The organism is Cupriavidus sp. PB-02 (assembly GCF_058252315.1).
Window position 1 is genome coordinate 1509303 of the sequence record NZ_CM177694.1, and the last position, 56257, is coordinate 1565559.

50 protein-coding genes and 1 tRNA gene (1 of these 51 running past the window's edge) are annotated in these 56257 nt (G+C 67.2%); 29 read left to right on the plus strand and 22 right to left on the minus strand.

The features are described from left to right. Positions 1-234 precede the first annotated feature (234 nt). Genes AC10V3_RS07310 through AC10V3_RS07320 form a run of 3 tightly spaced genes read left to right on the plus strand, consistent with a single transcriptional unit; the run spans position 235 to position 2669 of the window. Positions 235-960 carry a (Fe-S)-binding protein gene (locus AC10V3_RS07310; protein WP_022534456.1) on the plus strand — a complete coding sequence of 242 codons (726 nt, stop codon included), beginning with the start codon at positions 235-237 and terminating at the stop codon, positions 958-960. Between the two features lie 30 nt (positions 961-990). Continuing rightward, a complete protein-coding gene (locus AC10V3_RS07315) occupies positions 991-2403 on the plus strand; it encodes a LutB/LldF family L-lactate oxidation iron-sulfur protein (RefSeq protein ID WP_022534457.1) in 1413 nt (470 codons plus the stop codon). Continuing rightward, positions 2400-2669: a hypothetical protein gene (locus AC10V3_RS07320; RefSeq protein ID WP_349604682.1), complete on the plus strand. Its 270-nt coding sequence runs from the start codon at positions 2400-2402 to the stop codon at positions 2667-2669. The genes AC10V3_RS07315 and AC10V3_RS07320 overlap by 4 nt, the downstream gene beginning before the upstream one ends. A gap of 19 nt (positions 2670-2688) precedes the next feature. Here the strand turns inward: AC10V3_RS07320 and AC10V3_RS07325 are convergent, their stop codons facing one another. Next, on the minus strand, positions 2689-3576 hold the full coding sequence (locus AC10V3_RS07325) for a LysR family transcriptional regulator (RefSeq protein WP_022534459.1): 888 nt from the start codon (positions 3574-3576) through the stop codon (positions 2689-2691). Positions 3577-3803: 227 nt separating this feature from the next. Between AC10V3_RS07325 and AC10V3_RS07330 the strand changes: the two genes are divergently transcribed. From AC10V3_RS07330 to AC10V3_RS07340, 3 genes are all read left to right on the plus strand, one after another. Further along, a complete protein-coding gene (locus tag AC10V3_RS07330) occupies positions 3804-4805 on the plus strand; it encodes an ornithine cyclodeaminase family protein (protein WP_022534460.1) in 1002 nt (333 codons plus the stop codon). Continuing rightward, a complete protein-coding gene (locus tag AC10V3_RS07335; protein ID WP_022534461.1) occupies positions 4802-5635 on the plus strand; it encodes a phosphate/phosphite/phosphonate ABC transporter substrate-binding protein in 834 nt (277 codons plus the stop codon). The genes AC10V3_RS07330 and AC10V3_RS07335 overlap by 4 nt, the downstream gene beginning before the upstream one ends. A gap of 97 nt (positions 5636-5732) precedes the next feature. Next, on the plus strand, positions 5733-6752 hold the full coding sequence (locus AC10V3_RS07340) for a tripartite tricarboxylate transporter substrate binding protein (protein ID WP_041680997.1): 1020 nt from the start codon (positions 5733-5735) through the stop codon (positions 6750-6752). Positions 6753-6817: 65 nt separating this feature from the next. Here the strand turns inward: AC10V3_RS07340 and AC10V3_RS07345 are convergent, their stop codons facing one another. The 15 genes from AC10V3_RS07345 to AC10V3_RS07415 form a co-directional block, all read right to left on the minus strand. Continuing rightward, complete coding sequence (locus tag AC10V3_RS07345) at positions 6818-7612, minus strand: ABC transporter ATP-binding protein (RefSeq protein ID WP_022534463.1); 795 nt, start codon at positions 7610-7612, stop codon at positions 6818-6820. A 1-nt stretch (position 7613) separates the two neighbouring features. Continuing rightward, positions 7614-8510, minus strand: coding sequence for an ABC transporter permease (locus AC10V3_RS07350; RefSeq protein WP_349604675.1), 897 nt, complete (start codon positions 8508-8510; stop codon positions 7614-7616). 168 nt (positions 8511-8678) lie between these two features. After that, a complete protein-coding gene (locus AC10V3_RS07355) occupies positions 8679-9656 on the minus strand; it encodes an ABC transporter substrate-binding protein (RefSeq protein ID WP_490923425.1) in 978 nt (325 codons plus the stop codon). Between the two features lie 273 nt (positions 9657-9929). Then, positions 9930-10988 carry an aldo/keto reductase gene (locus tag AC10V3_RS07360; RefSeq protein ID WP_022534466.1) on the minus strand — a complete coding sequence of 353 codons (1059 nt, stop codon included), beginning with the start codon at positions 10986-10988 and terminating at the stop codon, positions 9930-9932. 36 nt (positions 10989-11024) lie between these two features. Next, on the minus strand, positions 11025-12059 hold the full coding sequence (locus AC10V3_RS07365; protein WP_349604673.1) for a quinone-dependent dihydroorotate dehydrogenase: 1035 nt from the start codon (positions 12057-12059) through the stop codon (positions 11025-11027). 110 nt (positions 12060-12169) lie between these two features. Continuing rightward, on the minus strand, positions 12170-12946 hold the full coding sequence (locus AC10V3_RS07370; protein ID WP_490923427.1) for an arginyltransferase: 777 nt from the start codon (positions 12944-12946) through the stop codon (positions 12170-12172). Positions 12947-13017: 71 nt separating this feature from the next. Next, entirely contained in the window at positions 13018-13770 is a 753-nt protein-coding gene (gene aat, locus AC10V3_RS07375) for a leucyl/phenylalanyl-tRNA--protein transferase (protein ID WP_022534469.1), read from the minus strand. A gap of 57 nt (positions 13771-13827) precedes the next feature. Next, on the minus strand, positions 13828-14412 hold the full coding sequence (locus AC10V3_RS07380; RefSeq protein ID WP_022534470.1) for an NUDIX hydrolase: 585 nt from the start codon (positions 14410-14412) through the stop codon (positions 13828-13830). Between the two features lie 243 nt (positions 14413-14655). Then, positions 14656-14732 (minus strand) — tRNA-Met (locus AC10V3_RS07385). Positions 14733-14854: 122 nt separating this feature from the next. Then, positions 14855-15607, minus strand: a complete 753-nt coding sequence (locus AC10V3_RS07390) for an RES family NAD+ phosphorylase (RefSeq protein WP_022534472.1) — start codon at positions 15605-15607, stop codon at positions 14855-14857. Beyond that, positions 15567-15956, minus strand: a complete 390-nt coding sequence (locus AC10V3_RS07395) for an MbcA/ParS/Xre antitoxin family protein (RefSeq protein ID WP_022534473.1) — start codon at positions 15954-15956, stop codon at positions 15567-15569. The genes AC10V3_RS07390 and AC10V3_RS07395 overlap by 41 nt, the downstream gene beginning before the upstream one ends. 93 nt (positions 15957-16049) lie before the next feature. Beyond that, positions 16050-17297: a benzoyl-CoA 2,3-epoxidase subunit BoxA gene (boxA, locus tag AC10V3_RS07400; RefSeq protein ID WP_022534474.1), complete on the minus strand. Its 1248-nt coding sequence runs from the start codon at positions 17295-17297 to the stop codon at positions 16050-16052. A gap of 35 nt (positions 17298-17332) precedes the next feature. Beyond that, positions 17333-18757 carry a benzoyl-CoA 2,3-epoxidase subunit BoxB gene (gene boxB, locus AC10V3_RS07405; RefSeq protein WP_022534475.1) on the minus strand — a complete coding sequence of 475 codons (1425 nt, stop codon included), beginning with the start codon at positions 18755-18757 and terminating at the stop codon, positions 17333-17335. A gap of 36 nt (positions 18758-18793) precedes the next feature. Then, positions 18794-20494, minus strand: coding sequence for a 2,3-epoxybenzoyl-CoA dihydrolase (gene boxC / locus AC10V3_RS07410; RefSeq protein ID WP_022534476.1), 1701 nt, complete (start codon positions 20492-20494; stop codon positions 18794-18796). A 118-nt stretch (positions 20495-20612) separates the two neighbouring features. Continuing rightward, positions 20613-21572 (minus strand): helix-turn-helix transcriptional regulator, encoded by a 960-nt coding sequence (locus tag AC10V3_RS07415; RefSeq protein WP_022534477.1) that lies wholly within the window; start codon positions 21570-21572, stop codon positions 20613-20615. A gap of 280 nt (positions 21573-21852) precedes the next feature. Between AC10V3_RS07415 and AC10V3_RS07420 the strand changes: the two genes are divergently transcribed. From AC10V3_RS07420 to AC10V3_RS07455, 8 genes are all read left to right on the plus strand, one after another. Further along, positions 21853-23508 (plus strand): benzoate-CoA ligase family protein, encoded by a 1656-nt coding sequence (locus tag AC10V3_RS07420; RefSeq protein WP_490923430.1) that lies wholly within the window; start codon positions 21853-21855, stop codon positions 23506-23508. A 15-nt stretch (positions 23509-23523) separates the two neighbouring features. Next, positions 23524-24360 carry an alpha/beta fold hydrolase gene (locus AC10V3_RS07425; protein ID WP_490923432.1) on the plus strand — a complete coding sequence of 279 codons (837 nt, stop codon included), beginning with the start codon at positions 23524-23526 and terminating at the stop codon, positions 24358-24360. Between the two features lie 134 nt (positions 24361-24494). Continuing rightward, a complete protein-coding gene (locus AC10V3_RS07430; protein WP_022534480.1) occupies positions 24495-25697 on the plus strand; it encodes an ABC transporter substrate-binding protein in 1203 nt (400 codons plus the stop codon). Positions 25698-25961: 264 nt separating this feature from the next. Then, a complete protein-coding gene (locus AC10V3_RS07435) occupies positions 25962-26828 on the plus strand; it encodes a branched-chain amino acid ABC transporter permease (RefSeq protein ID WP_022534481.1) in 867 nt (288 codons plus the stop codon). A 1-nt stretch (position 26829) separates the two neighbouring features. Further along, positions 26830-27924: a branched-chain amino acid ABC transporter permease gene (locus tag AC10V3_RS07440; protein ID WP_022534482.1), complete on the plus strand. Its 1095-nt coding sequence runs from the start codon at positions 26830-26832 to the stop codon at positions 27922-27924. Further along, on the plus strand, positions 27921-28691 hold the full coding sequence (locus AC10V3_RS07445; protein ID WP_349604666.1) for an ABC transporter ATP-binding protein: 771 nt from the start codon (positions 27921-27923) through the stop codon (positions 28689-28691). The genes AC10V3_RS07440 and AC10V3_RS07445 overlap by 4 nt, the downstream gene beginning before the upstream one ends. Further along, a complete protein-coding gene (locus tag AC10V3_RS07450) occupies positions 28688-29413 on the plus strand; it encodes an ABC transporter ATP-binding protein (RefSeq protein ID WP_022534484.1) in 726 nt (241 codons plus the stop codon). The genes AC10V3_RS07445 and AC10V3_RS07450 overlap by 4 nt, the downstream gene beginning before the upstream one ends. 334 nt (positions 29414-29747) lie before the next feature. Continuing rightward, positions 29748-31649, plus strand: a complete 1902-nt coding sequence (locus AC10V3_RS07455) for a potassium transporter Kup (protein WP_022534485.1) — start codon at positions 29748-29750, stop codon at positions 31647-31649. A 96-nt stretch (positions 31650-31745) separates the two neighbouring features. Here AC10V3_RS07455 and AC10V3_RS07460 read toward each other — a convergent pair whose 3' ends face one another. Then, on the minus strand, positions 31746-32741 hold the full coding sequence (locus AC10V3_RS07460) for a hypothetical protein (RefSeq protein WP_022534486.1): 996 nt from the start codon (positions 32739-32741) through the stop codon (positions 31746-31748). A 452-nt stretch (positions 32742-33193) separates the two neighbouring features. Here AC10V3_RS07460 and AC10V3_RS07465 point away from each other — a divergent pair, with 452 nt between their 5' ends. The 3 genes from AC10V3_RS07465 to AC10V3_RS07475 all read left to right on the plus strand — a co-directional run bounded on the left by AC10V3_RS07465 (position 33194) and on the right by AC10V3_RS07475 (position 35560). Next, positions 33194-33637 carry a hypothetical protein gene (locus AC10V3_RS07465; RefSeq protein ID WP_022534487.1) on the plus strand — a complete coding sequence of 148 codons (444 nt, stop codon included), beginning with the start codon at positions 33194-33196 and terminating at the stop codon, positions 33635-33637. Between the two features lie 210 nt (positions 33638-33847). Next, positions 33848-34237, plus strand: coding sequence for a hypothetical protein (locus AC10V3_RS07470; protein WP_022534488.1), 390 nt, complete (start codon positions 33848-33850; stop codon positions 34235-34237). A gap of 243 nt (positions 34238-34480) precedes the next feature. Beyond that, on the plus strand, positions 34481-35560 hold the full coding sequence (locus AC10V3_RS07475; protein ID WP_041680999.1) for an alpha/beta fold hydrolase: 1080 nt from the start codon (positions 34481-34483) through the stop codon (positions 35558-35560). Between the two features lie 43 nt (positions 35561-35603). Here the strand turns inward: AC10V3_RS07475 and AC10V3_RS07480 are convergent, their stop codons facing one another. Both AC10V3_RS07480 and AC10V3_RS07485 read right to left on the minus strand, forming a co-directional pair. Next, positions 35604-36659 carry a bifunctional UDP-4-keto-pentose/UDP-xylose synthase gene (locus AC10V3_RS07480; protein WP_051369706.1) on the minus strand — a complete coding sequence of 352 codons (1056 nt, stop codon included), beginning with the start codon at positions 36657-36659 and terminating at the stop codon, positions 35604-35606. A 43-nt stretch (positions 36660-36702) separates the two neighbouring features. Next, the gene (locus AC10V3_RS07485) at positions 36703-38490 is read right to left on the minus strand and encodes a glycosyltransferase family 39 protein (RefSeq protein ID WP_022534491.1); all 1788 of its coding nucleotides are present in this window, start codon (positions 38488-38490) and stop codon (positions 36703-36705) included. A 262-nt stretch (positions 38491-38752) separates the two neighbouring features. On the opposite strand from AC10V3_RS07485, the gene AC10V3_RS07490 reads away from it, so the two are divergent. Together AC10V3_RS07490 and AC10V3_RS07495 are read left to right on the plus strand one after the other, a co-directional pair. Continuing rightward, complete coding sequence (locus AC10V3_RS07490) at positions 38753-39424, plus strand: response regulator (protein ID WP_022534492.1); 672 nt, start codon at positions 38753-38755, stop codon at positions 39422-39424. Next, a complete protein-coding gene (locus AC10V3_RS07495) occupies positions 39421-40776 on the plus strand; it encodes an ATP-binding protein (protein ID WP_022534493.1) in 1356 nt (451 codons plus the stop codon). The genes AC10V3_RS07490 and AC10V3_RS07495 overlap by 4 nt, the downstream gene beginning before the upstream one ends. A 57-nt stretch (positions 40777-40833) precedes the next feature. Here AC10V3_RS07495 and AC10V3_RS07500 read toward each other — a convergent pair whose 3' ends face one another. Beyond that, complete coding sequence (locus AC10V3_RS07500; RefSeq protein WP_349604722.1) at positions 40834-43185, minus strand: Tex family protein; 2352 nt, start codon at positions 43183-43185, stop codon at positions 40834-40836. 248 nt (positions 43186-43433) lie between these two features. On the opposite strand from AC10V3_RS07500, the gene AC10V3_RS07505 reads away from it, so the two are divergent. From AC10V3_RS07505 to yoaA, 3 genes are all read left to right on the plus strand, one after another. Next, the gene (locus tag AC10V3_RS07505; protein ID WP_490923435.1) at positions 43434-44252 is read left to right on the plus strand and encodes a hypothetical protein; all 819 of its coding nucleotides are present in this window, start codon (positions 43434-43436) and stop codon (positions 44250-44252) included. A 34-nt stretch (positions 44253-44286) separates the two neighbouring features. Further along, the gene (locus tag AC10V3_RS07510; RefSeq protein WP_013956445.1) at positions 44287-44490 is read left to right on the plus strand and encodes a DUF465 domain-containing protein; all 204 of its coding nucleotides are present in this window, start codon (positions 44287-44289) and stop codon (positions 44488-44490) included. A gap of 70 nt (positions 44491-44560) precedes the next feature. Further along, entirely contained in the window at positions 44561-46735 is a 2175-nt protein-coding gene (gene yoaA, locus AC10V3_RS07515) for a DNA repair helicase YoaA (protein ID WP_022534496.1), read from the plus strand. A 90-nt stretch (positions 46736-46825) separates the two neighbouring features. Here the strand turns inward: yoaA and AC10V3_RS07520 are convergent, their stop codons facing one another. After that, positions 46826-47656, minus strand: coding sequence for an outer membrane protein assembly factor BamD (locus AC10V3_RS07520; RefSeq protein WP_349604662.1), 831 nt, complete (start codon positions 47654-47656; stop codon positions 46826-46828). A gap of 17 nt (positions 47657-47673) precedes the next feature. On the opposite strand from AC10V3_RS07520, the gene AC10V3_RS07525 reads away from it, so the two are divergent. Beyond that, positions 47674-48924: an RluA family pseudouridine synthase gene (locus tag AC10V3_RS07525; protein ID WP_022534498.1), complete on the plus strand. Its 1251-nt coding sequence runs from the start codon at positions 47674-47676 to the stop codon at positions 48922-48924. Then, complete coding sequence (pgeF, locus tag AC10V3_RS07530; RefSeq protein ID WP_022534499.1) at positions 48911-49711, plus strand: peptidoglycan editing factor PgeF; 801 nt, start codon at positions 48911-48913, stop codon at positions 49709-49711. The genes AC10V3_RS07525 and pgeF overlap by 14 nt, the downstream gene beginning before the upstream one ends. A gap of 13 nt (positions 49712-49724) precedes the next feature. Here pgeF and AC10V3_RS07535 read toward each other — a convergent pair whose 3' ends face one another. Continuing rightward, on the minus strand, positions 49725-49985 hold the full coding sequence (locus AC10V3_RS07535) for a hypothetical protein (RefSeq protein ID WP_022534500.1): 261 nt from the start codon (positions 49983-49985) through the stop codon (positions 49725-49727). A gap of 457 nt (positions 49986-50442) precedes the next feature. On the opposite strand from AC10V3_RS07535, the gene phaC reads away from it, so the two are divergent. The 5 genes from phaC to AC10V3_RS07560 all read left to right on the plus strand — a co-directional run. Beyond that, positions 50443-52212, plus strand: a complete 1770-nt coding sequence (gene phaC, locus AC10V3_RS07540; protein ID WP_022534501.1) for a class I poly(R)-hydroxyalkanoic acid synthase — start codon at positions 50443-50445, stop codon at positions 52210-52212. A gap of 81 nt (positions 52213-52293) precedes the next feature. Next, positions 52294-53475 carry an acetyl-CoA C-acetyltransferase gene (locus AC10V3_RS07545; RefSeq protein WP_022534502.1) on the plus strand — a complete coding sequence of 394 codons (1182 nt, stop codon included), beginning with the start codon at positions 52294-52296 and terminating at the stop codon, positions 53473-53475. A gap of 76 nt (positions 53476-53551) precedes the next feature. Continuing rightward, positions 53552-54292 carry a 3-ketoacyl-ACP reductase gene (locus AC10V3_RS07550; protein WP_013956453.1) on the plus strand — a complete coding sequence of 247 codons (741 nt, stop codon included), beginning with the start codon at positions 53552-53554 and terminating at the stop codon, positions 54290-54292. Between the two features lie 436 nt (positions 54293-54728). Beyond that, positions 54729-55280, plus strand: coding sequence for a polyhydroxyalkanoate synthesis repressor PhaR (gene phaR, locus AC10V3_RS07555; protein ID WP_022534503.1), 552 nt, complete (start codon positions 54729-54731; stop codon positions 55278-55280). Between the two features lie 234 nt (positions 55281-55514). Beyond that, on the plus strand, positions 55515-56257 hold the 5' portion of the coding sequence (locus tag AC10V3_RS07560; protein WP_490923439.1) for a tRNA dihydrouridine synthase. 226 nt of this gene lie beyond the right edge of the window; the window shows 743 of its 969 coding nt (coding positions 1-743); it begins with the start codon at positions 55515-55517; the stop codon falls past the right edge of the window.

Below are 56257 nucleotides of genomic sequence, written 5' to 3' on the forward strand. Positions count from 1 at the left end.
GTGAAAATGGGAGAAATGTTGCGATGCGGCAATCTTAAGCGTCTGCCTGATTCTATCTCGCATCGTGAAAATTTCAATAGGTGAAATGACATTACGGTAAGAAACGCGCCAGGATGTCGCCCGACAAAGTGCTGTGCATTGCACCGGATTCATGGCATTGCTGAACCGTTTGTGCGCCACGCGCGGCGCCAAGCGCGCATAATTGCGGGGTTTCGGGGTCTGGAGAAGCAAACAATGCGAGTCGGTCTGTTCGCCACCTGCCTGGTGGACCTGATGCGTCCGGAAATCGGCTTTTCGGTGCTCAAGCTGCTGGAAGCCGCCGGCTATGAGGTCATGGTGCCCGAGGCGCAGACCTGCTGCGGCCAGCCGGCCTACAACTCGGGCGAGCGCCGCGTGTCGCGCGACCTGGCGGAGAAATTCCTGCGCGAGTTCGAGATGTTCGACTACATCGTGGTGCCGTCCGGCAGCTGCGGCGGCATGATCCGCCACCAGTACGGCGACCTGCTGCGCAACGATCCGGAGCTGAACGGCCGCTACGAGCGGCTGCGCGAGCGCGTGTTCGAACTGACCGAATTCCTGGTCACCGTGGCGAAGATCGACGTACTGCCGTCCTCATTCGCCGGCCACATCACCTACCACGACTCCTGCTCCGGCCTGCGCGAGCTCGGCGTCAAGCAGCAGCCGCGTGAACTGCTGGCGCGCCTGCCCGGCGTGCAGCTCACCGAGATGAAGGACTGCGAGGCCTGCTGCGGTTTCGGCGGCACCTTCTCGGTCAAGTACGGCGATATCTCGACGGCGATCGTCGACGAGAAGTGCGCCAATATCAAGGCCAGCGGCGCCGAAGCCGTAGTGCTGGGCGACCTGGGCTGCATGCTCAATATCGAAGGCCGGCTGCGCCGCACCGGCGACAGCCGCACGCGCGTGCTGCATATCGCCCAGGTCCTGGCGGGTGATGCCTGACAATCAGCCTGAAATCCGGAAGACGCCACGATGCAAGTCCACAGCATGGAATTCAAGGCACGCGCCGGCCAGAAGCTGGCTGACCAGCGCCTGCAGCAGAACCTGAAGAAACTCTCGACCAAGTTCGTCACCGCGCGCGCCGATGCGATCCGCGATATCGACTTCGATGCCACGCGCGAGGCGCTGAAGGAACGGCGCAACCGTGCGCTGGAAAACCTCGACGTCTGGCTGGCCACCTTCGAAGAGAACGCGCGCAAGCGCGGTGCCACGGTGCTGTTCGCCGAAACCACCGCGGACGCCGCGCGCCTGGTCGCCGAGATTGCGCAGAAGCACGGCGTGAAGAAGGTCATCAAGAGCAAGTCGATGGTGACCGAGGAGATGCGCCTGAACCAGGTGCTCGGCGAGATGGGCGTGCAGAGTATCGAGACCGATCTCGGCGAGTACATCCTGCAGATCAACGACTCGGAACCGCCGTCGCACATCATTGCGCCGGTGGTGCACAAGGACAAGGACGAGATCGCCGACCTGTTCGCCAGGGTCCACCACAAGCCGCGCCTGACCGAGATCCCGGATTTGACGCGCGAGGCGCGCGAAGTGCTGCGCCCCGAGTTCCTGAGCGCCGACATGGGCGTCACCGGCGGCAACTTCATCATCGCCGAGACCGGCTCGGTGGCGGTCGTCACCAACGAGGGCAACGAGGGCATGTGCACGGTGATGCCGCGAGTGCACGTGGCCGTGACCGGGATCGAGAAGGTGTTGCCCACGCTGGAAGACCTGGCCACGGTGATGCGGCTGCTGCCGCGCTCGGCTACCGGCCAGGCAATCTCCAACTACTTCTCGCTGCTGACCGGCCCGCGCGCCGAAGGCGAGCGCGACGGCCCGGAGCATATGTACTTCGTGCTGGTCGATGGCGGCCGCACCGGGCTGATCGGCGGCGACTTCCAGGAGATGCTGCGTTGCATCCGCTGCGGCGCGTGCATGAACCACTGCCCGGTCTACCAGAAGATCGGTGGCCATGCTTATGGCTGGGTTTATCCGGGCCCGATGGGCAGCGTGCTGACACCGAGCTACGTGGGTCTTGCCAATGCCGTGGACCTGCCTCAGGCGGCCACGTTGTGCGGCGAGTGCAATCGCGTGTGTCCTGCTTCGATCCCGCTGTCCGACCTGCTGCGCAAGCTGCGCGAGAAGCAGATGGAGCGAGGGCTGCGCCCGTGGCAGGAGCGGTTCGCGCTGCAGGCCTGGGGCTACGTGGCCAGGCGCCCGGAGCTGTATGCCTTTGCGACCCGCATCGGCGCCTGGCTGCTGGGCCGCATGGGCGGCCGCAACAAGCTGATCGCCAGCCTGCCGATGGCCGGCAAGGGCTGGACCGCAACCCGCGACATGCCGGCCCCGTCAGGCCGCACGTTCCGCGAACTCTACAAGGAAAGGAGGGCGCGTTCATGAGCGCAGCCAATCAGGAAGCACTGGTGCGCATGCGTGCCGCACTGGACCAGCACCTGGGCGGATCGATGCCCGCGAGCGATCTGGTACGCGCATGGCGCGAAGCCGGCACCGGTCTGTCGCTGCCGCCGGTCTACGGGCAGGCGATGGAAGAATTGCTGCGGCGCCTGGAGATGTCCGCCGTGTTTGCGCAGGACAGCTGTTCGTTCTCGAGCTCGGCGGTGACGGACCAGCTGTCGCGCTGGCTGGACAAGGCGGCGACCGTCTGAGGCCTTCAGCGCTGCACCCCTAGCGCTTCATCATCCCCGTCAACGTATCCACGAATTCCAGCGACAGCCGCGACAGCGGTTCCGTCTGCACATGGAAAATCTGCACCGAGGCATTGACCTTGGTGCGCACCGGCACCGCCACGATATTGGGCCAGTCCCCGCCGAACACCGTCATGGCATCGACCAGTGCGATGCCTGCGCCGGCCTGCGCGAGCGCGCGCGCCACGTGGGCCTGTTCCACCTGCACCCGCATATCGGGCTGGTCGCCCTCGTTGCCGAACATCTCGTGCACCAGCAAGCCAAACGGTACGTCCTGTCCGTAGCCGATCAGGTCCTCCCCGATCAGGTCGGCCGGTCGAACCCACTTGCGCGCGGCCAGGGGATGCCCCACCGGCACCAGCGCCACGATCTCGTTTTTCACCAGCAGGCGCGCCTCGAGGTTGGGGTGCACCAGCGGCATGTTCGACACCGCCAGGTCCACCTGCCCCGATAGCAGCGCGCGCAGCATATTGCCCGGAATCTGGGTACGCACCACCACGCGCACCGCCGGGTGCGCGGCGCGGAAGCTGGCAATGGCGCGCGGCAGCACGGTCTGGCCGAGGTTGGGGCTGCACGTGATGCGCAGGCTGCCGGTGCGGTTGGCCGCAAGGTCCTCGGCAATCTCGTTGACGCGCTCGATCCCTTCGTACACCGCATTGACTTCGCCCAGCAGGCGCCGCGCTTCCGGCGTGGGGTAGAGCCTTCCCTTGGTGCGCCGGAACAGTTCGAGGCCGAGGCGTTGCTCGGTGTGCGACATCAGCCGGCTGATGGCCGGTTGTGACACGTAGAGCAGCTTGGACGCACCGCTGATCGAGCCGGTCAGCATCACCGCGCGGAACACCTCGATCTGGCGCAGGTTCATTTTCATGGGATTAACCTGATGTTAAGGCTGGCGGACATATAAGCATATGACAGTCAATGGCGCCATACCTACACTGGACTCCATCGACACACGCTCTGTGGCCTGGACAGGCACCGCACCATGGTGGACCACACCGGCTGCGTGAGGCACCGGAAAGGGGGGGCGTGGCCGCGATGCGGTGCACTACGCACCCGCGGCGTGCAGGCATTCTTATCTGGAAGACAGGAGACCGTATGAGCGACATCCATCTCACCTATATCAACGGAAAGGACATCGCACGGCTGGAAATGACCGACGCCGAAATCCTGGACGCGGTCGAGCAGGCACTGGTGGCGCAGGGCAACGGCCAGACCGTGATCGAGCCGCGCGTGCACCTGATTCCCGATCCCGCCTTCAACGGCCACTTCAACGTGCTGCGCGGCTACGTGGCGCCGCTGGGGCTGGCCGGGGTGAAGATCGTCGGCGACTTCGTCGACAACTACAAGCTCGGACTGCCGTCGGAGATGGCCATGCTCAACCTGTTCGATCCGCGCACCGGGATTCCGGTGGCGATGGTCGACGCTACCTTCATCACCGATGCCCGCACCGGCGCACTCACCGCGCTCGGTGCCAAGCACCTGGCGCGCCGCAACAGCAAGGTGCTGGGCCATATCGGCGCACGCGGCACCTCTTACTGGAACGTGCGCCTGCTCGACAGCCTGTTCGACTTCGACGAGATCCGCGTGCACTCGCGCCGCCCGGAAAGCCGCAATGCCTTCGCCGCGCGGCTGGAGCGTGATCTCGGCAAGAAGATCGTCATCACCGAAGACTGGGAATCGTGCGTGCGCGGCGCCGACATCGTGGTCGAAGCCTCGCGCCTCGAACGCCCGACGCCGATGCTCAAGACCGAATGGATCAAGCCGGGCGCCTTCGTCGTGCCTTACGGCACCATGAGCGCGGTCGAGCTGTCGCTGACCGACATCATGACGAAGATGGTGGTCGACGACTGGGGCCAGTGCAAGGGCGGCATGTTCGGCTCGCTGCGGGCGCATGTGGAAGCTGGCAAGCTGTCGGAACAGACGCTCTATGCCGAGCTGGGCGAAATCGCCGCCGGCCGCAAGCCGGGCCGCCAGAGCGACGACGAGACCAACCTGTTCTGGCACCGCGGCCTGTCGCTGAGCGATATCGCGCTGGGCCACGCCATCCTGAAGAAGGCCGAGCAGCGCGGGCTGGGCCAGAAGCTGGTCTACGCATGATTGCCAGCGCACGCATGTACGCGGTCGCCGCGCCGGTGGGGCATGCATGGCGTGCGCTGCTGGCGCACGTGGCCGACCGTGCCGGCGTGGCACTGCCATATGTCGAGCATGCGGCGCCGGCGCTGGTCAGCGCGCTGTGGGCGCGGCCGGACTGCGGCTGCGTGTTCATGTGCGGCTATCCGTATGCCAGCGCCCCGGTGGCCCCGCAGTTGCTGGCCGCGCCGGTGCCGGCGCTGGCGCGCTACGGCGGGCGCCCGGTCTATTTCACGGAGTTCATCGTGCGCGCGGATGCGCCGGTGCAGACGCTGGCGCAGACCTTCGGCGGGCGGCTGGCATGCATGCTGCCTGAGTCCAACTCGGGGCACAACGCACCACGGCACCACCTGATGCAGCTGGCGCCGGCGGGCACGCGTGCGCTGTACCGGCCTGCCGCCGAACCCACGCCGACGCCGCGCGAGGTCATCGATGCCGTCATCGCCGGGCACGCCGAGGTGGGCGTCGTCGACAGCTACGTGCTGGACCTGCTGCGCCGCTTTGAACCCGCGCTCGCGGCGCAGCTGAAAACGCTGGACGTGACACCGGCCGCACCGATCCCGCCGATGGTGGCGTCTGCGCAGGTTGATCCGCACGAATGCGCGCGCGTGCGTGCCGCGCTGCTCACGCTGCATGAAGGCGCAGCGGGTACCGCGCTGCTGGCCATGCTGGGGCTGGTGCGCTTTGCCGCGGTGCAGCCCGTCGACTATGCCGGACTGCCCGCGCTGGCGCGCGAAGCGGACCAGGCCGGCTTTGCATTGACCGACCCCGGCGCCGGCAGCCGGGGCGCTGTATAAGCCAGCACGCCGGACCGCACACGGCCATGCACGACAACAAGACTGCCGGCGCGGTGGGGGAGTCAAGCCTGATCACTGCCAAATGGGGGAAACCGTCATGAAACCCGCTGTGAACGCTGTTGTGAAACCTGTCAGCCGGCGCCTTGCCGCGCGTTGCCTGCTCGCCTGCGTGGCGGCCTGCGCGCCCTGGTTCGCCGCCGCCGCTCATGCCCAGCCGCAGGCGTATCCCGCCAAGCCGGTGCGCATCGTAGTGCCGTTCGCCGCCGGCGGCCCGGCCGACGTGCTCGCCCGCGCGGTCGGCGAAGGCATTGCCAAAGCCACCGGCCAGAGCGTGCTGGTCGACAACAAGGCCGGCGCAGCAGGCACCATCGGCGTCGACATGGTGGCCAAGGCCGTGCCCGACGGCTATACGCTCGCCCTGGTGCCGGTGGGCAATATCGCTGTGAACCCCACGCTGATGCCGAACCTGCCGTACAAGCCGGCCGACCTGGCTCCGGTCTCGATGCTGGCCACCGCCGAGAACGTGCTGGTGGTCAACGCGGCCACGCCGGCGAAAACGCTGGCGGACCTGCTCAAGCTCGCGGGGCAGAAGCCGGGCGAACTGAGCTTCGCCTCGCCCGGCGCCGGCAGCCAGGCGCACCTGGCCGGCGAGCTGCTGCAGCTCGATGCCCACGTCAAGCTGAACCACGTGCCTTACAAGGGCGTCAGCCCGGCCATGACCGATGTGGTTGGCGGCCAGGTGACGATGATGTTCGCCCAACTCTCGGCGGCGCTACCCTATATCAAGTCCGGCAAACTGCGCGCGTTGGGCGTGGCCAGCGCCAGGCGTTCGGCGGTGCTGCCCGATGTGCCGACCATCGCCGAGCAGGGCTTTCCAAAGTTCGAGGCAGTGTCGTGGTACGCGCTGATGGCGCCGGCCGGTACGCCCGCGGAGATCGTGCGCAAGCTCAGCCAGCACGTCGACACGGTGCTGGCCGATGCCATGCTCAAGGAAAAGCTGGCCGCGCTGGGCATGGAGGCGGCGGGTGGCACGCCGCAGCAGCTTGCCACCACCATCCAGAAGGAAAGCACGCGCTGGGCCGGTGTGATCCGGCAGCGGCATCTCACTATCGACTGAGCGTCGCACCGGCGTAAAAAAGGGGAGCCGCATGGCTCCCCTTCGTCATTGCCCGCTACAGGTCTTCAACCCAGCAGCAACGCATCATCATCCAACTGCTCATGCCGCGTCTGCTCAAACATCTTCAGCAGATCCGGCACATCCAGCCCCTTGCGCTTCTCGCCCGACACGTCCAGCACCACCTGGCCCTGGTGCAGCATGACCGTGCGCTGGCCGTAGTCCAGCGCCTGGCGCATGCTGTGCGTCACCATCATCGTGGTCAGCTTGCTTTCCTCGACGATGCGCGCGGTCAGTTCCAGCACAAAGGCAGCAGTCTTCGGGTCCAGCGCGGCGGTGTGCTCGTCCAGCAGCAGGATGCGCGACGGCTGCAGCGACGCCATCAGCAGGCTGACCGCCTGGCGCTGGCCGCCCGACAGCAGGCCGATGCGGTCCGTCAGCCGGTTTTCCAACCCCAGGTTCAGCAGCCGCAGCTTCTCGCGGAACAGCTCGCGCGAGCCGCGGTTGAGCGCCGCGCGGAAGCCGCGCCGGGTGCCGCGCGCCATTGCCAGCGCCATGTTTTCCTCGATGGTCAGCGCCTCGCAGGTGCCGGCCATCGGGTCCTGGAACACGCGCGCCACCAGGTGGGCGCGGTCCCATGCCGGCTGACGGGTGACGTCGGTGTCATCGATGGTGATGCGGCCCGAGTCGACCATCTGGTCGCCGCTGATCGCATTCAGGAAGGTGGACTTGCCGGCGCCGTTGGAGCCGATCACGGCCACGAACTGGCCGCTGGGGATCTCCAGGCTGAGGCCGCGCAGCGCGCGGGTCTCGATCGGGGTGCCCGGGTTGAAGGTGAGCTTCAGGTCTTGTGCGCGCAGCATCTCAGGCACCTCCGTTCTTGCGGGCGAACAGCTTCTTGCGCGTGGCCGGCAGCACCAGCGCGATCGTCACCAGCGCGGCGGTGACCAGGTTCAGGTCCTGCGCCTTCAGGCCGATGAAGTCGCTGTTCAGCGCCAGCGCGATAAAGAAGCGGTAAAGGATGGCGCCCAGCACCACGGCCAGGGTGGTCCAGATCAGGCGGCGCGCCGGCAGCACGGTTTCGCCGATGATCACCGCGGCCAGGCCAATCACGATGGTGCCGATGCCCATCGAGATGTCCGACCCGCCCTGGGTCTGCGCGAACAGCGCGCCGGCCAGTGCCACCAGCGCGTTGGACAGTGCCATGCCGGCCAGCGTGGCGCGACCGGTGGGGATGCCTTGAGCGCGGGCCATGCGCGGGTTGGCGCCGGTGGCGCGCATCGCCAGGCCGAGCTGCGAGCTGAAGAACCAGTCCAGGCCGAGCTTGGCGATCACCACCACCACGAACAGCACCAGCGGGCGCAGCACGTAGTCAGGCAGCCATTCCGGCTGCAGGATGGTGAACATAGTCGGCTCGGTGATCAGCGGCACGTTGGGGCGGCCCATGATGCGCAGGTTGACCGAGTACAGCGCGATCATCATCAGGATACTGGCGAGCAGGTCCATGATCTTGAGGCGCACGTTGAGCCAGCCGGTAATGAAGCCGGCCAGTGCGCCCGCGGCGATCGCCACCGCGGTGGCGACGAACGGGTCCTGGCCCGCGGCGATCAGCGTCGCGGCCACGGCGCCGCCCAGCGGGAAGCTGCCATCAACGGTCAGGTCGGGGAAGTTGAGGATGCGGAAGGAAATCAGCACCCCGAGCGCCACCAGGCTGAAGATCAGGCCGATCTCTAGGGCGCCCAGAAGGGAAAAGAGGGACATGGGGGGAATCCTGTTGCAGGGTCCGGCGGCTGCCTTGGCGCCGGCTTGGGGGCGGGTGGGCCGGCTGGCCCGTGTGGGGCCGCGGGCTGCCTCGCCCTGTTCTGTCCCGCCGGCCCGGATAGGCCCGGCGGGGCACCCTCCGTCTTGCGACGGCCGGGGTGGCAGTGCTTACTTGATGACGGTCTTGGCTTCCTTGATCAGCTCCGGCGACAGCGTCGCGCCTTGCTTGGCGGCGGCGCCGGTGTTGACGAACAGCTCCAGGTTGTCGCTGGTCTGCGAGGCGATCGCGCCCGGCTCCTCGCCCTTCAGGATGCGCACCACGATCTTGCCGGTCTGGTGGCCCAGGTCGCCGTAGTTCACGCCCAGCGCGGCCACGGCGCCACGCTTGACGCTGTCGGTGTCAGCCGCCACCAGCGGGATCTTCGATTCGTTGGCAACCTTGACCAGGGCCTCATACGCCGACACCACGTTGTTGTCGGTGTTGGTGTAGATCACGTCGACCTTGCCGATCAGGCTCTTGGCGGCCGGGCCGATGTCCACGGTACGCGGTGCGGCGGCTTCCTTCAGGGTCAGGCCTTCCTTGGCCAGCAGTTCCTTCAGTTCCTTGACCACCACCACCGAGTTGGCCTCGCCCGGGTTGTAGACCATGCCGACGTTCTTGGCCTTGGGCACCACGCGCTTGATCAGGGCGACTTGCTTGTCCAAGGGCAGCTTGTCCGACACGCCGGTCACATTGGTGCCCGACGCCGACCAGCTCTTGACCAGTTGCGCGGCGACCGGATCGGTCACGCCCGAGTACACCACTGGCACGCTCTTGGTGGCGGCGACCACGGCCTGGGCCGATGGGGTGGCGATGGCAACGATCGCGTTCGGGTTGTCACCGACGAACTTGCGGGCAATCTGCGCGGCGGTGCCGGTGTTGCCCTGGGCGCTCTGGTATTCCCACTTCAGGCTCTTGTCGGCGTCATAGCCGGCGGCCTTCAGTTCGGCGCGCACGCCGTCGCGGATCGCGTCCAGCGCGGGGTGGTCAACGATCGACAGTACCTTGACGGTCTGGGCTTGCACGGCGCCGCCGTATAGCAGAGCCAGTGCCACGGCGCCGCCCAGGATCGACTTGGTTGCTGCGAGACCCTTGATGGACTTCATTATCTGTTCTCCCCCGAAAGCTCGGTTCTGGAATGGATGCGGCCGCGGATGGTTCGGTCCGCCGTCCTGGCGCGCCCGCGCGCGGGCGGACGGTGCCGGTCCGGGCGTGCGCAGCGGCTTCCTGCGGCTGGAGGGAGCGTGCGCGGGCGCGTCGGATGCGACAGCGATAAGCCTGCGAGGATACCACTTCTCGCGCACGAAATGCGTAGTCATCGTGCCGAAGTGGGGCATCCGATGCTGCCAGACGCCCGCTATCGGCCATCCAGGCGCATATTATTGCGCGGGATTCGTGATTTGCTTGTGGATTACCCCGATTGCGGCGACGACATCTTCATGCAATTGCGCGTCCCGGGCGTCGAGGTTTTCCTGGAGCTGGGCCAGGGTGGTGGCGCCGATGATGGTGCTGGCGGCGAACCAGCGCGAGTAGCACCAGGCCAGCGCCAGCGTGGCGGGGGACAGGCCGGCACTTTTTGCCAGCTCGACATAGCGGGCCGAGGCGGCCATGGTCTCCTGGCGCATGTAGCGCGGGCTCCAGTCCGCCCCGAAGCGCGACAGGCGGCCCTTGGCTTCGGCATTGAAGACCGGGCTGCCCCCATCGCCCGACAGGTATTTGCCGGTGAGCTGCCCGAACGCCAGCGGACTGTACGCCAGCAGGCTGACGTCGGTGCGGAAGCAGGCCTCGTCCAGGCCCTGTTCGAAGCTGCGGTTGACCAGGTTGTACGGGTTCTGGACGGTGGCGATGCGCGGCAGGCCATGCTGCTCGGCCAGGCGCACGAACTCGGCCACGCCCCAGGGCGTCTCGTTCGAGACGCCGACATAGCGGATCTTGCCGGCGCGCACCAGCTCGCCCATCACTTCGAGCTGCGCCTGGATTGAGGTGCACTCGCGCTCCTTCTGCGGATCGAAGCTGAGCTGCCCGAAGATTGGTGCATTCCGCGCCGGCCAGTGAATCTGGTACAGGTCGATGTAGTCGGTCTGCAGCCGGCGCAGCGATTCGTCCACCGCGGCGCGGATGCCGGCCGGGGTCAGGTCATCGCCGTTGCGGATCCACGGCATGCGGCCCGGGCCGGCCACCTTGGTCGCCAGCACCACGCGGTCGCGCGGCTGGCGCTTGAGCCAGGTGCCGACGATGCGCTCGGTCTGGCCGTAGGTCTCGGCGCGCGGCCTGACCGGGTACATCTCGGCGGTGTCGATAAAGTTGACGCCGCGCGAGAAGGCGTAGTCGAGCTGGCTGTGGCCGTCGGCTTCGGTGTTCTGCTCGCCGAAGGTCATGGTGCCCAGGCAGATGCGCGAAACCTGCAGGTCGCTGCGGCCGAGGCGGATGGTTTCCATGGCGTTTCCTGTGAAGGGGGGCGATATGGGAAAGGCTCAGCCGCGCAGCGCCGCGGCGCATTCGCGCACCAGCGCCGGGCCGCGGTAGATCAGGCCGCTGTAGACCTGCACGAGCTTCGCGCCTGCATCGATCTTGGCGCGCGCATCGGCGCCGCTGAAGATGCCGCCCACGCCGACGATCGGCACCGCATCGCCGACCACGGCGTGCAAGGCGCGCACCACGCGCGTGGACGCCTCGAACACCGGGCGCCCAGACAGGCCGCCGGCTTCCTCGGCATGCGGCAGGCCCTTGACCGCCTCGCGCGAAATGGTGGTGTTGGTGGCGATCACGCCGTCGATCTTGTGGCGCACCAGCGCGTCGCCGATATTGCCAACCTGGTCGGCATCGAGATCCGGCGCGATCTTCAGCGCCAGCGGCACGTAGCGCTTGTGCTGGTCGGCCAGGCGCTGCTGCGCGTCCTTCAGCGTCGACAGCAGGCTGTCCAGCTCGCTGGCGCCCTGCAGTTGGCGCAGGTTCTTGGTATTGGGCGACGAGATATTGACCGTGACGTAGCTGGCGTGCGGGTAGACGCGCTCCAGGCAGTACAGGTAGTCGTCGTTGGCACGCTCGATCGGCGTATCGGCGTTCTTGCCGATATTCAGGCCCAGCACGCCGCCCTCGGCCTTCCAGCGCGAGGCCTTCACGTTGGCGACAAAGGCATCGACGCCGCTGTTGTTGAAGCCCATGCGGTTGATCAGCGCATCCGCCTGTGGCAGGCGGAACATGCGCGGGCGCGGGTTGCCCGGCTGCGCGCGCGGCGTGACCGTGCCCACCTCGATAAAGCCGAAGCCGAAGGCAGCCAGCCCGTCGATATAGGCGCCGTCCTTGTCCAGCCCCGCGGCCAGCCCGACCGGGTTGGGGAAGCGCACCCCCATCACCGTGCGCGGGTCGTCGGCAATCTTGTTGCCGATGCAGCCGGCCAGGCCCATGCGGTGGGCGCGAACCAGGTTGTTCAGCGTGAAATGGTGGGCGTCCTCGGCATCCATCGAGAACAGGGCGGGGCGAAACAGGGGGTAGAGCGCGTTGAGCACGTGGGGAGGCGGCCGGCGGGGCGGCGCAGAAGTCGATACCAGGCCCGCATTGTAGCGGCTGGGCCGCTTGCCCGGACGGCCAGGCCTGCTGGTCCCGCTTGCTGGTCCCGTTATTCCTGCGTAGCCAGCGGCACCGGGTTGGCGACGTCTTCGAACGCCTGCCAGAGGTTGCCGGTCAGCACCTGCAGCGGGTGGAAGCGCGCCTTGTACGCCATCTTGCGGCTGTCGGCGATCCAGTAGCCCAGGTAAAGGTGCGGCAGGCCCAGTTCGCGCGTCTGGCGGATCTGCCACAGGATGTTGTAGGTGCCGTAGCTGGCGTTGCGCTCGAGCGGGTCATAGAAGGTGTAGACCGACGACAGCCCGTCGTCGAGTACGTCGATCATGCTGACCATGCGCAGGCGGCCGGCCTCGGGCGATCCCGGCGGCTCGCGGAACTCGACCAAGCGCGAGTTGACGCGGCTTTGCAGCAGGAACTGCTCGTACTGGTCGCGGCTGTCCTGGTCCATGCCGCCGCCGGCGTGGCGCATCGACTGGTACAGCAGATACAGCGAATAGTGCTCTTCGACGTAGGTCAGCGGCGCCACTAGCGCCTGCAGGTGCTCATGCCGGCGCCAAGCGCGGCGCTGGGAGCGGTCAGGCGTGAACTGGTCCACCACCACGCGGCAGGGCGTGCAGGCATGGCAGTCATCGCAATAGGGGCGGTAGGTAAAGATGCCGCTGCGCCGGAAGCCCGCGCGCACCAGGCGCGAATAAACGTCGGCGTTGATCAGGTGCGCCGGCGTGGCGACCTGCGAGCGTGCCATGCGGCCTTCGAGATAGCTGCAAGCGTAGGGCGCCGTGGCGTAGAACTGCAGCGCGGAGAGCGGTAGTTCCTTCAGCTTGCTCATGACTCAGGGGGCTCCGGGCGGGGACGGGGCGTTTGGACAGGCCAGCCGATGGTGGTGTCCGGTACCAGGGCTCAGCTGGCCGGCGCGGCTGGCGTCCCGGCCCAGCGCTCCAGCACCGATTTGTCAAACCGCCACGGGTTGATCGCCGGCTGCGCCGTCACCGCCCGCACATGTGCCACGAACTCGGCGCGGGGGATCGGGCGCGCACCCAGCGAGGCCAGGTGATCGGTTTCCTGCTGGCAGTCTATCATCGCCACGCCGTGGTTGCCGAGGAACGCGCACAGCGCCGCCAGCGCGATTTTGGAGGCGTCGGTGCGGTGCGCAAACATGGATTCGCCGAAGAACATCCGCCCCAGCGCCACGCCATACAGGCCACCTACACGTTCGCCGCGGTACCAGCTCTCGACCGCGTGCGCCATGCCGTTGCGGTGCAGCGTGCCGTACGCCGCCACGATCTCGTCGGTAATCCAGGTGCCGTCCTGGCCGTCGCGCGGCGTGGTGGCGCAGGCGCGCATCACCGCCAGGAAGTCGTCGTCGACGCGGATTTCCCAGTCTGGGTCGCGCAGCACGCGCCGCAGCGTCTTGCGCAGCGTGGCCGAGACGCGCAGCGCCGGCGGCGCCAGCACCATGCGCGGGTCGGTACTCCACCACAGTACCGGCTGGCCGCTCGAATACCAGGGGAAGATGCCCTGGCGGTACGCCAGCAGCAGCCGCTGGGGCGACAGGTCGCGGCTCGCCGCCAGCAGGCCGGGGGCTTCGGAATCCGGTCCAAGCGCACGCTCCACCGGCGGAAAAGGGTCTTGCGGGTCCAGCCAGGCGATCATGCGGGCCGTGCCGATGGAGGGCGAGGGTGGGCGATGGAGGGCTTTCCGGCCCGCCGCTCAGGGCGTGACCGTGGCCCGGCTGGTCAGCGGGCGCATGGGCTTGTCGATATCCAGGCTGTGCAGCCGGAAGCTGCCGTCCCGCAGCCGGCCGGCGGCGCGGTCGGCGAAGAAGCAGCGCAGGGTGTGGATCACGGTGGGAAAGGCCAGTTCATCCCACGGCACATCGGCCTCTTCCACCAGCTTGACCTCCAGGCTTTCCTCGCCCGGGGCGATATCCAGGTCGTCCAGCGTAGCCAGGTAGAAAAGATGCACCTGGTGCACGTGCGGCACGTTCAGGATGGAGAACAGTTCTCCTACCTGCACGCGCGCACCGGCTTCTTCCAGTGTCTCGCGCGAGGCAGCCTGCGCGGTGGTCTCGCCGATCTCCATGAAGCCCGCGGGCAGGGTCCAGAAGCCGTAGCGCGGCTCGATCGCGCGTTTGCACAGCAGGACCTTGTCTTCCCACACCGGAATCGTGCCGACAACGTTGCGGGGATTGACGTAGTGGATGGTGCCGCAGTTGTCGCAAACGCTGCGCGGGCGGTTGTCGCCGTCAGGTACGCGCAACACGACCGCATGACCACAGTTCGAGCAGAATTTCATGAGGGGCGTCCGGGAGGAATGGCGAAAGTGTATCACCCTCGAAGAGGGGGTCGGGGCTGTCGCGGGGACAAGCGTCGCGGCATTGGTGGGGGCCCGCACGAGCCGGTCGGCGACAGGTGCGATGCAGCGGAAACGAAGTGCTGCGCAGTACTGAGAGCCAAAACAAAAAAACCCGCCATTGGCGGGTTTGTCTGTATGACGGATCGGATGCGTTTGCAGTCATCAACCGCATCATCATGCGGTTGGTTGCGGGGGCAGGATTTGAACCTGCGACCTTCGGGTTATGAGCCCGACGAGCTGCCAGACTGCTCCACCCCGCGTCCGTCGAAGAAAAGATTATATGGCATCCGGTTGCGCATTGCAACACCTGTTTAAAAGTACCTTGAAGTGGTGCGCACTTCCGCCTGCCATAACGGTTAGATCGCCGGCAAGGGGCCGAGGTTCAGCCATTGTTGGCGCTTTCGCTTGTGCGCTGCCACAGCGTCGACTCGAACTCGAAGCTTTCGCGCTGCTGGAGGTCGTCGCGCTGCCAGATCACCCGGTCGCGGCGCACCGTCAGCATCCACGTGGTGGTGGCCAGCGGGGCCGGGTGGGAGAAGGCGCGCGGCGTCAGCACCGCGCCGCAGGGGCCATGCTGCGGGTCGCGCACGGAGGTGTAGCGGATCATGCCAAGGCCGGCCTCGCGCACGACGCGGCCGAAGAGCTGGCAGGGTTCGTGGTTGTCCGGATCGGCCCAGGCGTCGCGGTCGCGATCGAAGGGCGGCGCGTCCAGTGCCACGCCATCGGTATTGACGCGGACTTCAAACAGCGTCTGCGCACGGGCGTCGATGCCCGGCAGCGCGGGGCTGTCGTTGAGGAAGCGCCAGCGCCAGTAGCCAAGCTCGGCGCAGGCGGTGCGGATCTCGTTGGCGCCATAGAACACGCCCGGGTCCTGGCCGGCACGAAAGCGCGAGCCCCAGGGCGAGGGTGGATAGCGGAACGGGGTAAACAGAAGGTAGTGCAGGTGGCGGGCTTCGATCGGCACGGCCGGCTTGCCGGCATCGAGCACGGCTTCCAGCACAGCCTGTTCTTCGAGGCTGTCGACCAGCGGCATGGTGGAGACAACGTGCTGGGCTTCCACCGCCCGCCACAGCGTGAGCGCGAACTGCCTGCGCTCAGATGCGACCGCGGGTGGCGTCCAGGTAGTGAACGACACGGACCAGACCTTCCGTCGTACGGATCATTTCAAGGGGCTTGCCGCCCAGCGCCAGGTTTTCATGGGTCAGCCATAGCCGGGCCTGGTCGCCGTGGCCGAGGATCGCGTCCAGCGAGCGGAACAGGCGCACGAACAGCACGCCGAATTCCCATTCCTTGCGGTGGGCATCGAGCACATAACCGCCCGATGCCATGCGCGAGACCGAGGCCGTGCTGATGCCCAGCACGCTCGCCACCACGGCCTGGCTGATGCCGAGGAAGCTGGCGGCGCGCATTACCGCCTTGGTCAGCGTGGTGCCGGGGTCGGGGCCGCCGGCGGGATCGGTTTCCGGAATCCGCCTGGATTGCATCGCCTTTGCTCCTGTTTCTTGAGAAATATTATAGGCCATGCATTTCAGAAGGGAAGCGTTTGCTGAAAAAATCAGCAAAATGTGGGGTAGGCGCTAGTACGTCTCGATGTGCAACCGGCCTTCGGCCTTCATCGCGGTTTCCAGCCCCGTCCAGCTGAGACCGGCGCTGGCGCAAACCGTTTCAAATGCCGCCAGCACGCCTTCCTCCATCCCCTTCAGGCCGCAGATATAGACGTGGCCGTTGGGATCGGCGAGCAGTGTGGCCACGCTGCCGGCGGCTTCGCGGATTGCGTCCTGCACATAGCGGCGCGGCGTGACAGGGTCGCGCGAGAAGGCAAAGTGGATGTCGAGGAAATCCTTCGGCAGCTTCAGCAGCGGACCGAAGTAGGGCAGTTCGTTGGCGTTGCGCGCGCCGAAGAACAGCATCCGCCGCCCGCCGAAGTGCGCCATGTTGCGGCGCATGCGCTCGGTCATGGCGCGCATCGGCGCCGAGCCCGTGCCGGTGCAGATCATCATCACGCTGGCCTCGGCGTGGTTGGGCATCAGGAAGGTGGTGCCGAACGGGCCGACTACCTGCACCGTATCGCCCTTGGCCAGTTCGCACAGGTAGTTGGAGGCGACGCCCTGCACGGGGTTGCCGTCGTGGTCCTGGTCGACGCGTTTCACGGTCAGTGCGAGGTTGTTGTAGCCCGGCCGCTCGCCGTCACGCGGGCTCGCGACCGAGTACAGGCGGATGTAGTGCGGCTTGCCCGATGCGTCCGTGCCCGGCGGCACGATGCCGATGGACTGGCCTTCCAGGATCGGGAAGAAGTGTGTGCCGAAGTCCAGCACGATATGGTGCACGTCGCTGGACGCGTCCTCCGCCGTCAGTCGGTAATTGCCGGCCACGGTCGCCGTGACCGGCGCGCGTACGCCATGCAGGTTGACGTAGGGATGGGCGGCTGACCAGGGCGCGCGTGGCGAGGTATGGCTGCTGGTTTCCACGGACTGGATTGTGGCGTCCGTAGTGATGCCCGTACCGGTGGCCGTCGCGGCATCTGCCGTTGCCTTGGTTGCGTCACCCAGGTCCGGCAACGGCACCTCCGCCGGCAGTTCGTCCCACCGCAGTTGCGCCTCGATCGAATAGGCCTCGCCGCGCAGCATGGTGCGCCAGTTGTCGATGGCGCCGGTCGGGCAGGGCGACAGGCACGCATTGCAGCCGTTACACACATCCGCCTTGACCACGTAGTTGCGATCGTCGTGGGTGATCGCGTCGATCGGACAGGTGTCCTCGCAGGTATTGCAGCGGATGCAGATTTCCGGGTCGATCAGGTGCTGCTTGATGATGTCGGGGGCGCCCATGGCGTGTCTCCGGTGTCTCCTTCTTGTTCTTGGGCTCAGTTGAAACGCACGTATTCGAAATCCATCGGCTGGCGGTTGATGCCCACCGCCGGTGGCGCGATCCAGTTGGCGTACTTGCCGGGCTCGACCACGCGGCCCATCAGGCTGGCGACGAAGGCGCGATCCTCGCCGGTGGCGAGCCACTTGCGCTCGTTGGCGTTCCATTCGGCTTCGGAAATCAGTTCGCCCTCGGGCGAGACGTGCACATTGGCCAGCGTGCCGATCTTGCGGTTGAAGGCCTTGTGCGGCACGGTCAGGCGGAACGCGACGCCCGCTTTCTCGATCACCTTGTTCCAGCGCGCCACGCCGCCCATGCTGTCCTTGATGTAGTCGTCGCGCAGCACTTCGTTGAGCGCGTTGAGCATCGGCACCTCGCGTTCGCCAAGGCGGCCGTCGCGCACTTCCAGCACGCGGTAGACATCGCTCTTGAGCACGTGGTCGTCGGCGCGCTTGCCCTCCTCGAAGCGGCCCTTCAGGCCGGCGCTGTAAAAGGTGGCCGCGTTGGACGACTGGTCCGCGCCGAACAGGTCGATGGTCACGCTGTAGTGGAAATTCAGGTAGCGCTGGATGGTCTCCAGGTCGATCACGCCGGCGGCGCGCACCTGGGCCGGATCCTCGATGCCGCGCTCACGCATCACCTCGCAGGTGCGCTGGATCACGCGCGAGACGCCCGATTCACCGACGAACATATGGTGCGCTTCCTCGGTAAGCATGAAGCGCGTAGTGCGCGCCAGCGGATCGAAGCCGGACTCGGCGAGCGCGCAGAGCTGGAACTTGCCGTCGCGGTCGGTGAAGTAGGTGAACATGAAGAACGACAGCCAGTCCGGCGTCCGTTCGTTGAAGGCGCCGAGGATGCGCGGGTTGTCCTGGTCGCCCGAGCGGCGGTCCAGCAGCGCCTCGGCTTCCTCGCGCCCGTCGCGGCCGAAGTAGCGGTGCAGCAGGTACACCATCGCCCACAGGTGGCGGCCTTCTTCCACGTTGACCTGGAACAGGTTGCGCAGGTCGTACAGGCTGGGTGCGGTCAGGCCGAGGTGGCGCTGCTGCTCGACCGATGCGGGCTCGGTGTCGCCCTGCGTGACGATGATGCGGCGCAGGTTGGCGCGGTGCTCGCCCGGCACGTCCTGCCAGGCGGCTTCGCCCTTGTGCTCGCCGAAATGGATCTTGCGCTCCGGGTCGGCCGGCTGCAGGAAGATGCCCCAGCGGTAGTCCGGCATCTTGACGTGGTCGAAATGCGCCCAGCCCGATGGATCGACCGACACCGCCGTGCGCAGGTACACGTCAAAGTTGTGCGAGCCTTCCGGCCCCATGTCGCGCCACCAGTCGAGGAAGGCCGGCTGCCAGTGCTCCAGGGCACGCTGCAGCGCGCGGTCGTCCGACAGGTTGACGTTGTTGGGGATCTTCTGGCTGTAGTCGATGCTCACGGGGTGTCTCCTTTGTGATCTGGCGTGGGCGCGTGTCTAGACGCGGTCCCAGTCGAAGCGCGCCTTGTTGCCGGTGCCGAAGACCTTCAGCGCACCGTTCTCGCCGACGGCGTTGGGGCGCTGGAAGATCCAGTTCTGCCACGCGGTCAGGCGTCCGAAGATGCGCGTTTCCATAGTTTCCGCGCCGCCGAAGCGCAGGTTGGCTTCCAGCCCGGTCAGCGCATCCGGCGACAGGCTGGCGCGTTCTTCCAGGGCGATGCGGATCTCGTCTTCCCAGTCGATATCGTCCGGCGCGGCGGTGATCAGCCCGAGCGAGTCGGCGCTGAGGGCGTCGAGCGGCGCGCCGATGTGGTCACGCACCGCTGAGAGCGCCGCTTCATCGCCATAGAAGCGCGCCGATAGCCGGGTTTGGCCGTTTGGCATCGGATAGCAGCCGAAGTTGACTGGCGACACGAAGATGCGCGGCGCGTCGTCGGGCGCGTCGGGCAAGTGCAGCATGTAGCTGCGGTCGGCCGCCAGCGCCAGTTCCAGCAGCGTGCCGGCAAAGCAGGAATCCTGCTCGATCAGCGCGATCAGGCTGCGCGACGACACATCGAGCCGCGCCAGCGTGCGGCGCAGCATGCCGATGGTCTCGCGCACGAACCAGTGGCCGGCGTGCGCTTCCAGCAGCGCATCGGCGGCCAGCACCTGCGCCGGGTCGCCGTCGGTCTTGAGCACCCAGATGCCGATGTCGAGGTGGTTGGTGCGCAGCGTCAGGATGGCGTCGTCGAGCTCGCGCGCCATCTTCAGCGGCCACCATTGCGCACCGCCCGCGACCACGCCGGCGAGGTCGGCGGGCTGGTGCTTGTCTGGGCCGAACACGGTAATCGTGGCCTTGCGCGCGGCGGGGTCGACATGCACGCGCACGGTCTCGTAGCGGAAGCCGTCCGGCTCGATGGTGCGCGATAGCGGCGTCAGCGTGATGCCGTGGTGGCCCTGGGGCCGATCGCTGGTGGCGGCCAGCGCTGCGGCGCGCTCGGCGATGTACTCGGTAAAGCGCGCCGGCTTGACCACTTCGTCGACCAGCTTCCAGTCCTTGGCGCGCTGGCCGCGCACGCCTTCGGTGGTGGTGCAGAAGATATCGGCATGGTCGCGCCGGACATGGCGCTTGTCGGTCACGCGGGTCAGGCCGCCGGTGCCGGGCAGCACGCCCAGCAGCGGCACTTCGGGCAGGCTCACCGCGGAGGAGCGGTCGTCTACCAACACGATCTCGTCGCACGCCAGCGCCAGCTCGTAGCCGCCGCCGGCGGTGGTGCCGTTGCAGGCCGCGATGAATTTCAGGCCGGAGTGCTGGCTGGCATCCTCGATCGCGTTGCGCGTTTCATTGGTGAACTTGCAGAAGTTGACCTTCCACGCGTGCGAGGACTGGCCCAGCATGAAGATATTGGCGCCCGAGCAGAAGATGCGTTCGCGTGCGCTGGTCAGCACCACGGTGCGCACTTCGGGATGCTCGAAGCGGATGCGCTGCAGCGCATCGTGCAATTCGATGTCGACGCCAAGGTCGTAGGAATTGAGCTTCAGCGAGTAGCCGGGGCGCAGTCCGCCTTCCTCATCGACATCCATCGCCAGCGTGGCGACCGGGCCGTCGAAGCTCAGTTTCCAATGGTGATATTGATCGGGATGGCGCTCGAATGTGACAGGCGCGGTTGCTTCTGCCTGAGCGTCAGGCTGCAGTGGGGCGGTTGCCGGCGCGGACATGGCTGTCTCCTTGATGCACTATAGTGCCTTGCGGCTTTTGATGAAATATAGTGCAGCGAGACGCCCTGCGCAATGCCTTTGTCGGCGTTGCGCAGGTCCGTAGTGCGGAGGAAGGGGCTCAGGCGCCCGCGGCCTGCAGTTGTGTGCGCAGCTGTTGCAGCGAGGTGGCGGCGTCCTGGCCGCTGGTGTCGATCGAGATATCGGCGCGGGCATAGAGCGGCGTGCGCGCCTGCAGGATGCGGCGCAGGTCGTTCATCGCCTCACGGTTGCCTTCCATCGGCCGCATATCGCCCTGGGCGACCACGCGCGCCATATGCTCTTCCGGGGAGGTTCGTACCCAAATGGTGTAGCACTGCGCCAGCAGCACGTTGAAGGTGGCCGGTTCAGAAACCAGGCTGCCGGGGGTGGCCAGCACCATGCGGTCGTGCTCGCGCAGCACCTGTTCCAGCGCGCGCATCTCGTAGCGGCGATAGGCGGCCTGGCCGTACAGCGAGTGGATCTCGGACAGGCTTGCGCCGGCTTCCTGCTCGATCACGGTATTGAGTTCGACGAAAGGCACATCCTTGGCCGCCGCGAGTGCTCGGCCCAGCGTCGACTTGCCGGCGCCGCGCAGCCCGATCAGCGCGATGCGGCGGTGGCGCGCGTCGCCGGATTCTTCCGGTGCCAGCGCGTGGCGGCAGGCTTCGCGCACGCGGGCGAGGTCGCCCGCCGGCAACTGCGCCAGCCACTGCACCATCTGCGCGTACTCGGTGGCCTGCTGGCCGTTCAGTCCGTCCACTTCCGCCAGCACTACCGGCAGCGGCACGTCCAGTGCGCGCGCCACTTGCCGCAGCAGCAACACCGAGGCATTGCCGGTGCCGGTCTCCAGGTTGGCCAGGTAGCGCTCGGAAACGCCCGCACCGCGCGCCAGGTCCTTGCGCGACATGCCGCGCGAGGCACGCAGCGAGCGGATGCGCTCGCCCAGCAGCGTCAAGTAGGGGTCGCGCTCGCCGTTGGCGGCCGGGGCGGACGTGTCCCGGGCGGGGCGGGTGTCGGCTTCGGCTTCGGTCTGGGGCAGCGGGTCGGGGTCGCGGCGCATGGTGGCAGTGTCGGGTTGGCCGGCCACCATGTGGGTGGTCGGCAAAAAGCAAGGGCGCATTATACGAGCAGGCCGGGCGCTCCAAGTGGCGGGTCAGGCGGTCGCTTCCCATCAGGCCTGTCCTATAGTGCATCCCCTCGCTTGCATAATAGTTGATATGAAATAAAATGCATCGACAACCGGTGCCGGCACGCAGATGGCGGACACCGTAAGAACAGCGACTGCCCAGACGCCGCCGCAGCCGACCGGCCCGCGGCGCGCGACACCGAGGAGTGGAGACATGACGCCCCCCAATACTGCCGCCGGCGTGCCGGCGGCCGCATCGCCCGTGCCGTTGACTGTTCCACCTGTTTCTGGCGCCATCACGGCGCTGCCGCCGCGCTACAACGCCGCCGAAGACCTGCTGTCTCGCAATCTCCAGGCGGGGCGGGGCGGCAAGACCGCCTATATCGACGACACCACTTCGCTCACCTACGCAGAACTCGATGCCCGCGCCCGCCGCTTTGCCGGCGCGCTGCGCGACGCGGGTTTCCGCCAGGAGGAGCGGCTGCTGCTGTGCGCGCTCGATACCGTTGATTTCCCCACCGTGTTCCTCGGCTGCCTGCTGGCCGGCGTGGTGCCGGTGGCGGTCAATACGTTGCTGACCGCGGACGATTACGCCTACATGCTTGGCCACAGCGGCGCGCGCGCGGTCGTGGTGTCGGAACCGCTGCTGCCGGTGATGAAGGCCGCGATCGACAAGAGCGGCCTCTCGCCGATGGTGATCCAGGCCGCGCCGCATGGCGAATCGCCGCCATCGTGCAGCATCGGCGCGATGCTGGCACGCACGCGCTCGCCCGCGCAGGCGGTAGGCACCGGCCCCGACGACATGGCGTTCTGGCTCTATTCGTCCGGCTCCACCGGCAGACCGAAGGGCACCGTGCATACCCACGGCAACCTGTTCCATACCGCCGACCTGTACGCGCGCCAGGTGCTCGGCATCCGCGAGGACGACGTGGTGTTCTCGGCCGCCAAGCTGTTCTTTGCCTACGGCCTGGGCAATGCGCTGACCTTCCCGATGTCGGTCGGCGCCACCACCGTGCTGATGGCCGAGCGGCCCACCCCGCCGGCTGTGTTCAGGCGGTTGCGCGAACAGCGGCCCACGGTTTTCTGCGGCGTGCCGACGCTGTTCGCCGGCATGCTGGCCGCACCCGACCTGCCGCTGCGCACGGATGTGGCGCTGCGCGTCTGCACCTCCGCCGGCGAGGCGCTGCCGCGCGATATCGGCGAACGCTTCCTGTCACATTTCGGCTGCGACATCCTGGACGGCATCGGCTCGACCGAGATGCTGCATATCTTCCTGTCGAACCGGCCCGGCGAGGTGCGCTACGGCACCACCGGCAAGCCGGTGCCGGGCTATGAACTGAAGCTACTGGACGAGCATGGCGAACCGTGCGCGCCAGGCGAGATCGGCGACCTCTATATCAAGGGCCCAAGTGCGGCGCTGATGTACTGGTGCAACCGCGACAAGACCCGCGACACCTTTGTCGGCGAATGGACCCGCAGCGGCGACAAGTACCTGCGCGATGCCGATGGCTTCTACACCTACGCCGGCCGCAGCGACGACATGCTCAAGGTCGGCGGCATCTACGTATCGCCATTCGAGGTCGAGGCCGCATTGGCCCAGCATCCGGCCGTGCTCGAGGCGGCGGTGATTGGCGTCACCGATGCCGACCAGCTGGTCAAGCCCAAGGCCTTCGTGGTGCTGCGCCCCGGCCAGCAATGGCACGACGGCATGGCGGCCGAGCTGCAGGCCTTTATCAAGTCGCGCCTGGCGCCGTACAAGTACCCGCGCCAGATCGAATGCGTGCCCGAGCTGCCCAAGACCGCGACCGGCAAGATCCAGCGCTTCCGGCTGCGCCAGCGTGAAGACGCCGCGCGGCAGACCCTGCAGTGACCGCCTCCTGAACCGATGCAACAGAATAAAGTGCCCCCGCAAAGCAGTCTGGTGGAAATCCCTTTTGACAACCGCCGTATCCGGATCGAATACCAGTGGCTGCGGCCCGAGCGCACGGAGCGCCCGCTGGTGGTGTTCCTGCATGAGGGACTCGGGTCGGTCAGCATGTGGCGCGATTTCCCGCGCGATTTCTGCGAGACCGGGGACTACCGCGGCCTGGTGTTCTCACGCTACGGTTACGGCCGTTCCACGCCGCGCCCGCACGACGAGAAGTGGCGCACCGATTTCATGCACCGGCAGGCGCGTGAGGCGTTGCCCCCGCTGTTCGATGTGCTCGACATCGGCCCCGGCCGTACCCATGGCATGCCCTGGCTGCTGGGCCACAGCGACGGCGGGTCGATCGCACTGATCTACGCCTCCAGCTTCCCGCAGGCGGTCGACGGCATCACCGTGCTGGCGCCGCATATCGTGGTGGAAGACCTGTCCGTGCGCAGCATCGCGGCAACGCGCCAGACCTACCTGGAAACCGACCTGCGCCAGCGGCTGGCGCGCCATCACGACGATGTGGAATCCGCCTTCTGGGGCTGGAACGATATCTGGCTCGACCCCGACTTCCGCCGCTGGGACCTGCGCCCGCTGCTGTCCGGTTTGCAGTGCCCGGTGCTGGCCGCGCAGGGCGAAGACGACGAGTACGGCACCATGGAACAAATCGAGGGTATCCATCGATATGCCCCACAAACCACGTTGCTTAAACTCGCGCGATGCGGGCATTCGCCACATCGCGACCAGCCTGGACCGTTGACGCAGGCCGCGGTTCGGCATATAAACGCATATACTTCATACTTAAAATAATTGGGCTTCCCGCCCGTTGCGCAGGGTCCCCGGCTTGCATGGCACCGACGTGCATGCGCCGGCGCGGGTCACGGCAAGGGCAGGGGGACCGGCAACGGTCCAGCGAGCCGCCGGCTTGACCACCAGGAGACATCATGCGTCGCTTCACCTCGCGCAGGCTCGCGCCTGCCTGCCTTGCCGTCGCCACCGTGTTTGCCATGGCTGCCGCGCAAGCGCAGACCGCACCAGCTGCACCAGCCGCGCCCGGCGGCAAGATCAAGGTCGGCTTCATGCTGCCGTACACCGGCACCTACGCTGCGCTCGGCACGGCCATCGAGAACGGCTTCCGCATGTACGTGACGCAGCAGGGCGGCAAGCTCGGCGGGCGCGACGTCGAGTACTTCAAGGTCGACGATGAATCCGACCCCGCCAAGGCCCCGGAAAACGCTACCAAGCTGGTCAAGCGCGACCAGGTCGACGTAGTGGTTGGCACGGTCCACTCGGGCGTGCAGATGGGCATCGTCAAGGTGGCCAAGGAAAACAACACGCTGCTGATCATCCCCAATGCCGGCGTGGATGAAGCCACCGGTCCGCTGTGCGGCCCGAACATCTTCCGCACCTCGTTCTCCAACTGGCAGCCGGGCTATGCGATGGGCCAGGTGCTGGGCGAGCGGGGCCTGAAGAAGGTGGTCACGCTGACCTGGAAATACGCTGCCGGCGAGCAGTCGGTGAAGGGCTTCAAGGAAGCTTTCGAGGCCAAGGGCGGCAAGGTGGTGAAGGAACTGAGCCTGCCGTTCCCCAACGTCGAGTTCCAGGCGCTGATTACCGAGGTGGCGTCGCTCAAGCCCGATGCCGTGTTCGTGTTCTTTGCTGGCGGCGGTGCGGTCAAGTTCGTCAAGGACTGGGCCGCGGCCGGGCTCAAGGACAAGATCCCGCTGTATGGCTCGGGCTTCCTCACCGATGGCACGCTGGAAGCGCAGGGCACCGCCGCGCAGGGGCTGGAAACCACGCTGCATTATGCCGACGGCCTGACCAACCCGCGCGACAAGAACTTCCGCCTGGACTACGCCAAGGCCTACAAGCTGCAGCCCGACGTGTACGCGGTGCAGGGCTATGACGCGGCGCAGCTGCTGGCCGCCGGTGCCACTGCGGTCAAGGGCGACATGACGCGCAAGGCGGACCTGTACAAGGCCATGGGCGCCGCTAGGATCGACAGCCCGCGGGGCGCCTTTACGCTGTCCAAGGCGCATAACCCGGTGCAGGATTTTTACCTGCGCAAGGTGGACGGGCGTGAGAACAAGATGAGCTCGGTGGCGGTGAAGGCGCTGGCTGATCCGGCGCGTGGGTGCAGGTTGTAAGCTGTGGGCGCCTCCGATGCCGCTGGTTTTCTCCCCTCTCCCGCTTGCGAGAGGGGCAGGGAGAGAGGCAGGCGTGTCAAAGGCTGAGGTCGGTGGGTTGGTTAACACCGTTGGCTTCGCTTGAAGTGGTTCCTTGCCAGCCCACCCCTCTCCCCAACCCTCTCCCCCTGAAGGGAGAGGGAGAATACCTTGCTTAGGCTAGCCCGGGCGGCTTGGGCGCACCCAAAACCGTTGGCATCTCTGTAACCCGCTGGACCATCCCGCATGGACATCGTCTCCTTCCTAATCCAATGCCTGAACAGCGTCCAGTACGGCTTGCTGCTGTTCTTGGTCGCCAGCGGCCTGACGCTGATCTTCGGCATCATGGGCGTGATCAACCTCGCGCACGGCAGCTTCTACATGCTGGGCGCCTACCTGGCCTTCACGCTCGCCGGGCTGACCGGCAACCTGTTTATCGCCATCCCGCTCGGCATCGTGCTGGCGGTGGCCTTCGGCTACGTGCTGGAATGGGCCTTCTTCAGCTACCTGTATGAGCGCGACCACCTGCAGCAGGTGCTGATGACCTATGGCCTGATCCTGGTCTTCGAGGAGCTGCGCAGCATCCTGGTCGGCGACGATGTGCACGGCGTGCAGGTACCGGCGCTGCTCGACGGCGCGCTGCCGATCGGCAACGACATGACCTACCCGGTGTACCGGCTCTTTATCTCCGCCGTGTGCCTGCTGGTAGCCGGGGCGATGTACTACGTGATCCGCCGCACGCGGCTGGGCATGATGATCCGCGCCGGTGCCACCAACCGCGAGATGGTGCAGTCGCTGGGGATCAACATCACGGTGCTGTACCGCTTCGTGTTCGCGCTGGGCGTGGCGCTGGCGGTGCTGGCGGGCATGATTGCGGCGCCGGTGTCGTCGGTCTATCCGGGCATGGGCTCGCAGGTGCTGATCGTGTGCTTTGTGGTGGTGGTGATCGGCGGCATCGGCTCGGTCAAGGGTGCGCTGGTGGCGTCGCTGCTGCTGGGTTTTGTCGATACCTTCGGCAAGGTGTTCTGGCAGGAGGCGGCCGGCGTGCTGATCTACCTGCTGATGGCGGTGATCCTGCTGTGGAAGCCGCAGGGGCTGTTCAAGGCAGGATGATATGAATCCGACGACATTGCCGGCGCGCCGGCCCAAACAGCGTGCCACGCTCGCCACCGCGCTTGGCTGGCTGGCAGCCTTCGCCGTGCTCGCGGTGATGCCGCTGCTGCTCACTGCGGACAGCCACAAGTTCTATATCGAGCTGCTCAGCAAGGTGATGATCATGGCGATCTTCGCGCTGTCGCTGCAGTTGCTGATCGGCTATACCGGGCTGGTCAGCCTGGGGCATGCGGCGTACTTCGCCATGGCCGCCTACGCCACCGCGATGCTGGCGCCGGAGTCCGGCCCCGGCAACGGCTGGGTGCTGCTGGCCGGCGCGCTGGCGGCATCGGCCGCGCTGGCGCTGGTGGTGGGCGCGCTGGTGCTGCGCACGCGCGGCGTGTATTTCATCATGGTGACGCTGGCCTTCGCGCAGATGGTGTACTTCGTCTTCCATGACACCAAGGTCGCCGGCGGCAGCGACGGCACCTATATCTACTTCCGGCCGGAATTCCCGGTGCCGGGCGAGCGACTGCTGACTGTCAACGATCCCACCCATTTCTACTGGCTGGTGTGGCTGGGGCTGCTGGCGACGGTGGCGGTGCTGGCGCTGGTGCTGCGCTCGCGCTTCGGGCACGCGCTGGTCGGCATCCGCCACAACGAACAGCGCATGCGCGCCGCCGGCTATGCCACCTACCGCTACCAGCTCGGCGCCTTTGTCGCGGGCGGGCTGCTGGCCGGGCTGGCGGGCTACCTGTATGCGATCCAGTTCGGCTTCGTCAATCCGGAGATCGCGTCGTGGCACCAGTCCGGCAACGCCATGCTGATGGTGATCCTGGGCGGCGTGGGCAGCCTGGCCGGGGCGGTGCTGGGGGCCTTCTCGTTCGTACTGTTGGCCGAGTGGTTCAGCACGCTGACCAAGCACTGGCAGCTGCTGATGGGCGGCTTCATCATCGTCGCGGTGGCGCTGCTGCCGCGCGGGCTGGTCAGCCTGCCGTCGGTGCTGCGCCACGGCCGCCGCGGGCGGCGCAATGGCGATCAAGGGACCGAGGCCGACGAGGCGCCAGGCAAGGGCGGTGCCGACGGCCATCCCCGCAGCAACACGGAGGCCGCATGACCACGCCGGGCATCCCGATCCTGCAGGCGCAGCAGTTGACGCGGCGCTTCGGCGGCCTGACCGCCGTGGCGAACGTCGACCTGTCGCTGGCGCTGCACGAAATCCACGCCGTGATCGGCACCAACGGCGCGGGCAAGTCCACGCTGATCAACATGCTGTCGGGCGAGCTGCCGCCGTCGTCCGGCCGCCTGCACCTGAAGGGCGAGGACGTGACCGGATGGTCGCAGCCGCGGCTGGCGCGGCATGGGGTGGGGCGCAGCTACCAGCGCAACAATATCTTCCTGCCGCTGACCGTGCGCGAGAACTGCCGGCTGGCAGCGCAGTCGCGCGCGCAGCGCGCCTGGCGGCTGTGGGAAAGGGCGCAGGGCTGCCGCACCAGCGCCGCGCTGGCCGACGAGGCCATGGAGCGCGCCGGCCTGGCGCCGCTGGCGGACCGCATCGCCAGCGACCTGGCGCACGGCCAGAAGCGCCAGCTGGAAGTGGCGATGTGCCTGGCCACGCAGCCGGTCGCGCTGCTGCTCGACGAGCCGCTGGCCGGCATGGGCGCCGAAGAGTCGGCGCGGATGCTGGCGCTGCTGCGCGGGCTGCGCGAGGGACATGCCATCCTGCTGGTCGAACACGATATGGACGCGGTGTTCTCGGTCGCCGACCGCATCACCGTGATGGTCAACGGCGCGGTGATCGCCACCGGCAGCCCGGAGGCGATCCGGGCCAACCGCGAAGTCCAGCTTGCCTACCTGGGTGAAGAAGACGAGGCCGCCGCATGAGTACGTCAACCAGTACGCCGATGATCGAAGCCACCGGCATCCACGCCTGGTATGGCTCCAGCCATGTGCTGCGCGGCATCGACTTCACCGTCGGCGTGGGCGAGACGGTGGGGCTGCTGGGCCGCAACGGCATGGGCAAGAGCACGCTGTTGCGCACGCTGCTGGGCCACGTGCGCCAGCGCCAGGGCCGGATTGCCGTGGCCGGCCGCGACGTCTCGCGCGCACAGCCGTACGAGGTGGCGCGCCTGGGCGTGGCCTATGTGCCGGAAGGCCGCGGCATCTTCCCCAGCCTGTCGGTGCGTGAAAACCTGCTGATGGCGGCGCGCAAGGGCAGCAACGGCCGCAACGACTGGGACGAGGCGCGCGTGCTCGACCTGTTCCCGCGCCTGAAGGAGCGGCTGACCCATGGCGGCCAGCAGCTCTCGGGTGGCGAGCAGCAGATGCTCTCCATCGGGCGCGCGCTGATGACCAACCCTGATTGCCTGGTGCTGGACGAAGCCACCGAAGGGCTGGCCCCACGCATCGTGCGCGAGATCTGGGAAGTCATCGCCACTGTGCGCGGCACCGGCATCGCCACGGTGGTGGTCGACCGCAACTTCCGCTCGGTGCTGGCGCACGCCGACCGCGCGGTGGTGCTGGAGAAGGGCCGCGTGGTGCTGGCCGGCCCGGCGGCGGATCTTGCCGGCAAGCCCGAGGCGCTGGATCGATATCTGGGCGTCTGAGCGAAAAATGCCTGATGAGGCGCTTTTGTTGCCGTGCCGCAACGCCACTTGCGGGCGCAAGAACACGCAGTTTTGCGCTGCCAGGGCTTGACCATCCGCCGCTTCCCTCCCATCCTTGCGGAGTCACGAACGCGGCATCCCATTCTTCCGCAGTGGTCGATAGCGGGCAGTTCCTCTAGAATTGCGCCCGATTGTGCGATGCAATAGAACCGCCAAAGAGAACCGGAAAACGGACGCGGCGGCCCGCTCCTGGCCCCAAACTGCACGCGACGGGGCCACGGGCCGCGCCAGAGCCAACAAACTGCCGGCGAGCCGGTCGAGCAGACCCAACTTCATGACCCAAGCCACCACCACCAGCCATTATTTCGTCGAAAGTCCGAGTACACGCGCCCTGGTGCTCGGCGCGGTCGGTGTCGTCTTCGGCGACATCGGCACCAGTCCCCTGTACGCGCTCAAGGAATGCTTCAGCAAGGAACACGGCATAGCGTTCAGCCCCGACGCCGTGCTGGGCGTCATCTCGATGCTGTTCTGGGCCATGATCATCGTGGTCTCGATCAAGTACGTGGTGTTCGTGATGCGGGCCGACAACGACGGCGAAGGCGGCGTGCTGGCGCTGATGGCGCTGGTGTTGCGCACCGTTGCGCCACGCTCGGGCAAGGCCAAGGTGCTGATGATGCTGGGCATCTTCGGTGCCTGCATGTTCTATGGCGATGCCGTGATCACGCCGGCGATCTCGGTATTGTCGGCGGTGGAGGGGCTGGAGATCGCCGCGCCGCAGCTTTCGCAATTCGTGATACCGATCACGCTGGTGATCCTGGCCGCGCTGTTCCTGATCCAGCGCCACGGCACCGCTGCGATGGGCAAGCTGTTCGGGCCGATCATGACGGCGTGGTTCCTGGCACTGGGGGCGCTGGGTATCTACAACCTGGTTCAGGCGCCCGAGATCCTGAAGGCAGTCAACCCTTACTACGGCATCAACTTCCTGGTTGAGCATGCACTGCAGGCCTTTATCGTGCTGGGCTCGGTGTTCCTGGTGCTGACCGGGGCCGAGGCGCTGTACGTCGACATGGGCCATTTCGGCGCGCGTCCGATCCGCATCGGCTGGTTCGTGCTGGTGATGCCGTGCCTGATGCTGAACTACTTCGGCCAGGGTGCGATGCTGATGAACAACCCCGCCGGCGCCGAGAACCCGTTCTTCATGATGGTGCCCGAGCTGCTGCAACTGCCGATGGTGCTGCTGGCCACCTGCGCCACCGTGATCGCCTCGCAGGCGGTGATCTCGGGCGCGTTCTCGTTGACCAGCCAGGCGATCCAACTCGGCTTCGTGCCGCGCATGCGCGTGCGCTATACCTCGGCCGCCGAGATCGGCCAGATCTACCTCCCGGTGGTCAACTGGCTGCTGCTGGTGCTGGTGATCGGCGTGGTGATCTCGTTCAAGAAGTCGGAGAACCTGGCCGCGGCCTACGGCATCGCCGTCACCACCACCATGGTCATCACCACCATCCTGGCGGCGGTGTGCATGCGCAATGTGTGGAAGTGGAACCCGGCGCTGGTGGCGGTACTCGGCACCGCTTTCATCCTGGTGGACCTGGCGTTCTTCGCGGCCAACCTGCTCAAGATCGCCGAAGGCGGTTGGTTCCCGCTGCTGCTGGGCACGGCCGCGTTCTTCATGCTGATGACCTGGTATAGCGGTCGCAAGCTGCTGCGCGCGCGCAGCCTGGAAGACGGCATCCCGCTGGAGCCCTTTATCGCCGGGCTGCTGGCGCATCCGCCGCACCGGGTCGAGGGCACCGCGGTGTTCCTGACCGGCAATACCGATTCCGTGCCGGTGTCGCTGCTGCACAACCTGAAGCACAACCGCGTGCTGCACGAGCGCGTGGTGTTCCTGAACTTCATCACGCGCGACGTGCCATACGTGGACGATGACCATCGCCTGAGCTGCAAGGATCTGGGTGGCGGCGTCTATATCCTGAAATCGGATTACGGCTTCAAGGAAACACCGGACGTGCAGAAGGTGCTGGACCTGTCCGACCGCAAGCTCAACATGCACTTCGAGCTGATGGAAACGTCGTTCTTTATCGCGCGCGAATCGGTGATTCCGTCCAAGCTGCCGGGCATGCCGATGTGGCGCGAGAGCCTGTTCGCCTGGATGCATCAGAATGGCGCCAAGCCTTCGGATTTCTTCCAGATCCCGGCCAACCGGGTGGTGGAACTGGGCACCAAGGTCGAGATCTGAGCGCGCGGGCCGGGCGCCCGCAGCCATCGACACAGACCCCCGGGTGTATGCCGCCAGGTGACCCCGGGGGTTTTTCTTTGCGCCTCGCTCCTGCGTTTATGCTGCCATGGCAGGCGAGGGTTGGCCGCCGGCCGGCATCGCGTACATCAGCGGCGCCATCGCCGCCTGGATCCGCGCCATCTGCGTCTCGGTGACCATGTCGGTGAGCAGCTTGCCGAAGCGCGGCTCGAGCGCGCCGGTGACGATATAGGTCCAGCGGTACGCCTTCAGCACCGTCTCGGCGATCTGCGCGGCATGCTCGTGGCGGCCAGCCACCTGCACGAAGTAGGCCGCATCGGCGCTGGCCTGCGCCTGCACGATCTCGTCCATGCCGGTGACCAGCGCGATCATGTCGTCGATCGCGGCATCGCGCTCGGCGGCGTCAATGCGCGCGTCCTCGCGCAGCCATTCCAGCTCGTCCATGATGGCGTGCTGCGATTCCTCGCGCCAGTGGTACAGGAACACGTCCTTGTACAGCTCGGACAGTCCGGGCGCCGTGCCGATGCTGGCGCGGTAGTGCGCCTGCGAGAACAGCTCGAGCTGGCAGGTCATCGCCAGCACGGCCCAGTTGCGCTTGCTGAGCACGAAGGCCGCGACCTCGTTGGGGACGGCGCCGAACTGGTAGCCGGCGGGCATGTCGGCGGCCGCCAGTTGCTCGATGCGGCGGAACAGTTCCTGGTGCTTGAGCTCGTCGTCGGTGAAACGCACCAGCGCCTCCAGCGCGGTCTGGTCGCCGAACCAGTGGTCGCGGCTTAGTTCCAGCACCTTGGCGCTGACGAAGCGCTCCACCAGCCCGAACATATTGGCGTAGGTGCGGCCCTGCACCTGGCTCAGGAAGCGCTGCTCGTCGGCAGTCAGGAAGGGCAGCTCGTCGACCAGCGACAGGCCGTCGGGCAGGAACTTCTGGGTGAGGTTGAAGGTGCGGCCCCGGATCACGTCGCGGTCGATATCCCAGCGGATGCGGCGGGACGCGGCGATGCAGCGCGCATAGCGTTGCGTGTCGATGTGGAAGGTGGCGATGGCTTGGGTGACAGTTTGGGCAGCGGCTTGCATGGAGACTCCTGTGCGGTGTTGTCCGTCCATCGGGAGACGGTGCGCCAATCTTTGCGCTGCGCCCGCGCCCGCGCATGAGGCCAGTGTCCCGGAACGGCCGCTGCGGCACGCTGCAGCCGCATGCACGCCGGGACAGCGGTCCCGGGCGCCACGGTGCGGGGCCTGCCAGACTGTCGCAACGGCACCGGGCCGGCCCGCGGCGCGCGTGGCAGCGCTTTCCGGCCCGCGCGGCCGGCGCCCGGTGCGGGCTTTCCTGAGCCGCCACACCACACCGCGCATGCCATGCGCCACCCGCGCGCCTGGCATCGGGGCGCTTGTCCCGGGAAGTTGCCCACCCCGCGGGCCGACCCGGGACACCGGCCTCATGCGCGCATGCCGTCCCGCGCCAGACAATGCAACCCTCACCTCGTCATTGACCGCCTTCGCGGTCCCTTCCAGAAGGAGCCCGTGCCATGCGCCCGTTGCAGCAGTGGTCTCGCCAGTCCAGCCGGTATGCCGACGATGGCCGTCGCATGCTGCCGCTGCGACGCGCGCTGCCACGGTGGTTGCGATGGGTGCTGCGTCACCGCATGGCACGCTCCGGCGCGGCGATGCTGCTGCCAGCGCTCCTGCTGCTCTACGTCTTCTGTCATTCACATGCGAACTGGGAATCGTGCCTCGCCTCACTGCGTGAGCTGAATCACGATCACGGCGCGCCGGCGCGCGAGCTGGGACGCGCGTTGTCGCTGGCGCGCTCCCTGCGCGGACGCCAGGTGCCGGATGCGGCTGCCTGGCACGCCGCGGTGCGGCTGGCCGCCGACGAAGTGTCGGCGTGCCTGGCAGCACTCCGGCGCAGTCCGGCGCGGCTGCTGCCGTCGCTGGCACCGCTGTTCGCGATGCTCGGATGGCTGCACTGACGCAGGGCGCTCCTTTCCCCGCATCCGCACCCAGCTGATCCAGGAGTCCGGCGCGACGCCGCTGCCACGATGGGATGGCAGCCGGCCCGCGCCAGGCAACGGCTTGCACGGCAGAGGCGATCCCGTGCGGCCTGTGCCGTTCCGTAGCTGATCGCCTGCACGAGGAGTGCCGTCGCGGCAACGCCGCCGACACCCCTGTTGGAGATAGCAATGCATAAGAATTTTGCCAAGACCCTGCTTGCCGCTGCCGCACTCGCCGCCGGGCTCAACCAGACCGCCCACGCCGGTGCCTATGCTGATGCACTGATCGTTGGCGCGCCGGGACACAACGGCCAGCGCGACGCCTTTACCGATGGCGCGCGCAGTCCGGCCACCGAGGCCACCATGCTGCCCGTGGTCGCGCGTCAGGGCATGTCCGTGTGCGCGGTCCGTGGCTTTGATCCGTACCGGGACGGCATGCGCAAGCCTGATCCTTACACCGATGGCGCCCGCATGGGCCAGTTCGACCCGTTTACGGAGGGGACCCGCATCAACTCGCGCGATGGCTTCACCGACGGCGCGCGCAGCGATGCGCGCGACAGCGGGGAATGCCTGTCCTGAGCCGGGCATGGCAACGGGGCGGTTTGTCCGGGCCGTTTCGTTGTCCAGGCGCCGGGGAATGTGCGCCATGACTCGCGCATGCCCCGATATGACGCAACCCTGCCATAAGGCAACCCGCCCGGCGCGATGCCGGGCGAGCGCCAATCTGCAACGGCACTGTTGCACCGCAAATCCTTTGCTAAGCTAGGGAAGTCACGCGGCGCGCCTGCGCAGGCAGGCCGTCCCAGCACCGCGCGACCCGACATGCCGATGTTCAAGCAGCAAATCCGCCTGTGCACCAGCCGGGATGGCGTTCGCATTGCTTATGCCATCACGGGCGGTGGCGCGCCGCTGGTCAAGGCGGCCAACTGGATGAGCCACCTCGAGTTCGATGTGGGCAGCCCGGTGTGGAGCCATATGATCACGGCGCTGTCGGCCACGCATATGCTGATCCGCTATGACGAACGCGGCTGCGGGCTGTCCGACCGGGACATCGAGGACCTCTCCTTCGACGCCTGGCTGCGCGACCTGGAAACCATCGTCGACGCCACCGGGGTCGAGCATTTCCCGCTGCTGGGTATCTCGCAGGGCGCATCGCTCGCGGTGGCCTATGCGGTCGCGCATCCGGAGCGCGTCAGCCACCTGGTGCTGCACGGCGGCTATGCGCGCGGGCGACTCAAGCGCGACAACCTCAGCCCGAGCCTGCGCGAGGAGGCCGAGCTGATGAACAAGCTCGCGGAACTCGGCTGGGGCCAGGAGAACCCCGCCTTCCGCCAGTTCTTCACCACGCAGTTCATCCCCGGGGGCACCGCCGAGCAGCATGCGTGGTTCAACGAGCTGGAACGGGTTTCGACTTCGCCGCTGAATGCCTCGCGCTTTATGCGCGTGTTCAACGAGATCGACGTGGTGGCACTGTTGCCGAAGGTGTCGTGCCCGACGCTGGTGCTGCACGCGGTGCACGACGCGCGCGTGCCCTTCGACGAAGGGCGCCTGATCGCCAGCGAAATCCCCGGTGCGCGCTTCGTGCCGCTGGAAAGCGGCAACCACCTGCTGCTCGAAACCGAGCCCGCGTGGCGCCGCTGGCTGGACGAGGTGCGCGCCTTCCTGCCGGCCACGGAGCCGGTGCGCGATCCCGCCTTCACCGCGCTGACGCGGCGCGAGCGCGATATCGTCGAACTGATCGCACAGGGCCGCGACAACGCCCAGATCGCCGCCCATCTCGATCTGTGCGAGAAGACCGTGCGCAACCACATCACCAGCATCTTCGCCAAGCTGGAAGTGGAGAACCGTTCCCAGGCCATCGTGCTGGCGCGCAAGGCCGGTTTCGACCGCGCCGGCGCGTGAGTTCCGGGCTGGTCGCCGTGACGCGGTCGCCGCCTTCGTGCGGCTAGCCCTGGTTCACCAGCGTACGGGCATCGGTCACGTGCCCGCGATACGCCTCGAAAATGCGGCGCAGCGCTGCTTCCATGCTGATCTCTGGCTTCCAGCCCAGTTCCTCGATGGTGTTGTCGATCTGCGGCACGCGGTGCTGCACGTCCTGGTAGCCCTTGCCGTAGAAGTCGCCCGACGAGGTCTCGACGATCCGCGTTCTGCGCGCTTCGTCCGCATATTCCGGATAGTCCGCCGCCATCTTCAGCATCATCTCGGCCAACTCGCGCACCGAGTGGATATTGCCCGGATTGCCGATGTTGTAGATCTTGCCGGTGGCCACGCCGTTGGGGTTCTCGATGATGCGCATCAGCGCGCTGATGCCGTCCGCGATATCGGCGAAGGCCCGCTGCTGCGCGCCGCCGTCGACCAGCTTGATCGGCTCGCCGCGCACGATATGGCCGAGGAACTGCGTCACCACGCGCGACGAGCCTTCCTTCGATTCGAAGATCGAATCCAGCCCCGCACCGACCCAGTTGAACGGGCGGAACAGCGTGTAGTTCAGGCCTTGCTCCATGCCGTAGGCGTGGATCACGCGGTCCATCAGCTGCTTGGAGCAGGCGTAGATCCAGCGCGGCTTGTTGATCGGGCCGTAGACCAGCGGCGAGGCCTCGGGATCGAACTCGTCGTCGCTGCACATGCCGTAGACCTCGGAGGTCGACGGGAACACCAGGTGCTTGCCGTACTTCACGGCGGCGCGCACGATCGGCAGGTTAGCCTCGAAGTCCAGTTCGAACACGCGCAGCGGCTCGCGCACGTAGGTGGCGGGCGTGGCGATGGCCACCAGCGGCAGCACCACGTCGCACTTGCGGATGTTGTACTCGATCCACTCCTTGTTGATGGTGATGTCACCCTCGAAGAAGTGCATGCGCGGGTGCTCGACGAGGTCGCCCAGACGGTCCGCCGACATGTCCATGCCGTAGACCTCCCACGACGTGGTTTCCAGGATGCGGCGCGTCAGGTGGTGGCCGATAAAGCCGTTGACGCCGAGGATCAGTACTTTCTTGCGTTGCATTGCGTTTGACGATGGCATGGGAAAACAGAATGCGCCGGCGCGGCTAGCGCGCGTCGGCGATCGGGAAGTTGGCGACCGCTACGCGGCGCCAGTCGCGCGCGACCACGTGCATCGGCACGCGCGCGCTCAGTTCAGCAAAGGTCTGCGGCGACAGCAGCGCGATGGCGCGCGGGCCGTGCTGCCAGGCATCGACGAAGGCATCGACGGTTGGCAGCCATTTCTGCGGTTCCTGCTCGGTGCCGAACGACAGTTCGTCTGCCTGCGCGACCATGGTAAGCGGATGGTGCAGGTAGAACGGCAGCGTATGGTCCAGCATGCCGACGCCATAGAGCGGCATGCCGGGGCGCAGCACGCGCTCGATCGGCGCCACCATGTCGATGCCTGACGCCGAGCGCCCGATGGTTTCGTGGCCGAGCAGGGCGATGGAGAAGGCCAGCAGCATGCCCAGTGCATACGCCGTGATACTGGCCATGCGCCCGCGCCGCCGCAGCAGCCACAGACCCGCCGCGGCGCTGGCCAGTACCAGCGCGAACGCCAGCGCGGCCCATACGGCATAGGCGCGGTAGAGCGCATTGGGCGTGTTGTTGGAATCGAGCGTGGCCACGTAGGGGCTCGCCAGTAGTCCGATCGCGCCCACGACCAGCATCGCGCGCAATTGGAGGATCCAGGCACGCTCGCCAGTACGCGCCAGCGCCACGCCCGCCAGGATTCCCAGCGCCGGGAACATCGGCAGGATATAGCCTGGCAGCTTCGACCCCGACAGGCTGAAGAACACGAAGATCGACACCGCCCACAGCGCCGCCATCAGTGCCGGCTGGAACGGCCGCGCGCCGCCTGCGCCAGCGGTACCGGCACGCTGCCGGACCGCGCGTACCATGCCTGGCAGCAGCCCAAGCCACGGCAGAAAGCCGCCCAGCACCAGCGGCACGAAGTACCACAGCGCCCCCTTGCGGGCATGCACGGTCGAGGTATAGCGTTGCCAGTGCTCGTGGATAAAGAAAAAGCGCAGGAATTCCGGGTTGTGCCGTGCCACCAGCCAGTACCATGGCACCGCCACCAGCAGCATCAGCGCGATGCCGGCCGGCGCATGCAGGCGCCGCCACAGCGCCAGGTCGCGCGTCACGCAGGTGTACACCACCAGCACCAGGCCGGGCAGCACCAGGCCCACCAGCCCCTTGGTCAGCAAGGCCAGGCCCATCGCCGCCCAGCACGCCAGCATCCAGTTGCGGCGCGTGGCCGGCGTTGCTGAGGGATGCTGGGCCAGCAGCATGCTCGCCAGCACGCAGGCCATGATGCCGGACAGCGTCATGTCCAGCGTATTGAAGTGCGCGGCGGCGTTCCACATCGGCGCACTGGCCAGCACCAGTCCCGTCAGTAGCCCGGCGCGCGCGCCGAACCAGCGTGCCGCGGCCAGCATCGACGCGCCCAGCCCGGTGATGCCGGCCAGCGCCACGCACAGCCGCGCCTGCCACTCGCCGATGCCGAACAGCGAGTAGGAGATTGCCGTCACCCACATGTGCAAGGGTGGCTTCTCGAAGTACTTCAGGCCGTTATAGCGGATGGTGACCCAGTCGCCGGTGCTCAGCATCTCGCGGGCGATTTCGGCGTAGCGGCCCTCGTCGGGACCGAGCAGGTGGCGCACGCCCAGCGTGCCGAACCAGGCCAGCGCGAACACCAGCACGACCAGCGCTATCGCCAGCGTGGGGACGCCCGCCACCCGGGTGGCGGGCCATGGCAGGGCCGGCGGGGCGGTGACAAGCGCGGGCTCGGCGGCGAGGCGATCGGAACGATGTAGCGGAACGGCGTGGGCCGGAGGCGGGTGTGACGGCAAGGGCGGGTGCTGGCTAGGGTATCGGGCCAGGCGTCGGCGTCCGGCGGGAGGGCTTCGGCGTGACGCTGTCCACGCCGCAGGCATGCGCGGCGTTGAACAGGGCAAGTGCCTGGCAGTGCGAGCCAGAGAATAGGCCGCTAACCTTAATGGCACATTAAGCCGGGCCGCGCACAATGGTGGCGCGATACGTGGCTCGCACCACGCAGTGCGCGATCGCGTGACCGGCACGTAACACCGTTCCCACCGGCAATCACCCGAAAAAATGAGAATTCTTATCGTTGAAGACGACCCCATGCTGGGCGACGGGCTGCGGCGCGGCCTGCAGCTGCTGGACTATGCGGTCGACTGGTTTGCCACCGGCACCGAAGCCGACCACGCGCTCGACGTCGTCCACTACGACGCCGTGGTGCTGGACCTCGGGCTGCCCGGCGAGGACGGCATGGCGCTGCTGGCACGCTGGCGCGCGCGTGGCTGCCGCATACCTGTGATCGTGCTGACCGCGCGCGACGCTATTGAAAGCCGCGTCGGCGGGCTCGACGCCGGCGCCGACGATTACCTGGTCAAGCCGATCGCGCTCGATGAACTGGCCGCGCGCCTGCGCGCCGTGACCCGGCGCGCAGCGGGGTTGTCGTCGCCAGTGTGGAAGCACGGCGCACTGGAATTCCATCCCGCCGCGCGCCAGGCGTACTGGCGGGGCCAGCCGGTGGAACTGACCAGCCGCGAAGCCATCCTGCTCGAACTGCTGCTGGCGCACCCGAACCGGCTGCTGACGCGCGACATCCTGCGCGACAAGCTCTATGACTGGCAGGGCGGCGTGGAAAGCAATGCGTTGGAAGTCCATATCCACCACCTGCGCCGCAAGATCCACCCCAAGATCGTGCGCACCTTCCGCGGCGCCGGCTACACGCTGGGTGCGGCGGAGGATTGCGTATGACGCTGCAGCGCCGCCTGATCCTTGCGGTCCTGATCGCGGCGCCGGTGGTGTGGCTGCTGACCATCGGCATGACCTATGTGCGCGCCCGGCACGAGATCAACGAGCTCTATGACACCGACATGGTGCGCATGGCGCTGCAGATGCATTCGGTGGTGCCGCTGGTCGATGTCGCCGCCGCGCCGTCGCGCACCAGGCTGCCCCAACTGGTGGAGGGTGACCAGGGCGATGCCGGCCTGGGCGATCTCGCCATCGCCGCCTGGCTGCCGGACGGCAAGCCGCTGCATATCGATCCCGAGGGCGACCTGCTGCCGCGCGCCCCGGGCGTGAAGGGCTTCACCGATATCACCATCAACAAGGAACCGTGGCGGCTGTACTACCTCGCCGACCCCGATACCGGCTGGCGCGTCTGCGTCGGCCAGCAGCTCGGAGAGCGCAATGAGCTGATCCTGTCCTATATCGCCGCGCAGGTGCTGCCGTGGGCCGCCGGCCTGCCGGTGCTGATCGGGCTGCTGATCTGGTTCATGCGGCGCGCATTGGCGCCGGTGCGGGCGCTGTCGGCGGATATCGAAGGCCGCACGCCTGAGGACCGCCGGCCGCTCAGCCTGGAGGCCGTGCCCGGCGAACTGGTGCCGCTGGTCCATGCGACCAACCGGCTGCTGGCGCGCGTGTCCGACTCGATCGAACACGAACGGCGCCTGACCGCCGACGCGGCCCATGAGATGCGCACGCCGCTGGCCGCGCTCAAGGCGCAATGGGAGATCGCCGAGCGTTCGCCCGACGAGACCGAGCGCGCCCAGGCACGCGCCAACGTGGCCGCAGGCATCGACCGTATCGGGCGGCTGGTGTCGCAGTTGCTGACGTTGAGCCGGCTGGAAGATGCTTCCGGCCTGCCGTCGCGCCAGCCGGTGAACTGGGTGCCGGTCGCGCAGCAGGCGCTGTCCGACTGCCTCGGGCTGGCCCGGCAGAAGCAGGTCGACGTGGAACTGGAATGGCCCGGCGCGGGACGGGCGCCATTGCCAATCGCGGGCGATGCCAACTTGCTGTCGCTGATGCTGCGCAACCTGCTCGACAACGCCATCCGCTACAGTCCGCCAGACGCGCTGGTGACGATCGATTTCCAGCCGGATGGCATCACCGTGCGCGACCAGGGGCCGGGCGTGGCGCCGGATCTGCTGGCCCGGCTGGGCGACCGCTTCTTCCGCGGCGGCAACGGGCAGCGCGAGCACGGGCACGGGCTTGGCATTTCCATCGCGCAGCGCGTGGCGCGGTTGCATGGGCTCGAGATCGCGTTTGCGAACCGCTCCGATGGGGCGGGCAAGGGCCTGGCAGTGCGGATTGTGCGCAGCGCCTGAAGCCAAAAACGCCCCGCACGGCTTCCCGTGCGAGGCGTCCTGCCATGCTCTCGCGGTTCAGCGCTTGAGCTTGGCAAAGGCCGCGGCCATCGCGCCCGCCGGCTCCTGCTCGCGGCGGCCGCCGTTGGAGCCCTTGCCGCCATTGCGCTGGCCACCACGATCGCCACGGTCGCCGCCGGCGCGTGCCGGGGTCTGGCCCGGCTCGTCGTCCAGCCGCATCGACAGGCCGATGCGGTTGCGCTTGACGTCGACCTCCATCACCTTGACCTTGACGATCTGGCCGGCCTTGACCACCTCGTGCGCATCCTTGACGAACTTGTTCGACAGCGCCGAGATATGGACCAGCCCGTCCTGGTGCACGCCGATATCGACAAACGCGCCAAAGGCCGCCACGTTGGTGACCACGCCTTCCAGCACCATGCCGGGCTGCAAGTCCTTCACGTCTTCCACGCCTTCCTGGAAGGTCGCGGTCTTGAACTCGGGACGCGGGTCGCGGCCGGGCTTTTCCAGTTCGGACAGGATGTCGCGCACGGTCGGCAGGCCGAACGATTCGTCGGTGAACTTTTCCGGCGGCAGGCCGCGCAGCGCGTCGCGGTTGCCCATCACGTCGCGCAGGCCCTTCTTGATGTGCTCCAGGATGCGCTGCACCACCGGATAGGCTTCCGGGTGCACCGACGAGCGATCCAGCGGGTTATCGCCGTCGTTGATGCGCAGGAAGCCGGCGGCCTGCTCGAACGTCTTGTCGCCCAGGCGCGGCACCTTCTTCAGCGCAACGCGGTTGGGGAAGGCGCCGTTGGCATCGCGGAACTCGACGATATTGCGCGCCAGCACCGTGTTCAGGCCCGACACGCGCGCCAGCAGCGGTGCGGAGGCGGTATTGACGTCGACGCCCACCGCGTTCACGCAGTCCTCGACCACGGCGTCGAGCGCGCGCGCCAGCTCGCGCTGGTTGACGTCATGCTGGTACTGGCCCACGCCGATCGACTTGGGATCGATCTTGACCAGCTCGGCCAGTGGGTCCTGCAGGCGGCGCGCGATCGACACGGCGCCGCGCAGCGACACGTCCAGGTCCGGGAATTCCTTGGCGGCCAGCTCCGAGGCGGAGTAGACCGAGGCGCCGGCCTCGCTGACCACGATCTTGGTCAGCTTGAGCTCGGGCATCTGCTTCATCAGGTCCTGTACCAGCTTGTCGGTCTCGCGGCTGGCGGTGCCGTTGCCGATCGACACCAGCGCCACGTTGTGCTGCTTCGCGAGGCGCGCCAGCGTGGCGAGCGAGCCGTTCCAGTCACGGCGCGGCTCGTGCGGGTAGATGGTGGCGGTGTCCAGCAGCTTGCCGGTGCTGTCGACCACGGCGATCTTGCAGCCGGTGCGGATGCCGGGGTCGACGCCCATCACCGACTTGGGACCGGCCGGCGCGGCCAGCAGCAGTTCATGCAGGTTGCGGCCGAACACCTTGATGGCTTCGCCTTCGGCGGTTTCGCGCAGCTGGGTCAGCAGTTCGGTTTCCAGGTGCGGCTGCACCTTGACGCGCCAGCACCAGCGGCATACGTCGCCCAGCCACTTGTCGGCCGGGCGGCCCAGGTTCTGGATGCCGACGTGGCGCGCGATCATGCCTTCGCACGGGTGCGGAACCATCGCGTCCTGTTCTTCGCCCAGCCCCAGCTTGACCATCAGCACGCCCGCATTGCGGCCGCGGAACAGCGCCAGCGCGCGGTGCGAGGGTACGGTGCGGATGGTTTCGCTGTAGGCGTAGTAGTCGCGGAACTTCTCTTCCTCGGCGGTTTCCTTGCCTTCCATCACGGTTGACGCGACCACGCCGTTGGTCCACAGGTGTTCGCGCAGCTTGCCGAGCAGTTCGGCGGTCTCGCCGAACTGTTCCGACAGGATGTCGCGCGCGCCGTCCAGCGCGGCCTTCACGTCGGGCACGCCGCCGTCGGCGGTCGGGTTGCCGTTGACGTACTTGGCGGCTTCGGTCTGCGGGTCCAGCGTGGGATCGGCCAGCAGGGTCTGCGCCAGCGGCTCCAGCCCGCATTCGCGCGCGATCTGGGCGCGCGTGCGGCGCTTGGGCTTGTAGGGCAGGTAGAGGTCTTCCAGCGTCTGCTTGGTTTCAGCGGCCTCGATGGCGGCCTGCAGTTCTGGCGTGAGCTTGCCTTGCTCCTGGATCGACGCCAGGATGGCCGCGCGGCGGTCTTCCATGTCGCGCAGGTAGAGCAGGCGCTCTTCCAGGTTGCGCAACTGCGTGTCATCCAGGTTGCCGGTCACTTCCTTGCGGTAGCGGGCGATGAAGGGGACGGTGGCACCTTCGTCGAGCAGCGCCACGGCGGCCGCGACCTGGCGGGGCTGGACGGACAGCTCGGCCGCGATGAGCGACACAATCTTTTGCGAGACGGATGCGGGCAGGTTGGACATCGGGAACGCGGCGGGAAACGCAGTCAGTCGAAAGCGGGGCATTTTGCCACAAGCGCGCGGCGGCTCATCACGCGGGTGCAGCATGCAGGTGCGGCGGGCGGGTGCGGCGGGCGGCGCCGCGCGCACGTCCGATCCGCGCCGGGGGGCGCGCGGTGCGGCCGGCGCTATGCCCCGCAGGGGCCCCGCGCAGTGCCCCGAGGTGGCCGCGGAGGCAGGCCGGCACGCGGCCCGGATGCTAGAATCCCGTCATGATCGTCAAGCCCCGTCCGGCCGCCGCCAAGGCCACATCGCCGGCCGCCTCCGAGGCGGCCATCCTGGCCATGCCCACGCTCGCCAACGTGCCCCGAACCTTCCCGTCCCATGCCCGCATCGCCTTGCCAGCGCTGGTCGTGGCCGCCTGCGCCGCGCTGATGCCGGTGCGCGAGGTGCTCGCGCAGGCGCCGGCCCCGGCCGCCGCGCCGGTGGCTGGCGCCGGCGCCAGCCGCGACTTCGCCGCCGAACGCAAGGCCATCGGCGATTCGCGTGCCTGGACCAACTATCGCTTTGCCGCCGCCGAGCACGAGTGCTACGGCAAGTTCTTCGTCAACCGCTGCATCGACCAGGCCAAGGAAATCCAGCGTGGGGAGCTGCAGGTGCTGCGCACGCGCGAGCTGGAAGTCGGCGAGGCCGAGCGCGCCCACCGTGCCGCCGAGCGCGACCGCGAACAGGCGCTGCGCCGTGCCGAGTTCGAGGCCAGCCAGCCGAAGCGCGCCGCCAGCGAGCAGTCCAGCCGCGAAGCCTTCGAAAAGAAGCAGCAGGAGCAGCAGCTGCGCGATGCGCAACGCCAGGGCGAAGCGCCGCAGCGTGCCGCCAACGCGCAGGCATATCAGCAGAAGCAGTCTGACGCCCGCATGAAAGAGGCGCAGCAGAAGGGCGCTGCGCAGGCCCAGCAGCGCCAGGAGAACGTGAAGGCGTACGAGGCCAAGCAGCGCGACCTGGAACAGCGCCAGAAGGAGCTGGAAGAGCGTCGCGCCAAGGCGAAGGAGCAGCAGAACCCGGCGTCGGCACCGCGCCCGTTCGGCTTCTGAGGCGGCGGTACGTGACTGCGCACCGGAGGCGCATATGGACAGCAACCTGAACACCCTCGAACGGCGCATCATGGAGTTGCAGATCGAGCATCGCGACCTGGACTTCCTGATCGACCGGCTGGCCAGCGACGCAGTCCATGACGAACTGCAGCTACGCCGGCTGAAGAAGCGCCGGCTCAAGCTGAAGGACGCCATCACGCTGCTGCAGCTGCAGCTCGAACCCGACGTGCCGGCCTGAGCGCAGCCGCGCTCGCCGCACCGATCGCCGCCGGCCTTGTCCGGCGGCCTACATAATTCCCCCCCAAGCCTTGTCCGACCTTCCCGATTCCCCTGAGCTGTCCGATGCCGTCGAAGTGACCGACGCCGAGGCGCCCGCACACGCCGCGCCCGCCGACGCCACCGCCAGCCGCGGCGCCGAACTGGGCACCATCTTTGCCGATACCGGCACGCTGGCGCAGGCCATCCCTGGCTACCGCCCGCGCGCCGCGCAGCACAAGATGGCCGAGGCCGTCGCCGGCGCGATCGCAGAGAGCGACACCGTGATCGTCGAGGCCGGTACCGGCACCGGCAAGACCTACGCCTACCTGGTGCCGGCAATGCTGTGGGGCGGCAAGGTGATCCTCTCCACCGGCACCAAAAACCTGCAGGACCAGCTGTTCCTGCGCGACATCCCCACGGTGCGCCATGCGCTGAACGTACCGGTGTCGGTGGCGCTGCTCAAGGGCCGCGCCAACTACGTCTGCCACTACCACCTGGAACGAGCACAGGCCAACGGGCGCCTGGCGTCGCGCCAGGATGCGGCGTGGCTGCGGGATATCGGCCGCTTCGTCAAGGAAACCTCGACCGGCGACAAGGCCGAGCTGGCGTCCGTGCCGGAGAACGCGCCGGTCTGGCAGATGGTAACGTCCACGCGCGACAACTGCCTGGGCTCGGAGTGCCCGTTCTACAAAGACTGCTTCGTGATGCGCGCGCGCAAGGAAGCGCAGCAGGCCGACGTGGTGGTGGTCAACCACCACCTGTTCTTTGCCGACGTGGTGCTGCGCGATACCGGCATGGCGGAGCTGCTGCCGGCGGCCAACACCGTGATCTTCGACGAAGCCCACCAGCTGCCCGAGACCGCGACGCTGTTCTTCGGCGAGACGCTGTCGACCAGCCAGCTGCTCGAGCTTGCGCGCGATACCGTGGCCGAGGGCCTGTCGCATGCGCGCGATGCGGTGGACTGGGTGCAGCTTGGCGCGCCGCTGGAACGCGCCGCGCGCGACCTGCGCCTCGCCTTCACCAAGGACAACGCGCGCCTGGCGCTCGGCCAGATCGAGGCCGACCGCCGCATCGCCGAGCCCTTCAACGAAACGCTGGATGCGCTGGACGAGGCACTGTCAGACTTCGTCGAGATGCTGGAAAGCCAGGCCGAGCGCGCCGAGTCGCTGCAGCAATGCCACCGCCGTGCGCTGGAACTGGCCAACAAGCTGGCTGCGTGGCGCAGCGAAGCCGCGGCCGCCCCGGCGCCGCAAGCGGCCGAGGGAGAGGGAGAGGCCGCGGCAGTCCCTGCGGTCCCTGCCGGCCCCGAGACGGTGCGCTGGGTCGAGGTGTTCTCGCATACCGTGCAGCTGCACCGCACGCCGCTTTCGATCGCGCCGATCTTCACGCGCCAGCGCGACGGCCAGCCGCGCGCGTGGGTCTTTACCTCGGCCACGCTGTCGGTGAAGGGCAATTTCACCCACTACGCCGCGCAGCTGGGGCTCGACAAGGACCGCTCGCTGACGCTGCCCAGCCCCTTCGACTATGCGAAACAAGGCCTGCTGTACGTGCCGCGCGACATGCCGGCGCCGCAATCGCCGCAGTTCACCGATGCGGTGGTGCAGGCCGCGCTGCCGCTGATCGAGGCTGCCGGCGGGCGCACCTTCCTGCTGTGCACCACGCTGCGCGCGGTGCAGCGCGCCTCGGACCTGCTCTACGACGCCTTTGCCGAGCGCGGCCTGAACCTGCCGCTGCTGGTGCAGGGCCAGGCCAGCCGCACCGAACTACTGGATCGCTTCCGCGAGCTGGGCAATGCGGTGCTGGTCGGCAGCCAGAGCTTCTGGGAGGGCGTGGACGTGCGCGGCGAGGCGCTGTCGCTGGTGATCATCGACAAGCTGCCATTCGCGCCGCCTGACGACCCGGTGCTGGCCGCGCGCATGGAAGTGCTGCAGAAGAAGGGCCTGAGCCCGTTCGCCGTGCACCAGCTGCCGCATGCGGTGATCACGCTCAAGCAGGGGGCGGGGCGGCTGATCCGCTCGGAGTCGGACCGCGGCGTGCTGGCGATCTTCGATACGCGGCTGGTGGAAAAGCCCTATGGCCGCCAGATCTGGCAGAGCCTGCCGCCGTTCACACGCACGCGCGAAGCGGCGACGGTGGTGCGTTTCCTGGAGTCGTTGCGCGGGGCGGAGACAGCCCGGGCTGGTGCCGAGACTGAAACCGGCGGCGAGGACGCGCCAGAGGAATGACGGCTTTGGTGCCCTGAGGGCGAGGCACAAACAAAAACGGGACGGTCTTGCGACACGTCCCGTTTTTTCATGGCCGCTGGCCGGCAAGCCTCAGAAGACTTCCCACCAGGACTTGTCCTTGCGGCGCTCGCCGTACTTGATGAAGTCGCTGTTGGGGAAATTGTGCTCCATCACGCGGGCGGTATCGTCGCGCAGGTCTTTCATGCCCATCGCGTCATACGAGCGGATCATGATGTACAGCGCTTCTTCGTTGGCCGGTGCGCCGTCGTATTCCTTGAGCGACTGCTGGGCGCGGTTGACCGCAGCAAGGTAGGCACCGCGCTTGTAATAGTACCGCGCGGCATGGACCTCGTGCTGGGCCAGCGAGTTGACGATGTACTGCATGCGCAGCGCGGCGTCGGGCGTGTACTTGCTGTCCGGATACTTTGTGACCAGCGTGTTGAACGCGTCGTAGGCGGCACGCGCGGCCTTGGGGTCGCGCTCGCTCAGGTCCTGGCCGGAGAAGCGGCCCAGCCAGCCCAGGTTGTCGTTGAAGTTGATCAGGCCCTTCAGGTAGTAGGCGTAATCGATATTGGGGTGGTTCGGGTGCAGCTGGATAAAGCGGTCGATGGCTGCCAGCGCGGCCGCGGTCTCGCCGTCCTTGTAGTTGGCGTAGGCGGTATCGATCTGTGCCTGCTGCGCGTAGCGGCCGAACGGATAGCGGCCCTCGAGCTTTTCATACAGCTTGACGGCGCGCGTGTAGTCGCCGCCATCCAGTGCGTCCTTGGCTTCCGAATATAATTTGTTGGCCGACCAGCCGGCGGTTTCGTCGGGCTGGTCCGCTAGCAGGCCGCATGCTGACAGCATGACGCAGCCGCCTGCGAGCAGAACCGCTCCAATTGTCGTGCGCCAGCGCGCGCGTTTCATGCTCTGCAATTGCATGGGCAATCGTATCCCGGATGAAGAAAAATAGCGTCAAGCATTATAGCCCAAGCCCCCAGCCCCAAGCCGACCCGGCAGATGGCGTGGGAGGACTCCCCCCGGAAAGGGTGCGCGCAGCCGCGTCCCTGGCCGATCCCGAGGAATTCGAAGACCTCGCCGAAGGCGCGCCGGCGAGTGCCGCGCCTGGCGCCGAAGCGGGCGTGACCCTGTCGCTGGAGGTGGACAGTGCCGCGCATGGCGAGCGGCTCGATAAATTGCTGGCGCGTCACTTTAGCGAGTTTTCGCGCAGCCGCCTGCAGCAGTGGATCGAAAGCGGCGCCGTGCGCGTCGATGGCCAGGTGCGCCGGCCGCGCGATGCGGTGCAGATGGGCAACCGCATCGAGGTGCAGCCGCAGGCCGCGCCGGAATCGTCGGCCTTTGCGCCCGAAGACGTGCCGCTGGACGTGGTCTATGAAGACGACACGCTGCTGGTGATCAACAAGCCTGCCGGGCTGGTGGTGCATCCCGCCGCCGGCAACTGGAGCGGCACCGTGCTCAACGGGCTGCTGCACCGCGACCCCGCCGCCACGGCGCTGCCGCGCGCGGGCATCGTGCACCGGCTCGACAAGGAGACCTCCGGCCTGATGGTGGTGGCGCGCTCGCTGACAGCGCAGACCGATCTTGTGCGCCAGCTGCAGGCGCGCACGGTCAAGCGCACGTATATCGCGCTGGTGTGGGGCCGCACCTATGACGAAGGCACCATCGACGCGCCCATCGGCCGCGACCCCCGCGAGCGCACGCGCATGGCGATCGTGCATACCGCCAGCGGCAAGCCCTCGCGCACGCATTTCCGCACGCTGGCCACGGTGCCGCTCGGGCGCGGCTTCGTGTCGATGGTGATGTGCAAGCTCGAGACCGGGCGCACGCACCAGATCCGCGTGCACTTCGAATCGATCGGCCATCCGCTGGTGGGCGACCCGGTCTACTTCCGCGCCACGCAGCGCGGCCAGCGCCCGGCGATCCGCGTGCCGTTGCCGGTGCCATATGAGCGCCAGGCGCTGCATGCGTGCAAGCTCGGGCTGGTGCATCCGGCCACCGGCCGGCACATGTCGTGGACGGCGCAGCCGCCCGACGACCTGCAGGCGCTGATCGACGCGTTGGACTTTGAAAGCGCGCAGGCGGAGGATGAGGACGAAGCCTGGGACGAGGTCTGGGAAGGCGGCGAAGCCCACTGGGAATACGCTGGCGAGGATGACGACAGTGACGACGAAGACGATGAGCGCGCCTGAGCCCGCATGGCTGGTCCCTGACTGGCCCGCGCCGGCGCGCGTGCGCGCGGTGTCGACCACGCGCCAGGGCGGCGTCAGCAAGCGGCCGTACGGCCTTGCCGGCGGTGCTCCGGGCGGCCTTAACCTCGGCACCCATGTCGGCGACGATCCGGCCGACGTGGCCCGCAATCGCGAACGGCTGGCCGCGCTACTGCCGTCGATGCCCCGATGGCTCGAACAGGTCCATGGCTGCGCGGTGGCGACGGTCGACCATGTGGTGGCACCCGGCGATCCCGTGCCGAAGGCCGACGCGAGCCTGGCGGTGGCGCCAGGCCACGTCTGCGCCGTGATGACGGCGGACTGCCTGCCCGTGCTCCTGTGCGATGCGCAGGGGACCGTGGTGGGTGCCGCGCACGCGGGCTGGCGCGGCCTGTGCAACGGCGTGATCGAGGCCACGCTGGCGCGGATGCAGGCCACCGCAGGAGGCGGTGATATGCGCTGGCTGGCCTGGCTCGGGCCAGCTATCGGCCCGGATGCCTTCGAGGTCGGGGCTGAAGTGCGCGATGCCTTCCTCGCGCAGGCGCGCCCCGATGAACAGGCCGCAGTGGCGGCTGCTTTCCGCGCCGGAGCGCCCGGCAAATACCTGGCCGACATCTACGCGCTCGCACGCACGCGGCTGGCGCGTGCCGGCTGCGCCGAGGTCTACGGCGGCGACGCATGCACCGTGGCCGATGCGGAACGCTTCTACTCCTACCGCCGCGACGGCGTGACTGGCCGCATGGCGAGCCTGGTCTGGCTCGCGGACTGATCCGGGTCCTTTTTTAGTCGTCCTTGCCCTTGGCCGCGCCGTCCGCTTGTGCCGGCGTGGCATCGCTGGCCTCGGTCGCTGCAACTGCTGCGGCCTGCGCGCGCTCGGCCGCGGCCTTGCGCCGCCGCCGGCCCGGCGTGCCCATGATGTAGAGCACCAGCGCCACCGGCGCCATGCCATACATCAGGAAGGTGGCAATTCCCGCCACCACGTTGTGCTCGGTGATCGCCATCATCAGCGCCACATAGAGCCAGCCAATGGCCACGATGTACATCAGAATTTCATCCTTCTCGCTTATGCTCGACGGCCCTGGCAGATGCGCGCGCGGCATACCGTCCGGTAGGTCGGCGAGCGCATTCGGCGCGGGACGGATTCCCGCATTGACATTGCGTACGTTGCAAGGCAACAATGGCTTCAAATGTTTCGGAATCGCTGATGATTCCCAGGTTTTTGCCGGCAAGCATACCGCATGGTGCTCCCAGCCAGAGCGCCCGCGGCAGTCGGCAAAAAGGGAGCCGCTATCGGGATGGGCGGAAAGCGCGACCGCATTTGATGTCATTGTGTGCGGCGGGCGTCTTCCGCAGGTTCCAGGGCCGATGTGCCGGCAACCCGCCCCATTCGGGGGAGGGCGAAGCCGGGTCCATCCGGATAGCATCACCCTATGCAATAGTGCCGGCCAGGGCAATGCCCGGAGCCGGTTCATACAGTGACGGCAGAGAGACAATTACATCATGGCAACCGGCAAAGGTGCGGCAGCTTCCACTCAGGAAGGCAAGTCCCAACCGTTCAAGTTCACGCCGGGGCCATTCGATCCAGCCACATGGCTGGAATGGTCCCGCCAGTGGCAGGGTACTGAAGGCAACGGCTACGCGGCCGCTCCGGGCATTCCTGGCCTGGACGCGCTGGCGGGCGTCAAGATCGAGCCAGCGCAGCTGGCCGATATCCAGAAGCGCTACATGAAGGACTTTTCGGTCCTGTGGCAGGCCATGGCCGAGGGCAAGCCCGAAGCCGCCGGACCGCTGCATGACCGGCGCTTTGCCGGCGACGCGTGGCGCAACAACATGCCGTACCGCTTCGCCGCCGCGTTCTACCTGCTCAACGCGCGTGCCATGACCGAACTGGCCGACGCCGTCGAGGCCGACGCCAAGACCAGCCAGCGCATCCGCTTCGCGATCTCGCAGTGGGTCGATGCGATGTCGCCGGCGAACTTCCTGGTCACCAATCCCGAGGCGCAGCGCTTGCTGATCGAATCCGGCGGCGAATCGCTGCGCGCCGGCGTGCGCAACATGCTGGAAGACCTGACGCGCGGCAAGATCTCGCAGACCGACGAGACCGCGTTCGAGGTCGGCCGCAATGTCGCGGTGACCGAAGGCGCGGTGGTCTACGAGAACGAGTACTTCCAGCTGCTGCAGTACAAGCCGCTGACCGACAAGGTCCATGCGCGCCCGCTGCTGCTGGTTCCGCCGTGCATCAACAAGTACTACATCCTCGACCTGCAGCCGGAAAGCTCGCTGGTGCGGCATGCGGTGGAGCAGGGGCATACGGTGTTCCTGGTGTCGTGGCGCAACCCCGATGCCAGCATGGCCGGGACTACCTGGGACGACTACATCGAGCACGCCGCCATCCGCGCCATTGAAGTCGCTCAGGACATCAGCGGCCAGGACAAGATCAATGTGCTCGGCTTCTGCGTGGGCGGCACCATCATCTCCACCGCGCTGGCGGTGATGGCCGCGCGCGGCCAGAAGCCCGCGGCCAGCCTGACGCTGCTGACCACGCTGCTGGACTTTGCCGATACTGGCATCCTCGACGTCTTTGTCGACGAGGCCCACGTGCAGCTGCGCGAAGCCACGATCGGCGGCGGCGCCGGTGGGCCGTGCTCGCTGCTGCGCGGCATCGAGCTGGCCAACACGTTCTCGTTCCTGCGCCCCAACGACCTAGTGTGGAACTACGTGGTCGACAACTACCTGAAGGGCAACACGCCGGTGCCGTTCGACCTGTTGTTCTGGAACGGCGACGCCACCAACCTGCCGGGGCCGTGGTACTGCTGGTACCTGCGCCATACCTACCTGCAGAACGAGCTCAAGGTGCCGGGCAAGCTGACGGTGTCCGACACACCGGTGGACCTCGCCAGCATCGACGTGCCGACCTATATCTACGGTTCGCGCGAGGACCATATCGTGCCGTGGACCGCCGCCTATGCCTCGACCGCGCTGCTGAAGAACAAGCTGCGCTTCGTGCTGGGTGCGTCCGGGCATATCGCCGGCGTGATCAACCCGCCGGTCAAGAACAAGCGCAGCCACTGGACCAACGATGCGTTGCCGGAGTCGCCGCAGCAATGGCTGGCCGGCGCCACCGAGCACCACGGCAGCTGGTGGCCGGACTGGACCGCATGGCTTGCAGGCCAGGCCGGCGCCAAGCGCGCGGCGCCCGCCGAGTATGGCAATGCGCGCCATCCCGCTATCGAACCCGCGCCTGGGCGTTACGTCAAAGCCAAGGCATGATGCTTGCGTGATCGCCGGCGTGCGCCCTGGCGTCGCCGGCAAGACCGCAGGTTCCCCCATTTTCCTTCGAGAGGACTAGACATGACCGACGTTGTCATCGTTTCCGCGGCTCGCACCGCAGTAGGCAAATTTGGCGGCTCGCTGGCCAAGATCCCGGCGCCCGAGCTGGGTGCCATCGCCATCAAGGCCGCGCTGGAGCGCGCCGGCATCAAGCCCGACCAGGTCAGTGAAGTCATCATGGGTCAGGTGCTGACCGCCGGCTCGGGCCAGAACCCCGCGCGCCAGGCCTCGATCAAGGCCGGCCTGCCGGCGATGGTGCCGGCCATGACCATCAACAAGGTGTGCGGCTCGGGCCTGAAGGCCGTGATGCTGGCCGCCAACGCCATCATGTCCGGCGAGGCCGAGATCGTGGTGGCCGGTGGCCAGGAGAACATGAGCGCCGCGCCGCACGTGCTGCCGGGCTCGCGCGACGGCTTCCGCATGGGCGACACCAAGCTGGTCGACACCATGATCGTCGACGGCCTGTGGGACGTGTACAACCAGTACCACATGGGCATCACCGCCGAGAACGTGGCCAAGGAATACGGCATCACGCGCGAGGCGCAGGATGAATTTGCGGTCGGCTCGCAGAACAAGGCCGAAGCCGCGCAGAAGGCCGGCAAGTTCGACGAAGAGATCGTCCCGGTGCTGATCCCGCAGCGCAAGGGCGACCCGGTGGCCTTCAAGACCGACGAGTTCGTGCGCCAGGGCGCCACGCTGGACAGCATGTCCGGCCTCAGGCCCGCCTTTGACAAGGCTGGCTCCGTGACTGCCGCCAACGCCTCGGGCCTGAACGACGGCGCCGCCGCGGTGGTGGTGATGTCGGCCGCCAAGGCCAAGGAACTGGGCCTGACGCCGCTGGCCACGATCAAGAGCTACGCCAACGCCGGTGTCGATCCCAAGGTGATGGGCATGGGCCCGGTGCCGGCCTCCAAGCGCGCCCTGTCGCGCGCCGGCTGGACCCCGCAGGACCTGGACCTGATGGAAATCAACGAGGCCTTCGCCGCGCAGGCGCTGGCAGTGCACCAGCAGATGGGCTGGGATACCTCCAAGGTCAACGTGAACGGCGGCGCCATTGCCATCGGCCACCCGATCGGCGCGTCGGGCTGCCGTATCCTGGTGACGCTGCTGCACGAGATGAAGCGTCGTGACGCGAAGAAGGGCCTGGCCTCGCTGTGCATCGGCGGCGGCATGGGCGTGGCGCTGGCAGTCGAGCGCAACTAAGGAAGGGGTTTTCCGGGGCCGCGCGCGGTTGGCGCGGACCCGTTGACGATAACGAAGAGCCAATCAAGGAGTGGACATGACTCAGCGCATTGCGTATGTGACCGGCGGCATGGGCGGTATCGGAACCGCCATCTGCCAGCGGCTTGCCAAGGATGGCTTTCGTGTGGTGGCCGGCTGCGGCCCCAATTCGCCGCGCCGTGAAAGGTGGCTCGAGCAGCAGAAGGCGCTCGGCTTCGACTTTGTTGCCTCGGAAGGCAACGTGGCTGACTGGGACTCGACCAAGACGGCATTCGACAAGGTCAAGGCCGAGGTCGGCGAGGTCGACGTACTGATCAACAATGCCGGCATCACCCGCGACGTGGTGTTCCGCAAGATGACCCGCGCCGACTGGGATGCGGTGATCGACACCAACCTGACCTCGCTGTTCAACGTCACCAAGCAGGTGATCGACGGCATGGCGGACCGCGGCTGGGGCCGTATCGTCAACATCTCGTCGGTGAACGGGCAGAAGGGCCAGTTCGGCCAGACCAACTACTCCACCGCCAAGGCCGGCCTGCACGGCTTCACCATGGCGCTGGCGCAGGAAGTGGCGACCAAGGGTGTGACCGTGAACACGGTGTCGCCCGGCTATATCGCCACCGACATGGTCAAGGCGATCCGCCAGGACGTGCTCGACAAGATCGTCGGGACGATCCCGGTCAAGCGCCTGGGCGAGCCGGAAGAGATCGCTTCGATCTGCGCCTGGCTGTCGTCGGACGAATCCGGTTTCTCGACCGGCGCCGACTTCTCGCTCAACGGCGGCCTGCACATGGGCTGACCTGCCGGCGAGTCCGGCAGCCCGCGCCGGCGCCCGCGTTTTTGCGGTGCAGCCAGCGCGGCGCACAAGGCGGCGGACGCTTTATTTCGCCGCCTGTTTCGCGGGCCGCCACGGCCCGCGAATCGTTTCCGCGAGGGCGGTTTTCGACCGTTCTTGCGCGGATTCACCGGGTTTTCCTTAACCCTGTCCGCTTTTCTTAGTGCTTTGTTGGGCATAGAATCAGGGCAGCGGCGTAGCCAGCACCATAGTCGTGCAGCGCAGCCCTCGCGGGGGCGAGGTTTTGAGCCGCAACGCGCAGCCATGCGCGAAAGGCCACAAAAAGTCCGCAAAAAGGCCGGCACGACAATAAGCAGATGGCGCAGGCGGTACCGATTTGCGCACTGCACCCCATGCGGTGCAGCAGCGCGCAAACAGACGACACAAGGACAGAGCACCGATGGCCACGACCAAAAAAGGCGCAGAGCGACTGATCAAGAAGTATCCCAACCGCAGGCTCTACGATACCCAGACCAGCACCTACATCACCCTGGCCGACGTCAAGCAGCTGGTCATGGATTCCGAGGAGTTCAAGGTCGTCGACGCCAAGTCTGGGGATGAACTGACCCGCAGCATATTGCTGCAGATCATCCTGGAAGAAGAGACCGGCGGCGTGCCGATGTTCTCCAGCGCCATGCTGTCGCAGATCATCCGCTTCTACGGTCATGCCATGCAGGGCATGATGGGCACCTACCTGGAAAAGAATATCCAGGCCTTCATCGACATCCAGAACAAGCTGGCCGAGAACTCCAAGGGCCTGTATTCCGGCGAAGCCTTCAGCCCCGACATGTGGTCGCAGTTCATGAACATGCAGGGCCCGATGATGCAGGGCATGATGAGCAACTACATCGAGCAGAGCAAGAACCTGTTCGTGCAGATGCAGGAGCAGATGCAGAGCCAGGCCAAGAATATGTTCGGGACCTTCCCGTTCAACCAGCCGGACAAGAAGTAAGAGTTGTTAGTGGCGGGCCGGCCGGTCCGCCGGTTCCGCTGCGTGCTTCGCTGTACTTCCCGGTACGACCAGCGGCGCAACGCCCAAAGCAGGTAAAATGCTGCCCTCCTGAACTGGCGGCTCATCTAGCGGACTCGCCTGCAAAGCGCGAATCCCGATGCCCTCCAGAATCCACCGTCACTTCCCGTTGCCCGCCCGCGAAGCCGGCGCACGCTGCCTGGCGCAGTCCTGAATATGAGCCGGCTGTTCCTCGCCCCGATGGAGGGGCTTGCCGACTATGTCCTGCGCGACGTACTGACCGACACCGGCAGATACGACGGATGCGTGTCCGAATTCGTCCGCGTGACAGGCTCGCTACTTCCCGCGCGCGTCTACGAGCGGGATACCCCTGAGATCCTGGACGGCGGCTATACCCGCAGCGGTACGCCGATGGTGATCCAGCTGCTGGGCAGCGATCCGGAATGGCTGGCGCGCAATGCGGCCTATGCCGCGACCCTGTCGCCGCATGGGATCGACCTGAACTTCGGCTGTCCCGCAAAAGTCGTCAACCGTCACGGCGGCGGCGCCATGCTGCTGGCGAACCCTGAACTGCTGAACCAGATCGTTGCGTCCGTGCGCGCGGCGGTGCCGGCGCACATCGCCGTGACGGCAAAAATGCGGCTGGGGGTCTCGGATACGTCGCTGGCGCTCGACTGTGCCACCGCGCTGGCGGAAGGCGGCGCGGCCTCTCTCGTGGTGCATGCCCGGACGCGCGATCATGGCTACCGGCCGCCGGCCCACTGGGAGTGGATCGCGCGCATTGCGACTGCCGTGGACGTGCCGGTCATTGCCAATGGCGAAGTCTGGACCGTCGCCGACTGGGAGCGCTGCCGGGACGTCAGCGGCTGTGCCGACGTGATGATCGGGCGAGGCGCCGTGTCCGATCCCTTCCTGGCGCTGCGGATCCGCGGACTGATGGACAGCACGCCGTCCGCGGA

Bases quoted from the DNA above. Each gene is read 5' to 3' on its own strand.
- AC10V3_RS07315 (WP_022534457.1), top strand. From the start codon at position 991: ATGCAAGTCCACAGCATGGAATTCAAGGCACGCGCCGGCCAGAAGCTG.
- AC10V3_RS07480 (WP_051369706.1), bottom strand. From the start codon at position 36,659: ATGCAACGCAAGAAAGTACTGATCCTCGGCGTCAACGGCTTTATCGGC.
- AC10V3_RS07420 (WP_490923430.1), top strand. From the start codon at position 21,853: ATGACGCCCCCCAATACTGCCGCCGGCGTGCCGGCGGCCGCATCGCCC.
- AC10V3_RS07470 (WP_022534488.1), top strand. From the start codon at position 33,848: ATGCATAAGAATTTTGCCAAGACCCTGCTTGCCGCTGCCGCACTCGCC.
- AC10V3_RS07460 (WP_022534486.1), bottom strand. From the start codon at position 32,741: ATGCAAGCCGCTGCCCAAACTGTCACCCAAGCCATCGCCACCTTCCAC.
- AC10V3_RS07430 (WP_022534480.1), top strand. From the start codon at position 24,495: ATGCGTCGCTTCACCTCGCGCAGGCTCGCGCCTGCCTGCCTTGCCGTC.
- AC10V3_RS07415 (WP_022534477.1), bottom strand. From the start codon at position 21,572: ATGCGCCGCGACCCCGACCCGCTGCCCCAGACCGAAGCCGAAGCCGAC.
- AC10V3_RS07445 (WP_349604666.1), top strand. From the start codon at position 27,921: ATGACCACGCCGGGCATCCCGATCCTGCAGGCGCAGCAGTTGACGCGG.
- AC10V3_RS07310 (WP_022534456.1), top strand. From the start codon at position 235: ATGCGAGTCGGTCTGTTCGCCACCTGCCTGGTGGACCTGATGCGTCCG.
- AC10V3_RS07465 (WP_022534487.1), top strand. From the start codon at position 33,194: ATGCGCCCGTTGCAGCAGTGGTCTCGCCAGTCCAGCCGGTATGCCGAC.
- AC10V3_RS07325 (WP_022534459.1), bottom strand. From the start codon at position 3,576: ATGAAAATGAACCTGCGCCAGATCGAGGTGTTCCGCGCGGTGATGCTG.
- AC10V3_RS07505 (WP_490923435.1), top strand. From the start codon at position 43,434: ATGATCGTCAAGCCCCGTCCGGCCGCCGCCAAGGCCACATCGCCGGCC.
- AC10V3_RS07330 (WP_022534460.1), top strand. From the start codon at position 3,804: ATGAGCGACATCCATCTCACCTATATCAACGGAAAGGACATCGCACGG.
- AC10V3_RS07360 (WP_022534466.1), bottom strand. From the start codon at position 10,988: ATGGAAACCATCCGCCTCGGCCGCAGCGACCTGCAGGTTTCGCGCATC.
- AC10V3_RS07440 (WP_022534482.1), top strand. From the start codon at position 26,830: ATGAATCCGACGACATTGCCGGCGCGCCGGCCCAAACAGCGTGCCACG.
- AC10V3_RS07475 (WP_041680999.1), top strand. From the start codon at position 34,481: ATGCCGATGTTCAAGCAGCAAATCCGCCTGTGCACCAGCCGGGATGGC.
- AC10V3_RS07450 (WP_022534484.1), top strand. From the start codon at position 28,688: ATGAGTACGTCAACCAGTACGCCGATGATCGAAGCCACCGGCATCCAC.
- boxA (WP_022534474.1), bottom strand. From the start codon at position 17,297: ATGGGCGCCCCCGACATCATCAAGCAGCACCTGATCGACCCGGAAATC.
- AC10V3_RS07525 (WP_022534498.1), top strand. From the start codon at position 47,674: ATGAAGAAAAATAGCGTCAAGCATTATAGCCCAAGCCCCCAGCCCCAA.
- AC10V3_RS07435 (WP_022534481.1), top strand. From the start codon at position 25,962: ATGGACATCGTCTCCTTCCTAATCCAATGCCTGAACAGCGTCCAGTAC.
- AC10V3_RS07320 (WP_349604682.1), top strand. From the start codon at position 2,400: ATGAGCGCAGCCAATCAGGAAGCACTGGTGCGCATGCGTGCCGCACTG.
- AC10V3_RS07535 (WP_022534500.1), bottom strand. From the start codon at position 49,985: ATGTACATCGTGGCCATTGGCTGGCTCTATGTGGCGCTGATGATGGCG.
- AC10V3_RS07545 (WP_022534502.1), top strand. From the start codon at position 52,294: ATGACCGACGTTGTCATCGTTTCCGCGGCTCGCACCGCAGTAGGCAAA.
- AC10V3_RS07350 (WP_349604675.1), bottom strand. From the start codon at position 8,510: ATGTCCCTCTTTTCCCTTCTGGGCGCCCTAGAGATCGGCCTGATCTTC.
- pgeF (WP_022534499.1), top strand. From the start codon at position 48,911: ATGAGCGCGCCTGAGCCCGCATGGCTGGTCCCTGACTGGCCCGCGCCG.
- AC10V3_RS07345 (WP_022534463.1), bottom strand. From the start codon at position 7,612: ATGCTGCGCGCACAAGACCTGAAGCTCACCTTCAACCCGGGCACCCCG.
- aat (WP_022534469.1), bottom strand. From the start codon at position 13,770: ATGATCGCCTGGCTGGACCCGCAAGACCCTTTTCCGCCGGTGGAGCGT.
- AC10V3_RS07520 (WP_349604662.1), bottom strand. From the start codon at position 47,656: ATGCAATTGCAGAGCATGAAACGCGCGCGCTGGCGCACGACAATTGGA.
- boxC (WP_022534476.1), bottom strand. From the start codon at position 20,494: ATGTCCGCGCCGGCAACCGCCCCACTGCAGCCTGACGCTCAGGCAGAA.
- AC10V3_RS07395 (WP_022534473.1), bottom strand. From the start codon at position 15,956: ATGCAATCCAGGCGGATTCCGGAAACCGATCCCGCCGGCGGCCCCGAC.
- AC10V3_RS07455 (WP_022534485.1), top strand. From the start codon at position 29,748: ATGACCCAAGCCACCACCACCAGCCATTATTTCGTCGAAAGTCCGAGT.
- AC10V3_RS07500 (WP_349604722.1), bottom strand. From the start codon at position 43,185: ATGTCCAACCTGCCCGCATCCGTCTCGCAAAAGATTGTGTCGCTCATC.
- AC10V3_RS07380 (WP_022534470.1), bottom strand. From the start codon at position 14,412: ATGAAATTCTGCTCGAACTGTGGTCATGCGGTCGTGTTGCGCGTACCT.
- AC10V3_RS07335 (WP_022534461.1), top strand. From the start codon at position 4,802: ATGATTGCCAGCGCACGCATGTACGCGGTCGCCGCGCCGGTGGGGCAT.
- AC10V3_RS07495 (WP_022534493.1), top strand. From the start codon at position 39,421: ATGACGCTGCAGCGCCGCCTGATCCTTGCGGTCCTGATCGCGGCGCCG.
- phaC (WP_022534501.1), top strand. From the start codon at position 50,443: ATGGCAACCGGCAAAGGTGCGGCAGCTTCCACTCAGGAAGGCAAGTCC.
- AC10V3_RS07370 (WP_490923427.1), bottom strand. From the start codon at position 12,946: ATGAGCAAGCTGAAGGAACTACCGCTCTCCGCGCTGCAGTTCTACGCC.
- AC10V3_RS07550 (WP_013956453.1), top strand. From the start codon at position 53,552: ATGACTCAGCGCATTGCGTATGTGACCGGCGGCATGGGCGGTATCGGA.
- AC10V3_RS07510 (WP_013956445.1), top strand. From the start codon at position 44,287: ATGGACAGCAACCTGAACACCCTCGAACGGCGCATCATGGAGTTGCAG.
- AC10V3_RS07355 (WP_490923425.1), bottom strand. From the start codon at position 9,656: ATGAAGTCCATCAAGGGTCTCGCAGCAACCAAGTCGATCCTGGGCGGC.
- AC10V3_RS07340 (WP_041680997.1), top strand. From the start codon at position 5,733: ATGAAACCCGCTGTGAACGCTGTTGTGAAACCTGTCAGCCGGCGCCTT.
- AC10V3_RS07490 (WP_022534492.1), top strand. From the start codon at position 38,753: ATGAGAATTCTTATCGTTGAAGACGACCCCATGCTGGGCGACGGGCTG.
- AC10V3_RS07425 (WP_490923432.1), top strand. From the start codon at position 23,524: ATGCAACAGAATAAAGTGCCCCCGCAAAGCAGTCTGGTGGAAATCCCT.
- phaR (WP_022534503.1), top strand. From the start codon at position 54,729: ATGGCCACGACCAAAAAAGGCGCAGAGCGACTGATCAAGAAGTATCCC.